The organism is Bacteroides sp. 2_2_4 (assembly GCF_000157055.1).
Lineage (GTDB): Bacteria > Bacteroidota > Bacteroidia > Bacteroidales > Bacteroidaceae > Bacteroides > Bacteroides ovatus.
Map to the genome: position 1 here is coordinate 1 of NZ_EQ973373.1, position 57,644 is coordinate 57,644.

Genomic DNA, 57,644 nt, shown 5'->3' on the forward strand with positions numbered 1-57,644 from the left:
CAGTTGAAATAAAAAAGAGATTACCACCAAATTTGACGAAGAACCAAAAATCTTCTCTAGAGGCTGCTGAATTTTTTATTGATACATTTAAAAACGCACCGTAATAAACTAAATTATCATTTAATTTAAGTCTGTGCAGAAACAAAATTAACTTTAGGAAAATTGTCCAGTGAATGGACTTGAAGTTAATCGCCTTGATTATTATTTTTATATGATTCTTTTTAAATTTCTCTTTAGTGGTTTCTTAAATTTCAAACGTTCATAGTATAAAGTTCAATAGATATAGGTAAAAAGTTAGGATTGGTGTTTGAAATTCCACAATATTCCTCCGGTCTGTTTATTCTTCTTTTATGAGTGACCGGAGGAGTTGCTGGAAATCCTGTTTGACCAGAATGAAAATATGATATCATGAGGACTGTTTTCCAAGCTTTTGATAATGAAATTGCCAGACTAAAATCCGTTGGCGGAACTAATAACTAAAATAATATTTAAATGAGAAAAAGAATATCGTTATTGCAAATGGCTGTTTTCTTCTTTACGGCTCAGGTAGCTTGGGCAGGTAATATAAAAACAGAAAAAGTAACACTGGTAGGAAATGGAATTGTAGAATTTATCCCCGTAGGGTATGATGTTTCCCGTACGCCTTCATTAATTCTCTCCCATGAACCGGAAAAGAAAGGTGAAGTACCGGAAAACTGGAAATTAGTTCCTCAATTTACGATGACTGATGGCAAGGCAAATGCCTCATTGGATGTTCCAGCCGGAACAAGTCTGTATGGAGGTGGTGAAGTGACCGGTCCGTTGCTGCGTAATGGGCAAAAGATTAAAATGTGGAATACGGATAATGGTATGTATCGGGTTGATGGTGGCTCACGTCTGTATCAAACGCATCCGTGGGTATTGGGTGTTCGTCCGGACGGGACAGCGTTTGGCGTATTGTTTGATAGTTTTTGGAAGGCTGAATTGATTACTAATTCAGATAAAATTGAATTTAATACTGAAGGAGCACCTTTTCGTACTTATATCATAGATCGTGAATCTCCGCAAGCTGTATTAAAAGGACTTGCCGAATTGACCGGTACTATAAGTATGCCTCCCAGATGGGCAATCGGTTATCATCAGTCTCGTTTTTCTTACGTGCCGGAAGCTAGAGTGAAAGAAGTTGCCAATACTTTTCGTGAAAAGAAGATACCGTGCGATGTAATATGGTTTGATATCAACTATATGGATGAATTCCGTGTATTCACGATTAATAACAGGGATTTTCCCGATCCGAAGCGCATGAATAAGTATCTGCATGATAATGGATTCCATTCCGTGTATATGATAGATCCAGGCGTAAAAGTGGATGATAACTATTTTGTGTATAAAACCGGAAAAGAGCAAAATGCTTTTGTTTGTGATATCTATCGTAATGAGTTTCACGGGAAAGTATGGCCGGGTGCTTGCGCATTTCCTGACTTTACCCGTCCGGAGACGCGCACTTGGTGGTCCGGACTTTATAAAGACTTTATGGCTAATGGAATAGATGGCATTTGGAATGATATGAATGAACCGTCTGTATTTGATGGTCCTGGGGGAACGATGCCGGAGAACAATATTCATTTAGGAGGAGGCAATTTACCTATTGGTAGCCATTTAATGTATCATAACGCTTATGGTCGTCTGATGGTCGAAGCTTCTTATAATGGCATGATGGCTGCTAATCCAAGCAAACGTCCATTTCTTCTTTCCCGCTCCAATATTATTGGCGGACAGCGTTATGCAGCCATGTGGACGGGCGATAACGAAGCTACTTATGAACACATGAAACTTTCTGTACCGATGTCTATTACATTGGGGTTGTCCGGTCAGCCTTTCAATGGTCCGGATATAGGTGGATTTGCTGGGAATACGACTCCCGATTTGTGGGGAAACTGGTTAGGCTTCGGTGCATTTTTCCCTTTTTCCAGAGGACATGCTTCCTGTGATACAAATAACAAGGAACCGTGGGCATTTACTAAAGATATAGAAAAGGAATCACGCATGGCATTAGAACGTCGTTACCGTTTGCTGCCTTATCTCTACACTGCTTTTCATGTGGCTCATAAAGATGGACAGCCTGTGATGGCTCCGGTTTTCTTTGCCGATCCGAAAGATGAAAGTTTGCGTGCTGAAGAGCAAGCTTTCATGTTGGGGACAGACCTGTTGATAATTCCTGCATTTGCAAAGAATCCTTCTCTACCCAAAGGAATTTGGGAAAATTTATCTTTGGTTAAAGGAGATACAAAAGGTAAATATCAGGCTAAATTAAAAGTGAGAGGTGGTTCTATTATTCCAGTAGGCAAAATAATTCAGAATGTGAATGAAAATTCATTCGACCCATTGACTTTAGTTGTTTGCCCGGATGAGGATGGCAAAGCGGAAGGCTCTTTGTATTGGGACAAAGGAGATGGATGGGGATTTCAGAAAGGAGATTATAAACAGCTAACTTTTAAAGCAGAGTTAGTAGACGGGCATCATCTTATTGTAAAAGTGACAGAAGATAAAGGGGAAGACCAAATTGATTTTGGAATGATAAAGGTAGAAGTATTGCATGCTGGTCATACTTATAAATCTTCTGGTGATATAGCTAAAGGCATTACAGTGAAATTGTAAAGGAGAATACAATAAATGAGGAGTTCGTTTATTTAACCATCTTCTTTTTGTACTGTTTAGAACTAAACTTCATCCTTATAATCCAAATGTGATTACTAAAAATAGCTTCCAGTCAAAAACATCAGTAAAAAAGGTTGTTGACTGAAAGCGAACCGAAAGCAAAAAAGAGAGATGAGTTCAGTCTCTTTTTTAGAGCCTCTATATTCGTTCAATAGAGCCTCTGTTTAAGTGAAATGCAGGCTTCGTTTCACTTAAACAGAGGCTCTGTTTTACTCACCTGACGTGTTAATGATTCTCATCCTGCATATCAATGATTCTAAGCCTGTATTTCAGCGTTGCCAGGCTTCCGCTCTGTATTCTTTAGACTACGTGTCAGGTATATATATCCAGTATGGTGATTATATATCTACACCACACTGGATATATAGATCCACCGGCAAACGCAAAGAGACTGAAAGTATTGAAAGTACTCCTCCTCCTTATCTTAAATCTCTCTCTGTAGGGGATATTGTAATTCGCTTTTGGTTGCTATCTTCTTCTATCAAGGAGTTTGTGAACAATACTAAAACGACTGAAACTAGATTATGACGTAAGTTTATCAGGAACGATCTAGCCAGATTGCATTGGAAGGTTTACCCGTTTGAATAGGATATTATATGTCGCTTTTCTGGCTATATATCATACTCTTATCAGAAAGTAAAAAGGGGATGCATCACATGGACGCATCCCCTTTCTACATCAATACTATTATGAGTATTTATCGGTTTATTAAAATGTAAGTTGTACTCCTAAGTTAAACACGCGCTGGTTCATGTATGCATCACCGGCGGAGTTGGACTTGATTTCCGGGTCTTGTTGATACTTATCAAAACTTGTCCATGTAAACATATTGTAAGCATTGAGGTAGACACGGAGGTTTGTAAGCCATGAAGGCAACACTTTTGTGGGCACTTGATAGGAGACGTCGATGGTTTTCAAGCGGATGTACCAAGCATCAATCAACCAAAAGTCGGACATATACGCTGCTGCGCTGTTTACAGTCGACGGATTGCTTGTTAAGCGCGGAAATTCGATGGCTTCACCGTTCAGGTAGCGTTCTAATGTCCAGCGTTTCTGGTGTAGAGGTTGGAATTGACTCTTGAAAGGTTCGATACCTGTGCCGTTTACCGAGAAACTGTAGTTGAACGAACCTTGGAAGAGTACGCTCACTGACAATCCTTTCCACGAACCACCGATTGTCCATCCCAACGTGGTGTTGGGTAAGTTTGGCTTACCAATAGCTCCCTTGTCGAAGTCGTTGATAACACCGTCTCCGTTCAAATCTTTGTATTTCAAGTCACCGGCTTGGATAGGAACGTCGGTATTGGGCACAGCCGGTGCATTTGCGGCTCCTGCATGAATCAAGTCCACTTCTTCAGGTGTATAATAACCTATCCAAGTGTAACCGAATGGTTGACCGATAGGACGACCTGTTGCCGACAACCAATCGTATCTTTGTTGTGCTTCGGCATTAAATTCTACCTTATTCTTAGCATACGAGAATACGAAGTTGGTATTGAAGTTGAACTCACCGAAACGGTCTTGATAACCAATCTGTCCGTCGAAACCCATATTGCTGGTGCGTGCCACGTTGATAGGTGAAGTACCCACACCTAAGATCTGCGGTATGTCATTGCGTTTCACAAGCTGATTGTATCGTTTGTCATAGAACCAGTCGAAAGTAAATGAGAAGCGGTCGAATGCATTGAAGTCGAGACCTATATCAAACTTCTTGGCTTCTTCCCATGTCACACTGCTATTACCAAGGTCACCTTCCGTAATAGCAGTGGAAGTGACATCGCTTTGTCCGAAATTATAAGCATTATCAGTTGCTGTATATATCTGGTTGTAAAGGTAGCGGTTACCCATAGCTACGTCCGAACCTACAATACCATACGAAGCTCTGATTTTCAATAGTTGGATGAAAGATATGTTATCCTTGAAGAACGATTCTTCGGAGATACGCCAACCCACACCAATAGCAGGGAATATTCCGTAGCGGTGTCCTTCGGCAAAACGGTCGGTACCGTTGTATGCAACATTGAAGTCGACCAGATATTTATCTTTATATTTGTAACCTACGGTAGCGGTAAGACCCTGAAAGTTTTCGGGAATCTTTTCTCCTGTATCGTCTGGATTTTTTTCTACGGTACGGCTTTGGCGGCTATACAGCAACGTGGCACTAACGTCATGTATTCCATTGAATATGCGTGCATAGTTGATGGAGGCCTGAACATCCAGATTTTTCACAGCCTGGTTGGTTCCGGCCGTCAGAGCATACTGTGAATAAGCATATTTACGGTTGGGGTTGATGTTATACTGATCCGTAGTAGGATCGTAGTGGTAGGTAGGGTACGCATCTTTTCCACGGTTTACTTTGCGGAAGACTTCGTCAATGGTAGAGTAAGCAATACGAGCATTGGCTGACAATCCTTTGGTGAGCCAATCCATCTTCCAGTTCACACCGTAGAGAATGTTGTTATCGTTACGGCGTGTACGCGTGTAACCTTCGTTAGCCAAACGTGCATTCAATGTAGGTCCGTAACCGTCCACATCTGAAAGATAAGCATACGATCCGTCCGGATTGAGTACCGGTGCCGAATAGGGGTGCATGGCGGTGAAATTGTAAATCTCGCCTGTAGCATTCAGACTACTCGGTTCGTTGATGTTCATGAAGCGCGAACTGAAGTCCAGACGCATAGTCAGATTATCAGTAACAGTAAAGTCCAAGTTGGTACGGTAGTCAAAACGGCGGTAAAAATAGCCGGTATTCACATCGTCATCCGCTTTAGCAAAGTTACGAACCAAACCACCTTGTGAGAAATACCCCCCGGATACGAAGTATTTCAAACGTTTGGTACCACCCGATACGTCGACATTGATGTTCGACTGCATAGCCGATTTTTTGAACACTTCGTCGTACCAGTTTACATTAGGATGTCCGTATGGGTCGGAACCGTCTTTAAACAGTTCCAAATCATGTTGTGTAAACATTTTAGTCAAACCATCGTTAGTACGTGCCTCGTTGACTAACAGGGCGGTGTTGTATGAGTCTAAGAAGTTGGGTTTACGGACAGGTATCTGACCGCCGGCTTCTGCACGCACATGGATCACAGGTTTTCCTTCTTCACCGCGACGTGTCTTGACTACCAACACACCGTTAGCACCCTTGATACCATAAATAGCAGTCGTTGATGCATCTTTCAAAATAGATATGCTTTCAATCTCATTGACATTGATTTGCGACAGCTGTTCGTAACTGTATTCCACATCATCAACCATAATAAGTGGCTTGTTACCGTCCTCATTCAAGGAACTGACACCACGGATAAAGAAGTCGGAAGCATCTTTTCCCGGCTGACCGGAACGTTGCTGACTGAAGAAGCCGGGCAGTTTACCCGATAATGTATTCTGTAAGCTACTTGTAGGAACTCTACGTAATTCGTTGGCTTGAATACCGCTCACGGCACCGGTCAAAGTGATACGTTTCGCGCTGCCGCGACCTGTGATAACAACTTCGTTCAGGTTGTTGGCTTCGGAAACCCTTAATGCGATATTCAGTGTGCGCTGATTTGTTATTGCGACTTCCTGATTTTGATAGCCCACAAACGAAAATACCAATGTTTCGCCACGTTTCACTTCCAGCGAATATTTTCCATCTATATTGGTGATGGTACCCCTTCCGGCTCCCTTTACCAGAATACCAGCTCCGATAAGCGGTTCGTTGCTTTCCCCATCAATAATGGTACCGCTTATCGTAAACGATTGGGAGTATGCCTGTACAATGCAGAGGAGGCACAAGAATGTTATAATTACTCTTTTCATAAGATATTACCAATTAGGGTTTTGAACCATATTCTTATTTTTTATTACTTCCGAATAAGGAATCGGATAGAAATAACGTTTATTGTCCCATTGTACATTGAGTACAGCTTGCGGAACATAGGTCGTGGAAGTCTGTGATTTAGTGATGTACATTCCTTGAATAGGCTGTGCATAGACCTGTTCGGCAAGTCGCCAACGACGAATGTCCCAATAGCGATGCTCTTCAAAAGCCAATTCAATGCGGCGTTCATTCTGAATCACTTTGCGCATTTCGGCTTGCGTCAAATTGTGTGTCTGCTCATTGGTTGTTAGTCCATACAAATTCTTTTCACCAGGTTCGATACCTGCACGTCGGCGCAGGGCGATGATAGCATCATATACAGCTTGTGAAGGAGTAGACAAATATTCGTTTTCGGCTTCGGCAAAGTTCAGAAGTATTTCGGCGTAACGGAACATCACCCAGTTGTGTTGTGTGTCTTGATATTCGTTGGCTGCTTCGAAATCACCCATAAACTTGCGCATGTAATAACTCGTGAGCGAGTACGACGAACCAAGAGGATTATTGGCTCCACCCTGCCATGTTTCCATCGTAGAGTTCACCCATGACGAACCATTGTGTATAATGGTATATTCCAAACGTGGATCACGTTGTGCGTAAGGAAGCTGTTCATTGTATTCATATTTACCTTTATCATTGATAAAGTGACCGTCTTTCATTAAAAAGGCATCGACTAAATTCTGTGTGGGATTGGTGCGGCCGTTTCCTTGTTTGGCACCGCTAAGTCCCAATGGACCGTTAGCTGTTTCCACCGTCTTATCCATTGCGTTTTCACGGAAGAAGATAACTTCTTTATGTTCGTTTGAATACCAATTGGTAAATACATTTTTGAAATTATCGTCAAGTCCCATGATAGCTCCGTCACCTGTTCCGTACGTGTTAATAAAGTTGCGGGCGGCATCGGCTGCTATTTTCCAACGTTCGCGATCATAAGAGGCATATCCTATCAACTCATTACCAGATTCAATGGGCTTTTCGTTGAATAACGGACTTGCTGCATAGAGCAATACACGAATCTTCAGTGCCTGGGCAGCCTGTGTGTTTACTACGTGTGCGCTAGCGGCGGCGTCAGGTAGTGGCAGCGAACGAAGGTCATCTTTGATATCGTCAAGCTCACTTACAATATACTTGATACATTGCTCGAACGTGCTACGTGGCAATTCGATGTTTTCGTTCAATTCGTACACTTTATCACCGATAATGGGCACTCCACCGTAGCGCTTCACCAATTCAAAATAGAAGTAAGCACGCAGGAACCGGGCTTCGGCTTTCATAGAATCATTGAGCCTGCGTGTATTACCGAGTGCATCAGTGTAAGTAGTGTTGAAAGGTACTACGTCAATGCCACTCAACAGAATGTTCACGCGGCGAATCACCAAATAAGGGTCGCTCCAAATCATATCCGAGTTAATAAAATTGGAGGCACTGTAACGTCCGATGGCCAGTTTGTATACATCGGACTCGGACGAAATAACAGAGAGCGCATCGTCGGAAGCGGCATCCAGGTAGTCACCATTTACGCCGTTGTGTCCATTACGCATGTAATAGTAGATGCGGTTGAGGTATTTACGTACTACAGTTCCGTTGGAGTCGGTCTTCGAGAAGAGGTAATCTTCTGTAAACATATCTACAGGCGTACTCTCATAACTGTCTGTACATGCGGCAGCACTCAATAACAGCATAAATGCTCCTACTGCCCATGTGCCATATTTATTTTGTTTCATATCCATCATTTTTATTAGAAGTTAAGATTGATTCCAGTCGTAATGGTGCGCTGTAACGGATAGCTGGTGAAGGTAACTTCAGGGTCTTGCAAGCGGGTACGTGACCATGTGAGTAAATTTTGTCCCTGTACAAATATTTTCACGCGCAGTCCGCCTAAGTAATTACGGCAGAAGTTTTCGGGTAGTTTGTACGATACGGTGGCGTTCTTGAGACGAATGTAGTTTCCGTTCTGTACAAAGAGTGAAGAGTTCCAGTTGTTTCCGTAGTTGTACATATTGCCTCCGGCAGTCAGTCTCGGATACGTAGCTGTTTCAGCAGTTTCGGGTGTCCAACGATTCAGCAAATTGGTGTAAGCTTGTCCGTAGCTTTGTCCGATCACTTGGAATCCTTCGAGCAACGTGCGGTCGCTATTATATAAGTCGCGGTTGTAAGCACCTTGGATAAGTGCTGTAACTTCCAACCCTTTCCATTCAAAGCCTAAATCAATACCAAAATAGCAAGTCGGTTTGTCGCCACCAATCACAGTACGGTCGAATTCGTTGATTTCGCCGTCACCGTTCATGTCTTTGTATTTCACGTCACCCGCTTGAATATTGTTGAAGCCGTTCATTACGGGATAACCATCGGCTATGTCTTTAGCTGTGAGGAATCCGGTAGCTACCAATCCGTAGATGGTACCGGTGGGTTGACCTGTCATTTTCAGATAGTCGTAAGGTACGTATTGCTCGTCCATGAACAACCGTTTGTTCTGTTCCATACTCCAGTTGGCTGATACATAATAGTTCACCTTACCGATGTGATCTTGCCAGCTAAGTTGTGTTTCCAATCCGTAGTAACGTGTTTTTCCGATATTTTCTGCCGGATAAGCAATACCCAGCAATTCGATGCTCTTACCACGTGATTGCAATATGTCATAGTAGTAGTCATTGTAATAGTCGGCCGAGAGAGTCAAACGATTCTTTAACAAGGTTAAATCTAAACCTACATTGACCTTCCTTCCTTTTTCCCATGTCAGGAGGGTATTAGCCAATGGGGATATTTCTGACACTGAACCTCCGTTGCTCATGGATGTACCGTTGCTATACCAGAATCCGCCATCTTCATTGTATCTCTTTAAATAGCTGAAGTAACCGGCATTGTCGATTCCGTTTCCTGTATGACCGTATGTGGCACGTAACTTGAGTTGGTCTATCTTCGATGCCTCCATAAACTTCTCTTTGCTGATATCCCAACCCAGACCTACTGCCCAGAATGTTCCCCAGCGACGTCCATTGTCATAGCGGTTGTAATAACTTTCCGTTACGGCTGCTTGCGCGAAGTATTTGTTATCGTAATTGTATTCAACTTTCTGTCCGATGTTCGACGGAATCATAGGCAGGTCGTAGTTGTTGAGTATAGTACGTGTATCGCCCCAAAGTGAAGCTTTTACACCATGCATACCGAATTGGCGTTCCCAGTCTACATACATTTTGCCATACATATATTGGTACGTCGATACTGAACGGTAACTGTTGGTTTGTGAACTCACATCTCCATACTTGTCATAAGCCTCGTTGCCTTGTTGGGTTATGCTGTATTGAAATACTTGTGCCTGTTTGGTACGAACGATAGCATTGCGCACTTGCGATGAGATGTTTCCCGTTGCACCAACGGAAAGTCCTCTCACCAATTTATCGAAGTCATATTTCAAATTAATGGTTCCTACGACGTCGCGGGTATTGCTTGAGATATATCCCGAACCAGTGGTCTGTGCATAGAGATTTTGGGTATACGAAGCGTTACCACCATACGTACCGTTGGGATTTAAGACGGGATAAGCATTGTTGGGAGTCTGCCATACGTTGCTCAAAAGGTCGCTGTATCCTGTCCCCGAAATACCTCCAGGTTGGTTTCCTTCTTCTATACGTCCCATTAAAGACATGCTTACCTTAAATTCATCTGTCACGTTGATGTTTACCTTCGATGTGATGAGATACCGGTTGTACTTGAAATTGGTGTTGTAGCTATTAGCATCGCTCGTCTTGAACAATCCGTTTTCGCTGTAATATCCCAAACTTACAAAGTATTGAGCCACTCGTCCGCCACCTGTTACATTCAGGTTATAGGCTTGCGACGTAGTAGAATTGTTCATAATAGCATCTTTCCAATTTACGTCGGGATGCAGATAAGGGGAAGTTCCATTGCGATAGGCTTCAAAATCATCATACGTATAGAGCGGTGACTTGCCATCATTAAGCAATGCTTCGTTGAGCAAATAAGCATATTGATAAGCCGAAAGTGGATTTGGACCGGATTTCAATGCACTGGATATACCAAACTTTCCGGTGAGTGAGAGATGGAAACCACCTTTTGCATCAGGATTTTTGGTAGTGATAATCAATGCACCACGTGAACTGCGCATTCCTAAAAACATATTGGAAAGAGCATCCTTTTGAATGGTAACCGATTCAATGGCTTCGGGATCTATGGAATACAGGTCACGTTCCACACCGTCGACAATGGCTATAGGTGACTGTCCGCGTGCTGAAATGAGAAATTCCGAATTATCTCCGTAGATACCTCCACCTACATTAGGAATAGCTCCTACTATATCGGATTTGGTATTGGCCTCAGTCCGTAACAGTTGCATGCCACGGAAAGGCGATACATTAAGACCTTTCAATCGTCCTTGCAATCCGGTAAGGATGGTAGCCGACTGATATTTTACCAAGTCGTTGGTATAAACCGTCGAAGATGCTCCTAGGGTATTACTTTTAGTGTGCGCCACACTGTCTGCCGGTGCATCTTGTGCCTTTAGTGCGACGGCAGCTACACATAGTAGTCCCGTCGTTATTATTTTATACATATTCTGTTTCATTATCAGTAGAATATAAGGTTATCACTCGCAATAGAACGTATATATGAATGGTTCCTTCTGCGGAGGGAGAGGTATATTTAACATTACGAAGTCATCATCAGACTGTGTAATGGAGATAGATCCATCGGCATTGGTGAAGGCATATTCAATATTTACAAGCTCTGTTCCTTCAGGTACATTGAAGAACCCTTCCGGCCAAAATGTGATATTGTATGTTTTTGTATACTGATTCTCTCGTTTCATCAGGGTCTTGTCACTTTTCTCATTTACGGTATAACGGTGTCCGTCGCTACCTACCGCCGTTCCTTCAAAATAGATCTTATCGGCCTTGACAAGTGCATTATCCTCGTCCATGCCTCCTATGAAGCTAAAGGTAACAAAATCGTTTTGCAATGCTGTCAATGGAGTAGTTTTGTTGAAGTGTTCGCTACAGAAGTCAGTAACAAGTCCTTCACCTTCTACTACCTCAAAACATCCGGCTTCCTCACATTTCTTTGCATCTGCACTTGTACTGAAGTTATCGTCAGTACTGTTAATAAAGAATGATGGCTTAAAACGCAGATTTTTGTTTCCTACCGGTACACGGACATAGATTGTAAAATGAATCTCCCCTGCAACGCCGTTATAGGGTTTTGTCCAATAGGCTGCCCATTCCATATCTTCCAGAATATTGGTACCTACACCGTATTCTTGCATGAGAGCGGCCGACCATGACAATCCTGGTTTATTGCTAGGCTGTTCGGTCGATGGTATAAGTGTCATGTTTTGCTCACCTATATTCGGATCAAATGTATCTTCTATATATGAAACTCTGGCATTTTGTGCCAGATTCCAACTTTTAGGAGCCAAGAAACCGAAAACAAGTCGTTTGTCATTGCGTGGGTCTCCTTCAACCTTAATGTGTCCATGCATTTTGAAAGTGGCAGTCGTTCCGGCTTTTGCATAGTTTACGGCTTTTCCGTCTATCATTTGGGTTATATCGACAGAATCGATAAAGAGGCAACTCATAACGACAAAAGTCATAAGTATAGTTGATAACGCTACGATGTGCCGTTTGCGTTGAAGCAAGCTGATTAATTTCTTTTTCATAAAGCGTTATGATTTTTAGTTTTCTGATATTTTCTTGAATACATAGGTGTAGGTATTCGAACCACATCCGGGGCTATGAGTAATCACGATGTTACGTTCGCCATTGGTAATGGGGAATAGGATATCGGTACTGGCCTGCTCCGTGGCTCCATCTTCTGTGAAATAGAGGCGAAAAGGATAATAGATATCGTCAACTTTCCACGTGCCATTGTGGCGTACCACAAAAGGCAGATAGTTTTCAATTGTGTACTTACCATCTTTCTTCAGGTCAATTTGGAACTGGCTGAAGTCCATGGTCTCGGTAATATCATTACTGTTGCGGCTCACTGTGGTGAGTTGCCACGTGCCTGATATGTCTTTGACCTGCTCCGTGTTTTTGTCAGGATCAGCAGGAGCAGAGAACGTATCACACGATGTCACAAGCAGAGTAGTCAGCAAGGCTATTGCCGCCAAATGTATGCTATGTTTCATATTTTGGGTATTTTATTAGTTATAGTAGGGATTCTGTAGCAAATCTTTCGATTTCACCGTTTCATTGTAAGGAATTGGGAAGAAGTACATAGCCGGACGCCATACATGCGTGCGTACATCAAATTCTTTCCAAGTCTTTGTTCCGTCAGTGGCGCGAGTGATTTCAATGCCATGCATGGTTTTGCTTTCGGTTTGTGGAGCAATCATCCAGCGGCGTACATCAAAGAAGCGATGTCCTTCAAAAGCAAATTCAAGGCGGCGTTCTTCCTGAATGGCTTGGCGCATCTGTTTTTGTGTCATATTCTTTTCAAGTCCATACATACCATCTGCACCGGGCTCGATGCCGGCACGCTTGCGAATGAGTTTTAATATAGGATAGCAACCGAGTTGTTGCCCGCCTAGTGTTTCTTCGAAATCGGGACCATGATATTCATTGGCTGCTTCAGCATACATCAGTAAAATGTCGGCGTAACGTATTAGTGAATCGTTGTGACGGCTTGGGTTCCATGTACTACCTTTACATAAGCGATCACATCCCTTGCGTACATAGAAACCGGTGGCAGTGCCTTGGTATACGGCATCGCTTGTCTGCCCTACGCCAATCCATGTGTTAACAACTGTGGTAGCACTGTAAGTATCGTCGGCAGGAACTAATGCACCGTCATAAATCACAGTGTTGTTGAAACGTGGGTCGCGATTTTTGGCGGGATTCAAAGGATCGAATGTGTATTGGCTATTGTTAATCGGTTTACCGTCAATCATAGGGAAGGCATCTGCCAGTTCTTTGTATATGTACCCGCCGTGGCGTGTTCCGGAGTGACTGCCACTAGGGGGATAGTAAGCAGCTTCATGTCCAGACTCACGTTGATACTTACGGTCGAGGATATTGCCGGCAAAGGCTCCGTTATTGTTTTTACCATCATCATCGGTCAAATTGGCATTTCGTGTATCACCGGCTTGGAATACGACGTAGAATCCGAAACCAGGTTCGGCTTTGCCGTTCAAATCTTTACTTCTAATAAAGAGATTATAGGTTCCTAGGTTGATTACTGCGCGGGCAGCATCCATTGCCGTTTTCCAACGTTCTTTATCATAAGAGGGATAGCCTACTAATTCTTTGGTATCGGTAGGAGCGAAATCACTTCCATTGAATAATGGACTGGCTGCATAGAGGCAGACACGGGCTTTAAGACCCAATGCCGCTGCCGATGAGGCACGACCGTTTTCTTGACCAGTTCGTCTCACGGGAAGTACATTGAGTTGGACGATAGAGTCACATTGATGGGTCACATACTCTACACATTCTGCCCATGTATTACGCGAGGTTTTCATTGTCGAAGTAGCATCATATACATTATTACCAATAATTGGTACACCGCCGTAGTGTTTCATCAGAATGAAGTAGTACCAGGCACGCAAGAAAAGTGCTTCGGATATGTATTGAGCTTTCTGGCTCTGTACCATCGGTGATCGGTCGATATTGGCGAGGAATACGTTGCACCGACGAATGTTGGTGTAGCATTTCGACCATGCGTCATCACTCACCGTAACCGGATTAACCGTACCGGTAGCAAACATCATGTTTGTCCAGATGGTTGACGAAGGATAAAATTCAGCTTCGTCACAAGCGCTTTGCAGCCCACCACCATTAGCCAAAAGGTATGTCCATCGGTTGTAGTTGATATCAAACCCGATGTCGGTATAAATTCCGGTTAGGAAGTTGGCGGTATACGTACTATCTGCAAAAACGGTCTCACGATTTAAATCCGAAGTTTGGGTTTGATCGAGGAAACTGTCATTACAGGACGCAACTGTTCCTAAAAATAGGAGTAGCGTTAATGATTTCATGTACAATTTCATAGTAAAACTTATAAAATTAAAATTAAACAATTTAAAGCCAATAAGCCGAGACTAATTCACGACTTGAATTTGTATTAAGACGATTGACAAGATATACACCACTAAACACAATATTTTTTTTCACGTATTATTATTCAGTAAAAAGGTCATTGTATTATTCGAGCAATGATAGTAAATCAAATACATCTAAAGAAAGAGTTATCCGAATTAGTGGTTTTTCATTCCTGAATCGTCTTTATCCTAAACTCTAATAGTATAACATTATGAGACGCATCTTTTTGTCAACCTTTATGGCTTGTATTATCGGCTTTACAGGTGCAGAAACAAATTAAATAATCTTAAATATCTTATTAAACATGAAACCAATTCATCTTATCCTAAGTATCGCACTCCTCGCTGGAGGAGCATGTGGTGACCAGCAAGAACCTTATTACGGCAATTCAGAAGTGAAGATGCCTCAAATTGATTCCGAATGGAATCTCGAACTAATGCCAAATCGATCAGGACAATATTGGAAAGTGTTCGTCTACAAAGACTTGAAATACAATGCCCTTTTCACTCGGTCGTTGGGCTGGAATGGAGGAGACGGTGTGTTCACCACTGGTTTGCCTGACGGGAATATATTTTGGTCGTTCAATGATAGCTTCTATGGCGTAATCAATGAAAATCGTTCACGAGGTAATTGTAGTTTCCCTCGTAACAGTATTATGGTACAAACACCTGGTGAGAAGGATGAAAATCTTGTTTGGTTAGCTGATTACGTACAAACCAACGATCCTAATGCGGATAGATACTATCAGGTACGTACTCACATTCGTCATCCGAAAGCTACACTATCGGATGAAAAAATACAAGCTGGAGAAATCGATCAGGATTATCTTTATTGGGCAGGAGATGCTACGATATATAACAATCAGATGCAAATGTTGTGGGGAGCCGTTGATAATACCGATCCGAACAACTTGATGCGCCGCTTTGGTACTTGCTTGGCTACTTATAGCTTGGAAGGAAAGCCGGGTGATGCTACTTATATGAAACTTATCAGTCGTAATGATAATTTTAACGACCACACTTTAGGTTATGGCGACACTATGTGGGAAGACGAAGACGGACATATCTATCTTTACACAACTTCCAATTATAAGGTGGCTGTGGCACGTACCGCTACACGCGACCTTGGCAGCCAGTGGGAATATTATGTGGCCGATCCGCAAGGACATTTCTCGTGGACAACGCAGTACCCCTCAATCCAAGATGCTGAAAACTCTACAATTATCCCTTTGGAAAGTGCATGCTCTATGCCTTGGGTATTTAAAAAAGGTGATACCTACTACATGATTGGACAATCCATGTGGTTCGGGAGAGACGTGCTGATGTTCCGTAGTAAGCACCCTTATGGGCCGTTTGTCGACCAAAAGACTCTTTTTACATTACCCGAATTTCTTGATAAGATTGGCGAACAACGTTATCAACATGTTTATATGGTAAATATTCATCCGGCTTTATCACGTACCGGTGAATTGGTGATCTCTACCAATACAGACTGTTCCAACTTTTGGGATAATTTCAATGCACCGGGTAGTGCTGACTTCTATCGTCCTTATTTCTACCGTGTATTTAATTGGGAATCATTGTACGATAACGATGCTCCACTTGAGTAAAAGGATTTACTATCTCTGGCGTTGATCATAAGTTTCATTGGGCTGATGCTGTGATTGATGGTAATTCCATCATCGTCTCATCTCCTGAAGTTGCTTTCCCAATAGCAGTGCGTTATGCTTGGGCAGATAATCCAATTTGTAATTTATACAATGGAGTTAACCTTCCGGCGTCCCCTTTCCGTACAGATGACTGGCAGGGTATTACTTATGGTAATAAATAGATATAGTTGTTTCGATTTGCCAAGTGAAATAGATGTAACACATAAAAAATAACCATGAACAAGCTCATTTATTTAGTAATCTTCTCTTTCTTATCAACAAGTATATATGCCCAAATGAAAGACCTTGTGCAATATGTCAATACACTGCAAGGTACCGACTCTCATTTCGGATTAAGTTATGGAAATACATACCCTACTACCGGTATGCCTTATGCCATGCATACGTGGTCTGCCCAAACAGGGAAAAATGGAGAAGGCTGGAAATATCAATATGCGGTAGATAATATCAGAGGATTCTGCCAGTCTCACCAATGCAGTCCGTGGATGAGTGATTATGCAGTGTATTCTTTTATGCCGATGGTGGGGAAATTAGTTGTAAATCAGGAGATGCGGGCAACGAAGTTCAGCCATAATAATGAAATAGCCAAGCCGCATTATTATAAAGTGATGCTGGATAATGGAATTACAATCGAGATGGCTCCAACTACTCGTGGTGTACATTTACGCTTTTCTTATCCCTCTACCGAAGACGCCTATCTGGTAATTGACGGATATACAGATATGAGTGAAATCAAGATTGATCCGGCAAAGAGACAAATCTCCGGTTGGGTGAATAACCAACGTTTTGTAAATAACTCTAAGACATTCCGTAGTTACTTTGTAGTGCAGTTCGACAAAGCATTTGAGGATTACGGTATGTGGGAAAATCAGAAAGATGAGATTTATCCTAAAAAGTTGGAAGGAGAAGGCAAAGGCTATGGTGCTTATATCAAATTTAAGAAAGGATCGAAAGTACAGGCAAAGGCTGCCTCTTCCTATATCAGCGCAGAGCAGGCTGTGATTACATTGAACGACGAACTGGGTAAAGATAAGAATTTGGAAGCCACCAAAATACGTGGACATAAAACGTGGAATGAATTATTGAACAGAATCCAGGTAGAAGGTGGAACAGACGAACAAATGAAGACTTTCTACTCCTGCCTGTTCCGTGCCAATCTCTTCTCACGCAAATTCTATGAACGTAAAGCGAATGGAGAACCTTATTATTATAGTCCTTATGACGGCAAAGTATATGATGGATATATGTATACAGATAATGGCTTCTGGGACACTTTCCGTTCTCAATTTCCATTAACTAATATTCTTCATCCTACCATGCAGGGACGTTACATGAATGCCTTGCTTGCCGCACAAGAACAATGCGGATGGTTACCTTCCTGGTCAGCTCCCGGAGAAACAGGAGGAATGTTGGGTAATCACTCCATTTCATTATTGGCAGATGCGTGGGCAAAAGGGATTCGGACTTTTGATCCGGAGAAAGCTTTAAAAGCATACGCGCACGAAGCCATGAATAAAGGTCCTTGGGGAGGCGCCAACGGACGTGGTTTCTGGAAAGAATATTTTGAACTGGGATATGTTCCTTATCCGGAATCAATGGGATCGAGTGCACAGACAATGGAATATGCATACGATGATTTCTGTGGCTACCAACTGGCTAAGATGACTGGAAACAAACATTATCAGGAAGTCTTTGCCCGTCAGATGTATAATTATAAAAACGTATTCGATCCGTCTATCGGTTTTATGCGTGGAAAAGGCGTCGATGGTAAATGGCAGGAACCGTTTGACCCGTTGGAGTGGGGTGGACCTTTCTGCGAAGGTAATGCTTGGCATTATACCTGGTCCGTATTCCATGATGTAGAAGGATTAATAGACTTGTTCGGAAGCGACCAAAGATTTACGACCAAAATGGATTCGGTATTCGCCCTTCCCAGCACTATTAAACCGGGAACTTACGGAGGAGTGATCCATGAAATGAAAGAAATGGAACTGGCAGGTATGGGACAATATGCACACGGCAATCAGCCGATTCAGCACATGCCTTATTTGTATAGCTATGCCGGTCAACCGTGGAAAACCCAGTATTGGGTACGCCAGATCGTTGAAAGATTGTATAATTCCACAGAAAGAGGATATCCGGGAGACGAAGACCAAGGCGGTATGTCATCATGGTATATCTTGAGCTCATTAGGCATTTATGCCGTTTGTCCGGGTACGGATGAGTATGTAATTGGCAGTCCGTTATTTAAGAAAGCTACTATAACGATGGAAAACGGCAATAAATTCGTGATTGAAGCGAACAACAATAGTAAAGAGAATCTCTATATCCAGTCTGCTACCTTAAATGGACGTGTGTTGGATAAGAATTTTATCAGATACGACGATATAGCAGACGGAGGAATCATCCGCTTCGAAATGGGGAGTCAGCCGAATAAAGAACGATGTACGTCGAAGTATGCCGCTCCTTTCTCTTTGTCGAAAGAATAAGAAACTAAAAAGTGTAACGAGAATACAGTATGAAAAATAAAGTTTTAACAGGTTTATTATTGGTTTTGATTGGAGGGTGGGGGAGTCTCTCGGCGCAGAGCGCCGGGAGTAATTATTCCCGTCAGGTAAATACCCTGATAGGAACGAAAGGTGTGGGTCTGACTTCGGGATATCTTTATCCCGGAGCCACCTACCCTTATGGAATGGTGCAGTTTACCCCCTCTTACTTTTCCAAACGTTCCGGATTCGTCATCAACCAATTGAGTGGCGGCGGTTGCGAACACATGGGCAACTTCCCTACTTTTCCGGTAAAAGGCAAACTGAAGATGTCTCCGGACAATATTCTCAACTATCGTATCAATATCTCTGAAGAAAAAGGACATGCAGGTTATTATGAGGCAATGGTGCAGGAAGACATCAAAGCTAAACTGACTGTGACCGAAAGAACTGGTATGGCGAGTTATGAATATCCGGCCGATCAGCAATATGGTACGGTAATTATCGGTGGAGGTATTTCCGCTACTCCGATAGAGCAGGCCGCCATCGTTATTACTGCACCGAATAAGTGTGAAGGATATGCAGAAGGTGGTAATTTCTGTGGACTCCGTACACCGTATAAAGTCTATTTTGTAGCAGAGTTTGATACGGATGCGTTGGAATCGGGAACATGGAAAAGAAATGAACTGAAGCCGAACACGACTTTTGCTGAAGGAGAATACTCCGGAGTCTATTTTACTTTTGATGTAAATAAGAAGAAAAATATCCAATATAAGATTGGGGTTTCTTATGTATCAGTAGAAAATGCACGCGAGAATCTGAAAGCGGAGAATACCGGATGGGATTTCCTGCAGATTCAGAATCAGGCAGAATCCAAATGGAATCATTATTTGGGTAAGATTGAAGTAGAAGGAAGCAATCCGGATCGTACCACTCAATTTTATACCCATCTGTATCGTTCATTCATTCACCCAAATGTATGCAGCGATGTGAACGGAGAATACATGGGAGCTGACTTCAAAGTGCATAAATCCCGTTCCAAGCACTATACTTCTTTTAGCAACTGGGATACCTATCGTACACAGATTCAACTATTATCAATCCTTGATCCTGAAGTAGCCTCTGATATTGTTATTTCTCACCAATTGTTTGCCGAAGAAGCTGGTGGTGCTTTCCCGCGTTGGGTGATGGCTAATATAGAGACCGGCGTGATGCAAGGAGATCCGACTCCTATCTTGATATCCAATGCTTACGCTTTTGGTGCCCGCAATTATGACCCGAAACCGATTTTCAAAACCATGAGAAAAGGAGCGGAAGAACCGGGAGCAATGTCACAGGAGGTTGAGGCTCGTCCGGGACTGAAACAGTATTTGGATAAAGGATATTACAACGCTTCTATACAACTAGAATATACTTCCGCTGATTTTGCAATCGCACAATTTGCCTTACATGCCGTAGGAGATGAGTTTGCAAGCTGGCGTTATTTCCATTTCGCACGTTCATGGAAGAATCTGTATAACCCGGAAACCGGATGGCTGCAATCACGTAATCCGGATGGTTCGTGGAAACCACTGACTGAAGATTTCCGTGAATCGACCTATAAGAATTATTTCTGGATGGTGCCATACGACATTGCCGGTCTGATAGAAATCATTGGAGGCAAAGCAGCGGCAGAAAAACGTCTGGATGAATTCTTTACTCGTCTGGATGCCGGTTATAATGATGCCTGGTTCGCTTCCGGCAATGAACCGAGCTTCCACATTCCCTGGATATACAACTGGGTAGGAACTCCCTATAAAGCACAGGAGATTATTAACCGTGTATTGAATGAACAATATTCAAGTAAAATTGATGGTCTGCCGGGCAATGATGATTTAGGGACGATGGGCGCCTGGTATGTGTTCGCTTGTATCGGTCTTTATCCCGAAATACCGGGAGTGGGAGGCTTTACGGTGAACACTCCGATATTCTCATCCGTGAAAATTCATTTGAAGAAAGGGGATATGGTGATAAAAGGCGGTTCGGAAAAGAATATTTATATCAAGTCCATGAAGCTGAACGGTAAACCGTATGACAGTACATGGATCGATTGGGACCAACTGAATAATGGGGCTACAATAGAATACACTACCTCGTCCAAGCCTGACGTGAAGTGGGGAACTAAAGTGACACCTCCCTCTTTTCCTTAAAGCAAATTAACGAGGCATATAAGTTTATATCATAAATTTAGGCACGGATTACACGGATTAACGCTGTTGTTCTATATATTCATCACTCTAAAAACCGTGAAATCCGTGTAATCCGTGCCTCCTAACCATCTAAGATTATTTTGTAAAAGTACTTATTTATAATATCAAACGTGAAAATGAAAAGAAAACTACAAAACATAGCTTATCTACTGATGGCTGCCGCATTAGTCACTTCCTGTGGCGGGAAGAAGCAGACATCTGAATTCCCGGATTGGGCATGGGCAGATTTCCAGCGTCCGGAAGGTATTAATCCGATTATTTCTCCTGACACTACAACCTTTTTCTATTGTCCGATGAGACAGGATTCAGTAGCATGGGAAGCGAGTGATACGTTTAATCCCGCTGCTACTGTTTATAATGGAAAAGTAGTAGTCCTCTACCGGGCTGAAGATAACTCGGCAACCGGTATCGGATCACGTACCTCCCGTTTGGGATATGCCTCTTCTGACGACGGACTACACTTCAAACGAATGTCCGTACCTGTATTTTATCCGGCAGACGATAGTCAGAAAGAACTGGAAAATCCCGGCGGTTGCGAAGACCCACGTGTTGCTGTAACAGAAGACGGGCTTTACGTAATGCATTACACACAATGGAACCGCAAACAGGCACGTTTGGCAGTGGCCACCTCGCGTGATCTTCAAACGTGGGAAAAACATGGACCGGCTTTCGCAAAAGCATACAACGGAAGATTCATAGATGAATTTTCCAAATCTGCCTCTATCGTAACCAAATTAATTGACGGCAAACAAGTGATTGCCAAGATTGACGGCAAATACTGGATGTACTGGGGAGAAAAGTTTGTGAATGTATCCACTTCCACGGACCTTGTCAACTGGGAACCGATGTTGGATGAAAATGGAGAATTCCTGAAAGTGATGACTCCCCGCGCAGGTAAGTTCGACAGTGACCTGACCGAATGTGGTCCTCCTGCCATCCTGACTGACAAAGGAATCCTTTTATTTTATAACGGCAAAAATAAATCGGGCGCAGAAGGAGACACACTGTATACAGCCAACTCTTATTGCACCGGACAAGCCTTATTTGATGCCAAAAATCCTACTAAACTAATCGATCGCTTGGATAAACCTTTCTATATTCCCGAATCAGACTTTGAAAAGAGCGGACAATATCCAGCCGGAACCGTATTTATAGAAGGACTTGTATTCTACAATCAGAAATGGTTCTTATATTATGGCTGTGCCGATTCACGCGTGGCAGTTGCCGTATATGATCCTCTCAAAAAATAAAGAAAACGTTCATGAAGAAGATAACAATCTTTCTGTTTAGTGTTTGTCTTGCGCTGCAACTTGTGGCGCAAGAACAACATTATTTTATGAATCCGGTCATTCGGGGCGACATGCCCGATCCTTCCATCATCCGGATAGATGATACGTATTATGCCACAGGTACCTCTTCCGAGTGGGCTCCTTTCTATCCGGTATTTACCTCCAAAGATATGGTCAATTGGAAACAGGCAGGACATATCTTCTCTAAACAGCCTTCCTGGACTTCAAATTCGTTTTGGGCGCCAGAACTGTTTTATCACAATAGCAAAGTCTATTGTTACTACACCGCACGTCAAAAGAGTACCGGAATTTCCTATATCGGAGTAGCTACATCGGATTCTCCTTTACACGAATTTACCGATCATGGTCCGATCATCACCTATGGCACAGAAGCTATTGACGCATTTATCTATGATGACAACGGACAGCTATATATCAGTTGGAAAGCGTATGGACTGGACAAACGCCCGATAGAACTATTAGGCTGTAAACTTTCTGCTGACGGATTGCACCTGAAAGGTGAACCATTCTCTTTATTGGTGGATGACGAAGAGATAGGCATGGAAGGCCAGTACCACTTCAAACAAGGGGACTACTATTATATTATATATTCAGCCCATGGTTGCTGTGGACCTTCCAGTAACTATGATGTATATGTAGCACGCTCTAAAAATTTCTGCGGACCTTATGAAAAATATACAGGAAATCCCGTTTTGCATGGTGGTGAGGGTGATTATCTCTCATGTGGTCATGGCACAGTCGTAAAGACTCCCGACGGAAAAATGTTTTATATGTGTCATGCTTATTTGAAAGGAGAAGGATTTTATGCCGGACGCCAACCTGTTCTGCAGGAAATGGAGATGACAGCAGACCATTGGGTGCGCTTTACAACGGGGAAACTGGCTATTGCCAAACAACCCATGCCTTTTAAAACTACCATCCAGCAGCCTCTTACCGATTTTGAAGATCACTTTACAGAAAACAAACTGAAAGTAGACTGGACTTGGAACTATCCTTATTCGGATATCAACATAGTACTGAAAAAAGGAAAGCTATCCCTATCCGGAACTCCGAAAAAAGACAATCAGCGAGGGACGGCATTATGCTTGCGTCCGCAGTCTTCTCATTACAGTTGCGAGACAAAAGTGATTCACGCTAATGAGAGTTTGCAGGGATTAACTTTATACGGTGACGATAAGAATCTGATAACCTGGGGAGTCAAAGGAAAACAGTTGCAGTTGAAATTTATAAAAGAAAATTCCGAATCCATCCTTTATGAATCCGGTGCTGTTGATAAAGACATCTATTTGAAGATAGAAGTCGAACAAGGCTGTATTTTCAACTTCTATAAAAGTAAAGATGGAAAGATCTGGAACCCCATACTGGACACTCCCTTAAAAGGAGAATCCCTGATTCGTTGGGACAGGGTGCAACGTCCGGGGTTGCTTCACTGTGGAGCGAAAGAGGTTCCGGCGGAATTTGCCTATTTCAGAATGATAAACCTGAAATAGACGAAACGCATGAAGAGTGATAGAATTAATGTATATAAACTTATAGTATTTATAAAATAGAAATTAAGACATGAAAAAACTTTTTGTATTGATTGCAGCGGCTTGTATGACATGTACTGCTGCGTTTGCACAAACTGTGAAACCTTTTAAGGAGGGTGAGAGAGCAGTGTTCCTGGGAAATAGTATAACGGATGGTGGTCATTACCATTCATACATCTGGTTATATTATATGACTCGTTTTCCGGATATGCCTATCCGTGTTTTCAACGGTGGTATTGGTGGAGATACGGCCTATGATATGAACAAACGCCTGGATGGAGATATTTTTGTGATGAAACCTTCCGTGTTGATGGTTACTTTTGGTATGAATGATTCCGGATATTTTGAATACAACGGTGATAAGCCCAAAGAATTCGGTGAGCAGAAATATCAGGAAAGTATAAAGAATTACCAGCAGATGGAGAAACGTTTTAAAGATCTTCCTGATACCCGTATCGTGATGGTCGGGACTTCTCCGTATGATGAAACCGTACAACTCAAAGAGAATACACCGTTCAAGACAAAAAATGAAACCATCAAACGGCTTGTTGAATATCAGAAAGAATCGGCAGCTAAGAATAATTGGGAATTTACCGATTTAAATGCTCCTATGACAGCTATTAATCAGCAATATCAGCAGAAAGATCCTACCTTTACCCTTTGTGGCAGTGACCGTATTCATCCCGATAACGACGGACACATGGTAATGGCCTATCTTTTCCTGAAAGCCCAGGGATTTGTAGGTAAAGAAGTAGCGGATATGGAGATTAATGCTAATAAAAAACAAGTCGTTAAGTCGGAAAATTGTACCGTTTCAAATATAAAGAAGAACGGAAAAGATTTGAGTTTTGACTATTTGGCAGAAGCTCTTCCTTATCCTTTAGATACTATTGCCCGTGGTTGGGGACAGAAAAAGAGCCAGGCAGAAGTGCTGAAAGTTGTTCCTTTTATGGAAGAGATGAACCGTGAAACGTTGAAAGTAACAGGACTGAAAGGCAATTATAAGTTGTTGATAGACGATGAAGAAATTGGAATCTGGAGTGGAGATGAACTGGCAAAGGGCATTAATCTTGCTGCTGAATCCAAAACTCCCCAATACCAACAAGCATTGACGGTGATGCACTTGAATGAATATCGTTGGGAAATTGAAAGAACATTCAGAGAATATGCGTGGTGTGAATTCGGCTTTTTCCAGCAAAAGGGATTGTTGTATGCTGACGACAGAAAAGCGATCGAGGTGATGGATGAAAATTTGGATAAAAACGTTTGGTTGAAGGGACGTCGTGATATGTATTCAAAGATGATGTTTGAAGCTGTCCGTGATGCTCGCCAACAGGAAATGGATGTTCTTATCAATAAAATTTATGAAATAAATAAGCCTGTTGTAAGAAAGATTTTACTTAGAAAGGTCTGATGTGATAACAGCGTAGAAATACGATAGAATACTCACCGTAATGAGAAAGAATTCTCACTATAATGAGAACTTTTTCTCATTGCGATGAGTATTTTTTCTCATTACAGTGAGTATCGTTGAGAATATATGAATAGATAAGTACTCTTTGTAATAGCCTGATAATGTACTCCTTATTGTAGCTTTTGCATTAAACAGACTACCTTTATTGAATTCTTAATTCTTTTTCCAGAAATCGGAAGTGAAAAGCAATAATACTGTAAACAATTCCAAGCGTCCCAAGAGCATTAAGAAAGAAAGCAGCCATTTGGCAGCATCAGGCAATGCACTCCATGAGAAAGCCGGACCACATCTGCCGAGGCCTGGTCCCATATTACCTATGCTTGAGATTACGGTTCCTATTGATTCCAGAAAACCGACTCCTAAGCCCATCATGACAAGTACACTGATGATAACAATGACCACATACAAAAAGGTGAAAGCCAATACAGTAGACTGAATGGAAGGGGAAATAACTTGCTTATTTACCCGCACCGGGAGTATGGCGTTAGGGTGAAGAATATGTTTGAATTCATTTTTCACTACTTGAAACAGGATAACCATACGAATACACTTGATACCTCCTGTTGTACTGCCGGCACAAGCTCCGATAATCATCACAATAATGAGGCAGCCCCAGAGGATAGAAGGCCAGAGCATATAGTCAGCTGTGACGAATCCCGTAGAAGTTTGCAATGAAACCACTTGGAAAAGCGATTTTCGGAATGCCTCCTCTACTCCCATAGAAGAAGTCTGATGGAGCCAGATAGCAATGAATAGAGTGAAGAATGAAACACAAATAAAGTAGAACTTCAGTTCCGCATCATGTAGGAACTTCTTAATCTTCCCATTAAACATCAACAGCAGCAACGTGAAGTTAATACCTGAAAGGAACATGAAAATGGAAATTACATAGTCTATGTAAGGTGAATGGTAATATTCAATGCTGGCCTGTTTGGTAGAGAACCCACCAGTGCTGGTCGTAGCAAAAGCATGACATACACTGTCGAATATACTCATGCCACCACCTATTAATAAAATAATCAGCGTTCCCGTCATTCCGGCATAAATACCCCAAATCCATTTAGCAGTGATGCCAATGCGAGGATGCACTTTATCATGAGTAGGTCCACTGGCTTCTGCTGCGAACACCTGAATTCCGCCCACACCGAAAATCGGCAGAACGGCAATGGTGAAGAATACAATACCCAAACCACCTATCCATTGCGTCATAGCCCGCCAGAAAAGTATTCCGTGGGGCATCGACTCTATATTATTCAGAATAGTGGCACCTGTACTGCTAAATCCGGACATCGTCTCAAAAAATGCATCCGCAACATTGGGAATATATCCTCCTATATAATAAGGTAACATTCCGAAAAGGGAAAAGGTAACCCATGCTGCGCTGACGATGACATATCCATCGCGGCGATTCAGGGATTTCACTGCGTCTTTCCCGATGGCAAGCAGCAGAAAGCCAATACAGGCTGTGACAGCAGATGAAATCAGGAAACTCTGCAAGTCATTCTCTTTATAAAAAAGAGAAACCGCTCCACAACATAACAGCATTGCTGTTTCTATCAGAAGCAGAAAGCCCAGAATCCGGAATATCATCTTTGAATTAATCATAAATTGGTTTAGTTATCTTATGCTTAATTAAAGAACTTCTCAATCTTTTTAATCATCATACTCAGGCAGAATACGACTACATGGTCGCCGGGACGGATTTGTGTATCACCCGTCACCAAGATACCTTCTCCGTTGCGGATCATTCCTCCGATGGTAGTACCCTTCGGGAGTCCCAGGTCCTTAATCAGGTGTTTGGTGATTTTAGCACCTTCCGGTACAGTGAATTCAGCAACGTCCGCATTGGCAAAAGTAAGACATTTCACATTAGACACATCGGCATCCAACATCATTTGGTAGATATGGCTGGCAGCAATCATTTTTTTATTGATAACAGTACCGATGTCAAGGCTTTCCGCCATACCGATATAGTCGATATTCTCCACTTCTGCCACTGTCTTTTCCACTCCCATACGTTTAGCGGCAAGACAGGCTAGAATATTCGTTTCCGAGTTACCGGTCAGAGCAACAAATGCTTCGGTATTCTTTAGTCCCTCTTCGATGAGCAAATCCATATCGCGACCATCTCCGTTGATAATCATTGTCTTATCATCCAGTAACTCCGTAAGGCGGTTGCAACGGTTCAGATCATTATCTACTATTTTCACCTGCATATAGTCCGGCACATATTGTGCGGTACGGACTGCGATACGGCTTCCCCCCATAATCATCACATTGCGTACGTCGGCATAATCTTCCTTGCCGGCTATCTTACGAATATAAGGAATATACTTGCGGGTAGTGGTGAAATAAACAATATCATGCAATTTAATGACATCGTCTCCACGGGGAATAATCGTTTCCGTTCCACGTTTGATGGCTACTACGTGATAAGGTATGTTAGGACCGCCTAGCTGATGCAGCGGTATATTCAGGATTTCAGCCTTTTCGCGCATCTTCGTGCCAATCAGAACTAGAGAACCTCCACAGAACTCCCACCATTGGCGTACCCAGCTCATACGCATGGAAGATACGATTTCTTTGGCAGCCAGCATTTCCGGGTAAATCAGAGAATCTACTCCCAACTTCTGGAAAAACTCTTTATTTTTGGGCAGAAGATATTCGTAATTGTCGATACGTGCCACTGTCTTTTTAGCTCCCAGATTGGTAGCCAGCATACAGGCAGTCATGTTACGGCTTTCGTCCGGTGTGACTGCGATAAACAGGTCGGCTTCTTTGACGCCCACTTCTTTCAATCCGGAGATGGAAGAAGGAGAAGCGGCAACAGTCAGCAAGTCAAAATTGGCACTAAGAGCGCTTAGTTTCTCTTCGTCATCATCCATCAAGATGATATCTTGCTTTTCGCGCGATAACAACTTGGCCAAATGGGTGCCTACGTTGCCGGCACCGGCAATAATAATCTTCATGTCAATTGATAAATTCTTTTATTTTAGTCAGAATCCCTTCTTCATCCATGCCGCACAGTTGATACAGTTCGGCAACTGATCCATGCTCTACAAATAGGTTGGGGATACCGATACGCTTCACGGTTGGTTTGTATTCGTTGTCTGCCATAAATTCAAGGATAGCACTACCCATACCGCCTTTGATAATCCCGTCTTCGATAGTCAGGACACGTTGGAATTTGCGTCCTACCTCATGTAATAGCTCTTCGTCCAGCGGTTTCAGGAAACGCAAATCGTAATGGGCGATCGACAGACCGAAATCAGCTTCTGCCCGGGTGATGGCACGGGCGGCTACGTTTCCTATCGGTCCGATAGTAATCACTGCAAGGTCGCTACCCTCTTTCAGTTTCCGTCCTTTTCCTACCGGGATCTCTTCTAGCGGACATTTCCAGTCCACCAGTACGCCGCGTCCACGGGGGTAACGGATCACGAACGGTCCCTTGTCCGGCAATTGTGCCGTATACATCAGGCGACGTAATTCATGTTCGTCCATCGGGGAACTGATAGTCAAATTAGGGATCGGGCGTAAACATGCCATATCAAAAGCTCCGTGATGAGTAGGACCGTCTTCGCCAACCAATCCGGCGCGGTCGAGGCACAAAACAACAGGGAGATTCTGAATCGCTACGTCGTGGATGATATTATCATGCGCCCGTTGCATAAAAGAAGAATAGATATTGCAGAATGGTTGCAGTCCGTCTTTTGCCATCCCACCGGAGAAAGTAACCGCATGTCCTTCGGCGATGCCTACATCAAACGCACGTTTGGGCATTTTCTCCATCAGTATATTCATCGAACAACCGCTAGGCATGGCGGGAGTGACACCGACAATCTTCGGATTGGCTTCGGCAAGCTCTACCAATGTATTTCCGAATACATCCTGGAAAAGCGGAGGCATTCCTTCAGTGTTGGCAATGAAACGTTCGCCGGTGACCGGATCGAATTTGCCGGGAGCATGCCATTCGGTAGCGTGTTTCTCCGCCGGACCGAATCCTTTTCCTTTGATAGTATGTAGATGCAGGATTTTAGGTCCTTGCATATCTTTGATATCACGTAATACTCTTGCCAGGTTCTTTACGTCGTGTCCGTCTATCGGACCGAAGTAACGGATATTCATCCCTTCGAAAATATTCTGTTGCTGTGCAGCCATTGATTTCAGGCTGTTCCCGAAACGTATGAGCGCTTTGCGACGTTCTTCGTTTAGGATGCCGAGCTTGAATAACATGCGCGAGAGCTTGAAACGTAACTGATTATAGCGGTTGGAAGTTGTCAGGTTGAAGAGATATTGCTTCATACCTCCTACACTACGGTCAATGGCCATATCATTGTCATTCAGGATAATGAGCAGGTTGTTCGACGTGGCAGATGCATTGTTCAGCCCTTCAAAAGCCAGTCCGCCACTCATGGAACCGTCACCGATGATGGCTACTACATGGCGTTTGACATCTCCTTTTCTGGCGGCTGCGACAGCCATACCGAGAGCTGCAGAAATAGAATTGGAAGCATGTCCGCACGTGAAAGTATCATATTCGCTTTCTTCCGGAGACGGGAAAGGGCGGATTCCTCCGAGTTTCCTGTTCGTAGAAAAGGCTTCACGGCGTCCTGTCAGTATTTTGTGGCCGTATGCCTGATGTCCCACGTCCCATACAATACGGTCATAAGGTGTATTGTAGACGTAGTGTAAAGCTACGGTCAGCTCCACTGTTCCCAGACTGGCAGCAAAATGCCCCGGGTTGCAGCAAAGTTCTTTAATAATGTCTTGCCTTAATTCACTACATACCTCCGGCAGTTGCTCTACGTCTAGTCTTCGCAGGTCGTCAGGATAATTGATAGTGTTTAGCAAGTTATATATCGGTTCATTCTTCATGATTCGAGGAAATTTAGTGCAAAAATACGAAAAGAAAGTATATTCGCCCCCCTTTTTTTTATAAAATCTTATTCGGCATAGGGACGTATCTGTTTTTCCATACTCCCTAAGATTATTGAATCGTGAGGAAAAAGAGGTAGGAAATTGTTTTTTGATTACTTTTGCATATGAAACGTAATGAAATGATGGAAAATCGTATGAACTTTCAAACATCTGTAGAATTGCCTGCCGGGATGCCACCTGTCAGTCATGCAGATCGTATTCTTTTGATGGGCTCCTGTTTTGCAGAAAATATCGGGAGACAATTAATGGACGCCGGGTTTCAGCTGGATCTGAATCCTTTTGGTATCCTTTATAATCCTTTGTCCGTCTCATCCGCTTTGAGAGAGATTATGGGACATAAAGAATATACCAGCCAGGATTTGTTTACCTACAAAGACTTATGGCATAGTCCGATGCATCACGGCTCTTTTTCAGCTTTTACGCCCGAAGAAACGTTGCATACCATAAATGCCCGTCTTCATCACGCCCATCAAAGACTACCGGAGTTGAACTGGCTAATGGTAACTTTGGGCACCGCTTATGTTTATAAACAAAAAGAGAGTGGGCAAGTGGTAGCCAACTGCCATCAACTGCCGGAAAACCATTTCTTACGTTACCGGCTTACTGTTGAAGAAATTGTAGAAGATTATACAGCGCTCATCACCGGAATGGCAGCCTGCAATCCGGAATTAAAATGGCTGTTTACAGTCAGCCCGATCCGTCATATACGCGACGGAATGCACGCCAATCAATTAAGTAAATCTACGTTGTTACTGGCCATCGACCGGTTGCAGCAATTGTTCCCGGAACGAGTGTTCTACTTCCCCTCTTATGAAATCATATTAGACGAATTGCGTGATTATCGCTTCTATGCTGACGATATGCTGCATCCGTCTCCTCTGGCGATTCGTTACCTGTGGGAACGCTTCTCCGAAACCTTCTTTTCCGCTGAAACAAAGCAGGTTATCATGGCAGTGCAGGACATCCGCTGGGACTTGGCACATAAACCCTTTCACCCCGAGTCAGAGGCGTATCAACGCTTTTTAGGACAAATAGTGTTAAAAATAGAACGACTTATCGGAAAATACCCGTACTTAGATTTTCAAAAAGAAACAGAACTATGTCATATGCGATTGAATCCATAGCCAAAAGTATCGGTGCCCGCCGTATGGGCAAACATAAAGCGACTATTGATTGGCTGTTAACAGACAGCCGCTCTTTGAGTTTTCCGGAAGAAACTCTCTTTTTTGCTTTAACTACCAAACGAAATAGCGGAGTCCGTTATATCCCCGAATTATACGACCGGGGCGTACGCAATTTTGTAATAACAGAAGAAGACTTTAAATTAATTGAGAATGGAGAATTGAAAATGGAGAAATCTGGGCAGGATGATGATGCGCAGCCAATTCTCAATTCTCAACTCTCAACTCTCAATTTCCTTATCGTTCCCAATCCTCTGAAGGCTTTGCAGAAGCTTGCCGAAGCGCATCGTGATAAATTTAAAATCCCTGTGATCGGTATCACCGGAAGCAATGGAAAAACCATTGTGAAAGAGTGGTTGCACCAGTTACTTAGTCCGGATCGTTGTATCGTCCGTTCTCCGCGTAGCTATAATTCGCAGATCGGAGTTCCTCTTTCTGTATGGCAACTTTCAGAAGAAGCAGAACTGGGCATTTTCGAAGCCGGCATCTCCGAAATGGGAGAGATGGGAGCCTTGAAACGAATGATAAAGCCTACCATTGGTATTCTGACCAATATCGGCGGTGCCCATCAGGAAAATTTCTTCTCATTGCAAGAGAAATGCATGGAGAAACTGACGCTTTTCAAAGACTGCGATGTAGTGATTTACAACGGCGATAACGAATTAATCAGTAATTGTGTCGCAAAATCAATGCTGACTGCACGTGAAATAGCCTGGAGCCGTAGGGATATTGAACGTCCGTTGTATATCAGCCGTGTAATCAAGAAAGAAGATCATACCGTTATATCCTATCGTTATCTGGAAATGGATAATACATTCTGTATTCCTTTCATCGATGACGCCTCCATTGAAAATGTGCTGAATTGCCTGGCAGCTTGTCTTTACCTGATGACACCTGCCGACCAGATCACCGAACGGATGGCCCGTCTCGAACCGATTGCCATGCGTCTGGAAGTGAAAGAAGGAAAGAATAACTGCGTATTGATTAATGATAGTTATAATTCAGACCTGGCATCGTTGGATATTGCACTCGACTTTCTGGTACGCCGTTCGGAAAAGAAAGGCTTGAAGCGGACACTGATCCTGTCGGATATACTGGAAACCGGCCAAAGTACCGCTACGCTCTACCGGCGTGTAGCACAGTTGGTGCAGAGTAAAGGAATAAATAAACTGATTGGTGTAGGGCAGGAAATATCCTCCTGTTCCGCTCGTTTTGATGACGATCTCGAACGCTACTTCTTTCCTAACACAGAAGCACTTCTTACATCCGGCATACTCAAATCACTTCATTCGGAAGTAATTCTGGTAAAAGGTTCGCGCGTGTTCAACTTTGATTTGGTATCCGAAGAACTTGAATTGAAGGTGCATGAAACCATCCTTGAAGTAAACCTGGGAGCGATGGTCGCCAATCTGAACCATTACCGTTCCATGCTTCGCCATCCGGAAACAAAGGTGATCTGTATGGTGAAAGCATCCGCTTACGGAGCCGGTTCGTACGAAATAGCCAAGAGCTTGCAGGAACACCATGTCGATTATCTGGCTGTGGCCGTGGCTGACGAAGGTTCCGAACTTCGCAAAGCAGGTATTACCGCCTCTATTATAATTATGGATCCGGAGCTTACGGCATTCAAAACCATGTTCGATTATAAGCTGGAACCGGAAGTCTATAATTTCCATCTGCTTGATGCGCTCATCAAAGCAGCAGAAAAAGAAGGAATCACCAACTTCCCGATTCATGTGAAACTGGATACAGGTATGCACCGTCTGGGCTTTGCGGTAGAAGATATACCATTGCTCATTCGTCGTCTGAAGAATCAGAGTGCGGTGATCCCCCGTTCGGTATTCTCTCATTTTGTAGGAAGTGATTCGCCGCAGTTCGACGCTTTCACTCGCAGGCAGATTGAATTGTTCGAGAAAGGCTCGCAAGAATTGCAGGCTGCCTTCTCTCATAAGATTCTCCGTCATATCTGTAATACGGCAGGAATCGAGCGTTTCCCTGATGCACAATTTGATATGGTGCGCTTGGGAATCGGACTTTATGGAGTTAGCCCGATAGACAATTCGATTATACATAATGTAAGTACGTTGAAGACTACCATTCTTCAGATACGGGATGTTCCCCAAGAAGATACGGTAGGATATAGCCGGATGGGGCATTTGGCACGTCCTTCACGCATTGCGGCCATTCCTATCGGCTATGCGGATGGATTGAACCGCCATTTGGGACGCGGCAACGCCTATTGCCTGGTGAACGGAAAGAAAGCTCCTTATGTAGGGAATATCTGTATGGACGTCTGCATGATCGATGTGACGGATATTGATTGTCGGGAAGGCGATCAGGCTATCATCTTTGGTGATGATCTTCCGATTACGGTGTTGTCCGATAAGCTGGATACGATCCCTTATGAAGTGTTGACAAGTATATCGACACGGGTGAAGCGGGTATATTATCAGGATTAGAATTTTCTAATAACCCTGTGTTGTCATAAAAAACAGGGCTAATCTATGTAACCTGTGGTGAAAATGATTATATTTGCAGCAACTATTAAAAACCTCTTATATCAAATAAACTTATGACAAACTTATTATTGTTAGGCTTTTTGCCTAGTGGTTCCGAATGGATTATTATCGCTTTGGTTATCCTTCTTCTTTTTGGTGGAAAGAAAATACCTGAACTGATGCGCGGATTAGGCAAAGGTGTAAAAAGTTTCAAAGACGGTGTGAACGAAGCGAAAGATGAAATAAACAAGGCAAAAGACGAGTTGGACAAACCTGTAGATCCTTCTAAGAACTAAAAGAGCACAACATACGGATGGCAGAAATGACCTTTTGGGATCATTTGGACGAACTGCGTAAGGTGCTTTTTCGGGTAGTTGGAGTTTGGTTTGTATTGGCGATAGGCTATTTTATTGCTATGCCCTACCTCTTCGACCATGTAATACTTGCACCTTGCCACAATGATTTCATATTCTACGATTTATTACGGCATATCGGTAAAACATTTGATTTGACCGATGACTTCTTCACACAACAATTTTATGTGAAGCTGGTCAATATCAACTTGGCTGCTCCTTTCTTTATTCACATGTCGACAGCATTTTGGATGTCGGTGGTGACGGCTATACCTTATATCTTTTTTGAAATATGGCGTTTCATCAATCCCGCTCTTTATCCGAATGAGAGAAAGGGCGTGCGTAAAGCATTGACTATCGGAACGGTGATGTTTTTCATCGGCGTACTGCTGGGTTACTTTATGGTTTATCCGCTGACTCTCCGTTTCCTGTCTACCTATCAGTTGAGTTCGGAAGTGGAGAATATCTTGTCGCTTAATTCCTATATAGATAATTTTATGATGCTGGTTCTCTGCATGGGATTGGCTTTTGAACTTCCGTTGGTTACATGGCTGCTTTCTTTGCTGGGAGTGGTGAACAAGTCTTTCTTGCGGAGATACCGCCGTCATGCGGTGGTTGTCATCGTGATAGCAGCTGCTATTATTACTCCGACAGGCGATCCCTTCACATTGAGTGTCGTAGCTATTCCACTTTATCTGTTGTACGAGATGAGTATTTTGATGATAAAAGACAAGAAGAAAACCGAAGAGGAAGAGGAAGTAGAAGATGAAACTGGAGATGAAGTTGCCTTGTCCGAAGAATGAAGCGATAGAATCTTATGAAATCCTTTTAGCAGTTTGCCGGGCAGAAGATGCCTATCTTGCCGTAGGATATAAGCAAATGCGCGACTTGCTGGAACGCATTTGTCGCGGGCAAATGCAAAACGAAAGTTTACAGATGACCGATCTTTCCGCACGAATTAGTTTTGTGTCAGCTAAGGTGGGTCTTTCTGTTACAGAGCAGAACCGGCTGCATACTTTCCGGTTAACTTCAAATGCTATCCTGAACCGTCAACAAGAGCCCAACCGAGAACAACTCTTGCGGGATGCGAAAACTCTGGCTTTCTTTATCCGTAAACTCTTGGATGAAGATATTCCTCTGGAACTATATCGACTATTTCCGCGTGCGGATGCCACCTATTTGGTTGCGCCTCCTGCCCGCGAGCGGGTACAGCGGATGCGTGTCTGTTTCCAGTATGCCGACGAACAATATCTGTATGTGACTCCCTTGGATGAAGTTTCTGAGCAACCATACCTTGTCCGTTATAATGTTCCTCAAATCAATGAAGAGTTTGCAGAAACGTGCAAGCTGCTTTGGCGGCATGCGCAAGTCAATTTATTGGATGTAGCCATCGATGAAGCAGGAATCCTGACCCCTTCTTTTATCGTACTCGAACCGGATTACTTGCTCGACATCAGTTCCCTTGCCGAGTGTTTCCGTGACTACGGACACCATCCGGCCAACTATTTTCTTTCCCGTCTTCAACCGATCGAAAATGCTCGTCCTTTATTACTGGGAAATATAGCCAACCTTTTTCTGGACGAATGGATTCATGCAAAGAGTGAAGAGATAGACTATCGTACCTGTATGCAGAAAGCCTTCCGGCGTTATCCTATTGAACTGGCCGCCTGCTCTGATTTGCGAGACAAGGAGAAAGAACGCCAATTCTTTGAAGACTGCAAATTGCACTTCGATCATATTCGTGAAACAGTAAATGACACCTTTCATGCAGCCGGCTATGAGCTTGACAAGACAGATGCCGTGCTCGAACCATCTTATATTTGCGAAGCACTCGGACTCCAGGGACGTCTTGACTATATGCAGCGGGATATGTCTTCTTTTATCGAAATGAAATCCGGTAAAGCGGACGAGTATGCTATCCGGGGCAAGGTAGAACCGAAAGAGAATAATAAAGTACAGATGTTGCTTTATCAGGCGGTATTGCAATATTCGATGGGAATGGATCACCGAAAAGTGAAAGCTTATTTGCTTTATACCCGCTATCCGCTTCTTTACCCTTCCCGTCCTTCGTGGGCGATGGTACGCCGGGTAATTGATTTGCGTAACCGGATTGTAGCCGATGAATATGGCATCCAATTACGAAACAGCCTGGAGTATACGTCACAAAAACTGGAAGAAATCAATGCTTCCACCTTGAATGAACGAGGATTGAAAGGGCGTTTCTGGGAAACATACCTGCGTCCTTCTATTGATAACTTTCAATCGAAGCTGAAAGCTCTTTCCGCATTGGAAAAGAATTACTTCTATGCGGTGTACAACTTTATAACAAAGGAACTTTATACCTCAAAATCCGGTGACGTGGATTATGAGGGACGTACAGGGGCAGCTTCTTTGTGGCTCTCTACATTGGCGGAGAAATGTGAGGCTGGAGAAATCATTTATGATCTGAAAATAAAGGAGAACCATGCCGCCGATGAATATAAAGCCGGACTTACTCTTACCGCTGGAAGTGAGATGCTTCATGCTGAAACTTTCCTTCCTAATTTCCGTCAAGGCGACGCCATTATCCTTTATGAACGAAACTGTGATACAGATAATGTCACCAATAAAATGGTTTTCAAAGGCAATATCGAGTATCTGACAGAAAACGAAATAGGTATCCGCTTGCGTGCTACCCAGCAGAATCCATCCGTACTTCCGGCCGAAAGCCTTTATGCCATAGAGCATGATACAATGGATACGACATTCCGCTCGATGTATCAGGGATTATATGCTTATCTTTCTGCAAGAAAAGAACGTCGTGACTTGTTGCTGTCACAACGTCCTCCGAGGTTTGATAAATCATTGGATTCCATGATTTTCTGTTCGGAAGACGATTTTACGCGAGTCGCCCTGAAGGCAAAAGCCGCACAGGACTATTTCCTTCTTATCGGACCTCCGGGAACAGGCAAGACTTCATGTGCCTTGAAGAAAATGGTAGAGACTTTCCATGCAGACAAGGATGCGCAGATTCTTTTGCTTTCCTATACCAACCGGGCGGTTGATGAGATATGCAAGTCGTTGGCTTCCATTGCTCCGGCAGTTGACTTTATCCGGGTAGGAAGTGAATTGTCATGTGATGAAGCCTACCGCGGGCATCTGATTGAAAATGAATTATCCTCTTGCAACCGTCGTTCGGAAGTTTACGAGCGTATTCGGAATTGTCGGATTATTGTGGGAACGGTAGCGGCTATTTCCGGTAAGCCGGAACTGTTTCGCTTGAAACATTTTGATGTAGCTATTATTGATGAGGCTACCCAAATCCTGGAACCGCAGTTGTTAGGAATCCTCTGTGCACGTGGAGAAGATGAAAAAGATGCAATAGATAAGTTTGTATTGATCGGAGATCATAAGCAACTGCCTGCTGTTGTGCAGCAAAACGCGGAACAGGCGGCAATCTATGATGAATCATTACTGTCTATCGGATTGAGCAATCTGAAAGATTCTTTGTTCGAACGTCTTTATCGGAACTGTACGGCAGCCTGTTCATCGTCTGCTATTCATCGTTCCTATGATATGCTTTGTCGTCAGGGACGCATGCATCCGGAAGTTGCCTTATTTGCCAATCGTGCTTTTTACGGGGGGCGGCTGATTCCTGTCGGACTACCTCATCAAATAGAGGACTCGGACACGATCTGCCGTTTAGCCTTTTATCCGTCTGTGCCGGAGAAAGCAGGAGCATCTGCCAAAATCAACTATTCGGAAGCACGTATCGTTGCGGATTTAGCCGTTCGCATTTATGAACACCATCAGTCGGATTTTGACGAATCCCGTACTTTAGGAATCATTACTCCTTACCGGAGTCAGATAGCATTGATTAAAAAAGAAATAGAATCAGTAGGTATTCCGGTTTTGAATCGCATTCTGGTTGACACGGTGGAGCGGTTCCAGGGAAGCGAGCGTGATGTAATAATCTATTCCTTCTGTGTCAACTACCCTTATCAATTAAAATTTCTATCCAATCTGACAGAAGAAGAGGGTGTTTTGATTGACCGGAAACTGAATGTTGCCTTGACCCGTGCAAGGAAACAGATGTTCATCACGGGAGTTCCCGAACTCTTGGAACGCAATCCTCTCTATAAAAGTTTATTAAAATTAATAGAAGGCTCCTGAAAAATTGCATCATTTTTGCAGATGTTAGTTTTTATTCTCTCTTTATGCAATTCATTAACACCTCTATATTGAACAAACGCCTATATTTGCAACACGTTTTTTTCATAGAGATTTAGATTTAAGGTTAGAAGAATTGTGGAAGTCGTGAGACTTCCCTTTTTTTCATCTTAACGTTTACTATACTTCATTATAGGAATGCAAAACACTGTTTTTTAGTGTTACGTTTAAAAAAATTGCAGGAGGATGATGCAGGATAAGTAAACCTAAAAAGCCTTCTTCGTGAGAAGAGGCTTTTTTATTTTTCATTTTTTGAATAATTGGTTAAAAACAAAAGAGTAATCCGGCGACGGATTACTCTTTTGTTTTTATTGATAGTATCTATTGAAATGGAATTAATCCAATACGATAGGTTTGTATTTCGGAACTAATGCCTTCATGATGACCCAACCAAGCAGATAAGCTACTGCACACACGCAGAAAATTATGAAATATCCGGCAGGTTTACCTTCGAAGCCCATGAATGTCATGGCAGGGTGTACGAATTGTGCTCCTTGTTCGAGCAATTCTTTCGTCATTTCCACCTCTTTGCCGTCAACCATTGTTGTTCCGGAAGCATATACGAACAAGTTACCTGCCACTTTCTGAAGAATCATAGAACCTACGCCTCCTGCCATACCACCGATACCGGTAATACTTGCAATAGCCGTTCTTGGGAACATATCACCTACAGTAGAGAAGATGTTAGCTGACCAGGATTGATGAGCAGCACCACCGATACCGATTAAAATAACCGGGAACCATGGAGAAACCGTACCTAACGGCTGTGCCAACAATACAACCAATGGGAAGAAGGCGAAGATCAACATCGCTTTCATACGGGCTGCATAAGGATTCATACCCGTTCTGTTGATGAAGATGGTAGGTAATTTACCACCATAGATGGATAACATGGTTACCGCATAAAGCGTAAAGATTAATGCCATACCCAACGGGTCGGAGGTTTTGATGCCGAATTGAGTATTCAGATAAGACGGAGTCCAGAAAAGGAAGAACCACCATACGCCGTCAGTCATGAACTTACCGAAGACAAAGGCCCATGTTTGTTTGTAGCTGAAACATTGCCAGAACTTCATTCTCTTTTCATCTTTTTCGTCTGTCATTGGAGCACTGCCTGCTTCGCGATTATCTTGCTCGATGTAGTCAAGCTCTGCCTGATTGACATGTTTGCTTTTCGACGGGGCATCATACATAAACACCCAGAATCCCATCCAGATAAAGCCAAGTCCACCAATTACGATAAATGCCATTTCCCAACCGAACATTTTTGCCAGAATAGGAATGGTAAGAGGAGCGATCAATGCTCCGATAGATGCACCGGCATTGAAGATAGAAGTAGCATAAGCACGGTCTTTTTTAGGGAAGTACTCTGCGGTTACTTTAATAGCGGCAGGGAAGTTACCGGCTTCTCCTAAAGCAAGGATACAGCGGGCGGCGAGGAAGCAGTACATACTGACAGTAGCAATAGTCACTACCACATCTCCTGTGGCACCGGCCAGTTCTGCTGCACTATGAAGCCCAACTTGTGCTTCTGTAACAATACCACAAACGGCATGAAGACAAGCACCTGCCGACCATACACCGATAGCCCATAGAAAACCTTTTTTAGTTCCCATCCAGTCGACAAAACGACCGGCAAACAGCATACATATAGCGTATACAATGGAGAAAACAGAAGTAATAGTACCGTAGTGAGATTCGTCCCAGTGGAATTCCGGTTTGATAAATTCATCCCACGTCAATGAGAGAACCTGACGGTCGAGATAGTTAACTGTAGTAGCAAAAAATAGCATAGCACAGATGGTCCATCTGTAGTTTGTCATCTTTTCGCCTGTTTTTTGAAATGCATTCATGATAATGGATTTAAATAGATTTTGTTTCGTTGACAAAGGTCGGTATTTCGACTGAATTTTATTTGTAAAAATTGGTCAAAATCATGTATTATTCGTTGCATTATATATGCTATTTGTTTCAAAGGATATAAAAATGTCTCATAGCATTATCATTTGCAACGTTGGGGGTAATACAGAAAGAAGATAAACGAGTTTGTGAATCAAGAGCAAATGAGTCTAATCTTTTAGACGCAGATGACGCGGATAATGCGGATTCTTATTTTTGATCCGTGCTATCCGCGTTATCTGCGTCTGAAAAATTATATGTCATACAGGAATACGCAACGGTTAGCGCATTTCTGTATATTTGATCTTGTCCATGTCTCCGTAGTCGAGATTTTCACCTGCCATACCCCAGATAAACATGTAGTTGCTTGTTCCGGCAGCAGCGTGGATAGACCATTCCGGTGACATGATAGCTTGTTCGTTCTGCATCCATACGACGCGTTCTTCTTGAGGTTCGCCCATGAAGTGGCAGATAGCATTTCCTTCCGGTACATTGAAGTAGAAGTATGCTTCTACACGACGAGAGTGAGTGTGTGCCGGCATGGTGTTCCATACGCTACCCGGTTTCAGTTCAGTCAATCCCATTTGCAGTTGGCAGGGGCCTTCTTCAAGTACGTTGTTAACAATCAACTGGTTGATAACGCGGTCGTTGCTTTCTTCCAGCTTTCCGGCAGCAAATGAGTTTGCTTTCAGAGAACCTTTACGTCCGTCGATAGTAATCAATTGAGTCTTGTATTCTTTGTGGGCAGTAGCCGAGTTGATGTAGAATTTGGCAGGATTGCTGGAATCTTTGCTCTTGAAAGTCACTTTCTGCTTGCCTCTACCTACGTACAGGGCATCTTTGAATTTCAGCGTATATTCTTTACCGTCTACGGTTACGATACCTTCGCCACCAATGTTGATGACACCCAGTTCGCGGCGTTCGAGGAAGAATTTAGATTTCAACGGGTCGATTGTTTCAAGTACCAATTCTTTTGTTGCAGGCACTGCGCCACCGAAGATCAGACGGTCGTACATAGAATAAGTAACGTTGATTTCGTTTGGAACCATTACTTTTTCCATCAGGAAGCTACTGCGCAAGCGGTTAGTATCATACGTTTTCACGTCTTGCGGACTGCAAGCCACTTGCATCTTGTAATTCACCTGGGCGGAGGCAGACATTGCTGCGATACCCAACATCATTGCAATTGCTAATTTTTTCATCTTTCGAGTTTTTTATTGAGTTATATATTATATACCACTTATTATAATCAGTTAAAGGCTTTTCTACTTATTCCTTATTACTGTTCAATGCGTTCTTTGCGTCGTTTCTAGTCATGCGGATACGGTTGTAGATAGCCATTCCGAGTGCCAGTGCCACGAGGATGGCAGGGCCGATAATCTTCAGACTGTAAGTAAGGTGGAAGATACCCCAGCAGAAGAGACTGGAAGCAAAGTCAAGTGCGCCGCCTTCAAAACCGGCGGGGATGTTTACTGTCGGGTCACCTGTTGCTTCGTATACATCTTTAGCAGCCAGTGTGAAGAAGCCTGCCAGTCCTGTTACGAAATACAGACCTACAATCAATGCTACCAGGCCGATAATAAATGATTTCACTACGTTACCTTTTGTAATAGGCAGAATCATCGGGAACAGGTAGAACATACCTGCCAGAGAAGCCAGCGGTAAGAAACGGTTGCCCGGAAGGATAACAGCCAGGAAAATAGTGACAGGGATCAACAGCAGAGATACCACCAGGGTAGTCGGGTGACCGATAACCAGTGCAGGGCTCATACCGATGCTCAAACCGGTGTTATTCTTATATTTCTTAGCGATCAGTTCGCGGGTAGCGTCAGAGATCGGTTTCAAACCTTCGATAAAGAGGCTGGTGATACGTGGAATCAATTCCATCACCGCACCCATCTTGATACCCAGTCCTAAAATGCCCGGAATATTATCCAATACTTCTTTCCAGCTGGCACAACCCAATGCGCCTATACCGCAACCGATTACGATACCCAAGAACAGCGGTTCACCCATCAATCCGAATTTCTTTTTCATACCTTCAGAATCGATATTCAGCTTGTCGAATCCCGGAATTTTATCCAATAGTTTATTGATTACAATAGCAAACGGAACGAAACTTTGGCAGAACGGTTGAGGAATAGAGATACCGTCCATTTTATCATAGAACTTCTGGAAAGCAGGAGCAGTCATATCAGCCATTACCAGTGTAATGATGTAACAGATGATGGCAGCGAAGAATCCCCAATAGATATTGTCGGAAGCGAAGTAGACGATAGCACCGATAAATGCGAAGTGCCAATAGTTCCAAAGGTCGATATTAACGGTACGGGTTGTTTTGGTAAGCAACATTAATAAGTTAACTCCCAAGCAAACAGGGATAATGAAAGCACCGACTGAAGTGTTGTAAGCTACCGCCGCAGCAGAAGGCCAACCCATGTCGAAAATTCCCAATTCCAATCCGTAGATTTCAACCATTTTACTTAATGCCGGACCCAGACTGCTGGTGAGCAATGCCGTCACTACTGATAAACCAACGAAACCGACACCAACCAACAAACCGCTCTTCAGCGCTTTGGGAAGTTTAATACCGATACATACTCCTAAAATCGTGAAAATGATTGGCATCATTACTGCCGCTCCAAGACCGATAATGTACTTAAATACTTCTTCCATTCTGTTCTATTTTTTCTCTGTTTTAATGATAAATTACCTGTGTTTCCCCAGAGGGTATTAGTTGTAAACCGTGCCAAAAGTAAGACCTTTTTTGCTTTCTTCCAAAACGAAACTCTTAATTTATGAGATATTGCATCAAAAATGGACATTTTTGACGTTTGCGTGCACAAAATTAGTCGTTTCCGTGCACGAAAAACAAAAAATGCACCTACTTGACTAAAAAATCCCACTGGGTTTGGAGGAAAAACACTACTTTCGTACCGTGAAAAAAGACTATGTTGAATCCTTAAAATAACAAACCATGAGACGAACTCCTTTTTATAATTTTTTTATAGTGGCTTTATTGGTTACAATGACCGCTTCTGTATCGGCACAACAGGTAGACAGCAAACTTCCCTGGTCTGTGCGACTGACTGAATCGGAAATGATCCGTTACCCCGAATCCTGGCAGCTCGACTTTCAGCCGAAACTGAAATGGGATTATTGCCACGGACTTGAACTGGGAGCCATGCTCGATGTGTACGACGCTTATGGCGACAAGAAAATTCGTGATTACGCCATCGCGTATGCGGATACAATGGTGCACGAGGACGGAAGCATTACCGCTTATAAATTAACCGATTATAGCCTCGACCGTATCAACTCCGGAAAAATCCTTTTCCGTATCTATGAGCAGACCAAGAATCCTAAATATAAGAAAGCGCTCGACCTGCTTTATAGCCAGTTTGAAGGACAACCGCGTAATGAGGACGGTGGTTTTTGGCATAAAAAGATTTATCCCCACCAGATGTGGCTGGACGGAATTTACATGGGAGCTCCTTTCTACGCAGAGTATGCATTCCGTAATAATCTTCCGCAGGACTATGCAGATGTAATCAACCAGTTTGTCACTTGTGCCCGTCATACGTACGATCCTAAAAACGGTCTTTATCGTCATGCGTGCGATGTAAGCCGCACTCAACGTTGGGCGGACCCGGTGACCGGACAGTCGAAACATACGTGGGGACGTGCGATGGGATGGTATGCGATGGCATTGGTGGATGTGCTCGAATTTATTCCGCAGCATGAAGCCGGAAGAGATTCCCTGCTTGATATATTGAATAATGTAGCTGTGCAGGTGAAGAAACTTCAGGACCCGAAGACCGGAGGATGGTATCAGGTGATGGACCGGAGTGGTGATAAGGGTAATTACGTAGAATCTTCCTGTTCCGCTATGTTCATTTATTCGCTCTTTAAGGCGGTTCGTTTGGGATATATTGATAAGTCTTATCTGGATGTGGCATTGAAAGGCTACAAAGGATTCCTGGATAATTTTATCGAAGTGGACAAGAACGGATTGGTAACCATCACCAAGGCTTGTGCAGTGGCAGGATTGGGAGGAAAGGTCTATCGTTCCGGCGATTATGACTATTATATTAATGAAACTATCCGCAATAACGATCCTAAAGCCGTAGGACCTTTTATTATGGCTAGCTTGGAATACGAACGTTTACAAAAGTAATTTCCGACAATGAAAAGGAGTATTTTTAAAGGAATGATGTGTTTGCTTCTACTGGGTGTGGGAGCAACATCTGTTTATGCACAGCAACAGCAACGCAAAGACACATTAGTCGTGGCACGCGACGGGACAGGGGAGTATCGTAACATTCAGGAAGCCGTGGAAGCTGTCCGCGCTTTTATGGATTATACGGTGACGATCTATATCAAGAATGGTATATACAAAGAAAAGCTGGTCATTCCTTCCTGGGTGAAGAATGTGCAATTAGTGGGCGAAAGCGCAGAAAAAACGATTATCACTTACGATGACCATGCTAATATAAATAAGATGGGTACCTTCCGCACCTATACGGTCAAAGTGGAAGGGAATGACATCACTTTCAAAGACCTGACGATTGAAAATAATGCGGCTCCACTGGGGCAAGCGGTAGCTCTTCACACCGAAGGTGACAGACTGATGTTTGTCAACTGTCGTTTCTTGGGAAATCAGGATACTATTTATACAGGAACCGAAGGAGCGCGCCTTCTATTCACGAATTGCTATATCGAGGGAACTACCGATTTTATTTTTGGCCCTTCCACCGCTCTATTCGAATATTGTGAACTGCATAGTAAACGTGATTCGTATATCACTGCCGCTTCCACTCCTCAAAGTGAAGAATTCGGTTATGTTTTCAAAAACTGTAAGTTGACAGCCGCTCCGGGAGTGAAAAAAGTATATTTGGGTCGTCCGTGGCGTCCTTATGCGGCAACGGTCTTTATCAATTGTGAGTTTGGTAATCATATCCGTCCCGAAGGATGGCACAATTGGAAGAATCCGGAGAACGAAAAGACAGCCCGTTATGCCGAATTCGGAAATACGGGTGCGGGCGCAGATACTTCCGGGCGTGTGGCATGGGCTAAACAGTTGACAAATAAGGAGGCAATGAAGTATACTCCGCAAAATATCTTTAAGGAAAGCAGTAATTGGTATCCCTATAAATAAAAATACGTAGGTTTTCCGACTGTTTATGCAGCTTGAAATTTTTGTTTCCGGGCTTGGCTCTTTGCTTTCCCTAGCTTAAAACTCCTGTTCCAAGGCAGGAAACTGCAGTTTCCCTATGTGGGAACTGTCGTTTCTCTACGTGGAAACTAGCGTTTCTTCCCGGGGAAACTGTAGTTCCTATGCGTGGAAACTGAATTTGCCTGTGTGCAAAACAGGATTATATAAGGTGTTGCAGATAAACATCTGCAACGGTATCTGCAACAGTATCTGCAACGCTGCAATCAGTTGATTGCAAGTAAGATACAAGCAAAACGTTGCAGGTGGCAGATAAAAACAAAAAATAAAACTCGTAGGAGGGGATGAAGAATATGAAAACACTTAGGGTTAAAATGGTAGGGCTACTTGCAACGGCTCTTATTCTTTTTTCTGCATTTCGTGCAGACAAACCGGTCATCACTATCTTTATGATAGGTGATTCGACAATGGCTAACAAGAAAATAGACGGAGGAAATCCCGAACGTGGTTGGGGAATGGTACTTCCCGGATTCTTCTCCGAAGACATACGGATAGACAATCATGCCGCCAACGGTCGAAGTTCCAAGAGCTTCATTAGCGAAGGACGCTGGGAAAAAGTAATTTCTAAAGTGAAAAAAGGAGATTATGTCTTTATCCAGTTCGGCCATAATGATGAGAAAGCAGACTCTACCCGTCACACCGATCCGGGTAGTACTTTTGATGAAAATCTTCGTCGGTATGTGAATGAAACCCGCGCCAAAGGTGGAATTCCGGTGTTGTTCAACTCTATCGTCCGTCGAAACTTCGTACAGCCGAAGGATGCTGCCATCGCAAAAGATGTCCGCCGCACACCGGGGGAAAAGGAACAACCGAAAGAGGGAACCGTTTTATTCGATACGCATGGTGCCTATCTGGATGCTCCCCGCAATGTGGCAAAAGAACTGGGAGTGACTTTCATCGACATGAACAAGATTACTCATGACCTGGTGCAGGGACTGGGACCAGTAGAATCAAAGAAACTATTCATGTTTGTCGAACCCAATCAGGTGCCGGCTTTCCCGAAAGGTCGTGAAGACAATACTCACTTAAACGTATACGGAGCACGAACAATTGCCGGACTGGCAGTGGATGCTATCGGCAAGGAAATTCCGGAACTGGCGAAATATATCCGTCAATTCGATTATGTAGTGGCCCAAGACGGTAGCGGTGATTTCTTTACTGTGCAGGAAGCTATCAATGCTGTTCCCGATTTTCGCAAAGACGTTCGTACCACTATCCTGATTCGTAAAGGAACTTATAAAGAGAAGCTCATCATCCCCGAATCCAAGATTAATATCTCTTTGATTGGAGAAGACGGTGCGATACTGACTTATGACGGTTTTGCAAACAAGAAAAATGTATTCGGCGAGAACATGGGAACTTCCGGTTCGTCCAGCTGTTACATCTATGCCCCCGATTTTTATGCGGAGAATATCACATTCGAGAACTCATCAGGTCCCGTAGGACAGGCAGTTGCCTGCTTTGTGTCTGCCGATCGTGTCTATTTTAAGAACTGTCGTTTCCTCGGCTTCCAAGATACCCTCTATACATACAGCAAGCAAAGCCGCCAATATTATGAAGACTGCTACATCGAAGGAACGGTTGATTTTATCTTCGGCTGGTCTACGGCTGTTTTCAACCGTTGTCACATTCATAGCAAACGGGATGGTTATGTCACCGCTCCCTCTACAGATAAAGGAAAAAAATATGGCTATGTATTCTATGATTGCAAACTGACTGCGGAACCGGAAGCTACAAAAGTATATCTGTCTCGTCCCTGGCGTCCGTATGCGCAAGCTGTATTTATCCGTTGCGAACTAGGTAAACACATTCTCCCTGTCGGTTGGAATAACTGGGGCAAGAAAGAGAACGAAAATACAGTCTTCTATGCCGAATATGAGAGTCGGGGCGAAGGAGCCAATCCGAAAGCGCGTGCCGCTTTCTCCCAACAACTGAAAAACCTGCAAGGATACGAGATTACGACTGTACTGGCAGGCGAAGATGGATGGGGTCCGGTAGCGGACGGAAACAAACTGATAACAGTGAAACGTTGACTTGACGAATATGTAAAGAAATGAATTACTAAGCAAAAAACAATGGATATATAAAAGACAATAGATCACTTGTCCTATAGAATGGTTCGATTCTGTTAAATAGCCGCTAAAGATTGCATAAAAGTACAACTATTTTTCTATCTTTACGGCACAGAACCTAGTTATATGATGAAGAAAACCTTAATTTCAGTAATTCTTTTGCTAGCTATTGTGTTCTCGACACATGCGCAGCAGCACTGTTTTTTCACCCACTATTCTACTGAAGATGGATTGTCCCAAAATACGGTGATGAACATCTTGCAAGATCACAAAGACAACCTTTGGTTTGCCACTTGGGATGGAATCAACCGTTTCAACGGTTATACCTTCAAAACATATAAGGCTCGTCAGGGAAATTACATCAGTCTGACCAATAATCGCGTAGACCGTATCTATGAAGACCGTTATGGTTTTTTGTGGCTACTGACTTATGATAATCGTGTCCATCGTTTCGACCCGAAGACAGAGACTTTCGAACAAGTACCTGCTGCCGGAGAGGAGGGGAGTGCTTTCAATGTGCATACCATTGAGGTGATGCCGAACGGAACCGTCTGGCTGCTGACAGAAAATGACGGAGCTATCCGCATCCTGACTCATCCAAATGAGAATCATCGCCTGACATGGGATATTTATTCCAGTAAGACGGAACTGTTTCCCTCTTTACATGTATTCAAAGTTTATCAGGATAAAGCAGGCAATGACTGGCTGTTAACAGACAACGGCCTCGGCATGATCCATCCCGGAAAGAAAGAACCGGATTCCTATTTCACGGAGACAAAAGGAAAGTTTGGCGGAATGAATCAGGCTTTCTATGCAGTACAGGAGCGGGATAAGGACATCTGCTTTGCTTCGGATCAGGGACGTATCTGGTCTTATCAGAAAGATAGCGGAGAATTTACGTTGATCGAACTTCCTACAAAAGGGCAGATCACTTCCATTCACCCCGTTGCACCGGACGTTTCTGTAATTACTACCGATTCGGATGGTTTCTTTACTTATAACCTGCGGACCAAAACAAATGTGCATTACTCATTCCTGACTTGTAAGGCTTTACCCGCAAAACCAATCCTTTCTGCTTATGTAGACCGTTCTTCGGAAGTGTGGTTCGAGCAGGAAGAACCGGGTGTTGTAGCCCATTTTAATCCCTCGACCAGAGTGGTGACCCGTGAACAGATTCTTATTGAATACAGTAATCCTGAACGTTCCCGTCCGGCCTTCCATATCCATGAAGATGTAAACGGGTATCTTTGGGTACACCCTTATGGAGGAGGTTTCTCTTACTTCGATCCTCAAAAAAAACGATTGGTTCCTTTCTATAATGGACTGGGTAGTCGTGACTGGCGTTTTTCCAATAAGATTCATTCGGCTTTCTCCGACAAACAAGGTAATTTATGGCTTTGCACCCACTCCAAGGGATTGGAGAAGGTGACTTATCGGAATGTACCTTTTGCGATGATGACTCCCATGCCGCATGAACATGAATCATTGCATAATGAGGTACGTGCCCTGTGCGAAGACAAACTGGGTAATCTGTGGGTTGGCTTGAAAGATGGTATGCTTCGTATGTATGATGCCGATAAAGCTTATAAAGGATACCTGACCGAAAGCGGCATCGTTTCTACTACCGGTACTCCCATGTTGGGAACTGTTTATTTTGTTATTCAGGATTCGAAAGGAATCATCTGGATTGCAACAAAAGGAGACGGACTTGTCCGTGCCGAGCCGACTTCTTCCAACGGAATGTCTTATAAACTGACCCGTTATCTTCATCGTGAAGAGGATATGTACAGTTTGAGCGATAATAATGTGTATTGTATCTATGAAGATCATTATGGTCGTATTTGGGTAGCTACTTTTGCCGGAGGTATCAATTATATCACGCAGAATGAAGCAGGAAAGACATTGTTTATCAATCACCGGAATAATCTGAAAGGGTATCCGATTGATCCTTGCTACAAAGCGCGTTTCATTACTTCCGATAATAATGGACGCCTGTGGGTAGGTACAACTACGGGAGCTGTTGCTTTTGATGAGAACTTTAAGAAACCGGAGGATGTGCAGTTTTATCATTTCTCCCGTATGCCGAACGATACGCAAAGTCTGAGTAATAATGATGTCCATTGGATTATTTCCACTAAGAAAAAGGAACTGTATCTGGCTACTTTCGGTGGGGGACTCAACAAACTGATATCTATCAGTAAGGACGGCCACGGAGAGTTCAAATCATATTCCGTACTGGACGGTCTTCCTTCCGACGTCTTGCTTTCTGCCCGCGAAGATAGTAAGGAGAATTTATGGATTAGTACGGAGAATGGAATTTGTAAATTTATCCCGTCTGAAGAACGTTTTGAAAGTTACGACGAACGTAGTATTACTTTCCCAGTGCGCTTTAGTGAAGCGGCTTCCACATTGACGGCTAAAGGAAGTATGCTTTTCGGTGCCAGTGGGGGAGTCTTTATATTTAATCCCGACTCTATTCGTAAGAGTAGCTATATCCCACCTATCGTATTCTCCAAACTGATGGTGACTAATGAGGATATTACGCCCGGAGATAACTCCTTGTTGAAGGTGGATATTGACGATACCGACCCATTGGTGCTCTCACACAAAGAGAATATTTTCTCCGTTCACTTCGCTGCACTCGATTATACTAATCCGCAGAATATACAGTATGCTTATATTCTCGACGGATTTGAGAAACAATGGACTTTTGCCGACAAGCAGCGTAGTGTGACTTATACGAATCTTCCGAAAGGAGAGTATGTGCTCCGTGTTCGTTCAACGAATAGTGATGGTGTGTGGGTGGATAATGAACGTATACTGAACATTGTTATTCTGCCTTCTTTCTGGGAGACGCCGGTAGCTTATGTGCTTTATGTTCTTTTTATTCTGATTATTATTCTCGTAGCCGTTTATATCCTGTTTACTATTTATCGGTTGAAGCATGAAGTTTCGGTCGAACAGCAGATTTCAGATATAAAACTGCGTTTCTTTACTAACATATCGCATGAGTTGCGTACTCCGCTTACGTTGATAGCTGGTCCGGTGGAGCAGGTCTTGAAGAATGATAAATTGCCGGCTGATGCTCGCGAACAGTTAGTGGTGGTTGAACGGAACACGAATCGGATGCTCCGTCTTGTCAATCAGATTCTGGACTTCCGCAAGATTCAGAATAAGAAGATGAAGATGCAGGTGCAGCGGGTGGATATTGTACCTTTCGTCCGTAAGGTGATGGATAATTTTGAAGCTGTGGCCGAGGAACATCGGATTGATTTCCTGTTCCAGACCGAAAAGGAACATCTTTATCTTTGGGTGGATGCCGATAAGCTGGAAAAGATTGTATTCAATTTGCTTTCCAATGCATTTAAATATACGCCGAATGGCAAGATGATTACGATGTTTATCCGGGAAGATGAAAAGACAGTTTCTATCGGTGTGCAAGATCAGGGGATCGGTATCGCAGAAAACAAAAAGAAGTCACTGTTTGTCCGTTTTGAGAATCTGGTAGATAAGAATCTTTTCAATCAGGCTAGTACGGGTATCGGACTTTCATTGGTGAAAGAGTTGGTGGAAATGCATAAAGCGACTATTTCCGTTGATAGTCATTTGGGAGAAGGGAGTTGCTTCAAAGTCGATTTCCTCAAGGGAAAAGAACATTACGATAAGGAAGCCGAGTTTATTCTGGAAGATGCGGATGCTCCGGCAAGAATGGGACAGGTAGTGGATATTGCCAATTCTTCCATTCAGTCTGAAACGTTGGTAAGCGATGATTCGGAGAAGATTGATGATGTGTATGGGGAAGAATTTGCGAAAGAAGAGAACTCCAAAGAATTGATGCTGTTAGTCGAAGATAATCAGGAGTTACGTGAATTCTTGCGCAGTATATTTTCTCCGATGTACCGGGTGGTGGAAGCTGCTGACGGTAAGGAGGGGGCAAACAAGGCTTTGAAGTACCTGCCGGATATTATCATCAGTGACGTGATGATGCCTGAAAAAGACGGTATCGAAATGACGCGTGAACTGCGTGCGGATATGACGACCAGCCATATACCTATCATTTTGCTTACTGCCAAAACTACGATTGAAAGCAAACTGGAGGGATTGGAATATGGTGCGGATGATTATATAACGAAGCCTTTCAGTGCTACCTATCTGCAAGCACGTGTGGAAAATCTGTTGATGCAGCGTAAGAAACTGCAAAGTTTCTACCGGGATAGTCTGATGCATATCAATATTTCTACCGGTCAGGAGGAAGTGCCTGTGGCTACGGATATGCCGTCTGCTGAAGAAGATGTGTCCGAAACTCCACCTACAACTCTCGAAATGTCTCCCAACGACCGTAAGTTTATGGATAAATTGATTGAATTGATGGAGCAGAACATGGATAATGGAGAACTGGTGGTAGATGATTTGGTTCGGGAACTGGCTGTCAGCCGTTCTGTCTTCTTCAAGAAGCTGAAAACACTTACCGGATTGGCTCCGATTGAATTTATCAAAGAAATGCGTATCAAGCGGGCTACACAATTAATAGAAACCGGAGAATTTAATATGACCCAGATTTCGTATATGGTCGGCATTAATGATCCGCGTTATTTCAGTAAATGCTTTAAAGCACAGGTTGGAATGACGCCTACAGAGTATCGGGATAGAGTGGGGAGATAATAATAGGAAAGGAAAGAAATAGAAAGGGGGATGTTCAAAGCTCCCCTTTTATCGAAATCACCCTCACTACAACTATCTGTGGCGAGGGTGATTTTTTGTTTATGAGAGTTCCGATACATTTACCCTCATCTTGGTTATCCGAAATTATTTTTTAGGGTATAGATGATTCACAAGGCTGTTCATATACATTTCCAGGTTTGTATATTCCGGGCTTAATGTATATTTGGCTCCGTCTGAAGGATCATTGGGATTAAGGTTGTGTTTCTTTTCCCATTCATCGGGAATACCATCACCATCTGTATCAACAAGTGCTGTTTCTGATTTATATTCCGGCCATCCTCCTACATCAGACGGTTGGTCAATCATTCCATTCGTGCTTCCGTGAGAACCTTCGTAAGTATAAGTGCCTTTGAGAGTTTCATCTACGATGCGTTGGTCTATGGCGTCACGGCGATATGAAGCACCGGCAAACTCGAGAACATCTTTGTAGGCTTTCTTGGCAGGTTGCAAAGAAGTATGTTCGGCTATGTCAAATGCTTTTTTAGACAGTACTTCCTTTTCTGTGGCAAAGTCCTTTTTGATAACCAGTCCGTAAGAGTTATCCATATTCACTTTATAAAGAGCCTCTTTCTGCTTATCGGTCAGTTTGGGACAGGTAGGATCCATATAGTTACCTTTGAAATAGAATACACCATGAACACCTGCTTTATTGTTGTTTTTGCCATCATCGGCATACGCTGTAAACAAGCGTTTGAAAGAACCTTTTGTCGCACTGAAAGGTCCCGGTTTATAGTAGTTATTGATAAAGTTGTAGGAACCTCCTTCACCGGCATAAGCACCGTCACTGCCATAATTATAAATCACATTATTGAATAATTCCACTTTTTCATCTTCCGGACGACCCGTATAACGGCTTCCGCAAAGACGGGGTGTGCGGTTAGTGTGATGGGCGAGTAAGTTATGGTGAAAAGTAGCAGGTTGTCCACCCCAGATACCCCCATAACCATGTGCTCCCTTTTCGTGGATAGAATTGGCGAGACTTTCACTGATGATGCACCACTGAAGTGTGAAATTACGGTTATCATAGAATGTGGCACATTCGTCCGTACACCAACTCATGGAGCAGTGGTCTATGATAATGTTTTGGTGCGCTTTAGTACCATTCATTGAGTCGTCACCTTTTTGTTTGATGTCGACTCCCATACGGGAACGGATGAAACGGACGATAACATTGTCTGCCTGAATAGAGAATGTATAGTTTTTCAGGCAAATGCCATCACCCGGAGCTGTCTGTCCTGCAATGGTCACATCACCATTGCTGAGTTTTAATGCTTTTTGTAATTCAATAATTCCGCTAACCGCAAAGATAATGGTGCGGGGACCTTTCTTGCTGATAGCCCAGCGAAGTGTCCCTTCCGAACCGTCGTCTGCCAGGGACGTAACAGTGTATACAGTACCTCCGGCACCACCGGTGGTATATTTTCCTGCTCCGTCGGCACCGGGGAAGGCGAGAACTTTGGAACGATCCGGGGTAGGATAGTCCTTTGATGTTTTTTCAACCGAAATGGCAGGTTGCATGGCTTGTCCCACTAGAGGAAAAGCCAATATCAAACTACAGATTGCTAATATATTCTTTTTCATTACTAATTTATCATTTGGGTTTGAATTTACTAAAATTATTCTATAACACTGCCACCTGTCGCACCATTTACCATGATTTCGTGCACCAGACTATTGAGATACATTTCCAGATTAGTGTACTTCCCGTTTTTGTCAATAGTCGTTTCTTTTCCATCAGCAGATTTCTTGGGATTCAAACCATATTCTTCTTCCCAGTAGTCGGGAATACCGTCACCGTCCGTATCTTTCACGTTTGCATTGGTTACAGATTTCAGAACATCGTAGGGATCACTTACTCCTAAGGCTGTGCAGACATCTTTCGGGTCGTTGATATATCCACTTTTGTTTTGTGAGTAGCCGGAAAGACCTTCCCATTTGCTGGCATCTCCCGTGCAACTTGCTTTTCTGTTTTTAACGTCGCTAATTATCAACTCGTCGACTTTATCACGATAGTTGCTGGCTCCTGCATAGCTCATCACACGTTCATAAGCCTCATCCGGCGTATGAGTTCTTACATTTCCTGTCTTAACTACCGGTGAACTTGATTTTATCTGGGTATGTTGGTTCCAAAGCTCCGTAGTTGCACAGTTTTTATTATCCATTTGTTCAAATACGCCTTTTGTCCAGTTATCATTGCTAACAGTCGTATTGCCTACCACTTTATTTCCGTCGATATAAAACTTCCCCCAAGTTTGAAGCCATTTTTTGTAAGCTTCGCCGGAGTAATTTTCCGGATATACATCCGGCTTGGCGATACGGTAAGCACGGTCTGCTTTACCGCTTTCATCGGTTCCGGGGCCTGGCTTGTAGTAGTTGTTAACGATATTCACGTGTTGCGCTTCACCACCGTAGCAGCCTTCGCCTCCCCAATTGTAGTAAACATTGTTGCGCATATCCACTCGCTCTCCATCGTTGTTGTTCAGTGCTAATGTAGTATATCGGGGACCAAGGCGTGGAACACGGCTTTCGCAATGGGCTATCAGGTTATGGTGGTAAGAGGCATAGTTTCCTCCCCAGTTACCGCCATATCCGTGAGAAGCGAATTTACCTGTGGCAGCATTGATCTTTACATCAGTCACACGTAAGGCTTGATAAGCTAAACACCATTGTACGGTAGAATTTTGCATACCATAGACAGAAAGACATTCATCGCTTCCCCAGCTTACTGAACAATGATCGATGATTACATTTTGTTTGTCACAACCTCCTAATCCGTCGCAGTCTACGTTAGAGTTTCCGGGGCGAAAACGGATGAAACGAATGATGATATTGCTGGAATTAATCGTAAATGGGTAATTGGCGATACAGATACCGCCCGGTGATGTTTGTCCGGCAATGGTCAGATCATCTTTCTGGGTTTTTAATTCCGATTTCAAATAGATGGTACCCGACACATCAAATACAATCGTTTTAGGACCGTCTTGTTTCATAGCCCAGCGCAGACTTCCGCTGATACTTCCACTGGTGTCGTCTTCAAGGCTAGTCACATGATAAACTTTTCCTCCGCGTCCTCCGGTGGTATTGCGACCGTGGCCTTCGGCGTATGGGAAAGCAAGAAGTTCTCCATAATCCAGTTGCTTGACATCAGAAGATGTCCCACCTGGATTATTTGTTCCTCCACCTGTATCATCTACAGGATCGTCGGAAGAGCATGAGGTACATAATCCTGCGATGCTGAATGCAATAGCTACATAAAATAGAGATATTTTCTGCTTCATTATCTTTTAACTGTTTGGGGATATAGACGATTTATTTGTTGGGATACAACGTTTCTACCAGACTGTTGAGGTAAACCTCCAGATTGGTATACGTTTTACTTAGAGTATATTTGGCACCGTCGGCCTTACTTTTGGGGTTCAAACCGTTGGCAGTCTCCCATTCATCAGGGATGCCGTCGCCGTCGGTGTCTTTTGGACCGGTTTCCTTTTTATATTCCGGCCAGCCACCTACATCGCTGGCTTTATCAATGAGTCCCTTTTCACTGCCATTGCTGCCGTCTGCCGTATAATCTCCGTTGCGAACGTTGGCTATGATGCGTTTATCGACATCATCATATTTTAAGGAAGCACCGGCATACTTTAATACTGATTCATAAGCTTCTTTTGCCGATTGAGTGAATTCGGATGCATCTTCGGAAATAGTAAATTCGTTACTTGACTGAAGTGCTTTTTCTCCTCCATCGGGTAAAGGAACGGCTTCTGTTGCATTGGGGTGTAACCCTTGCCAGTTGTCATTGTTTACAGAAGTAAGCAGAGATTGATATTCGGCTTTCAATTCAGGACATGTGCCATCAAAATAGTTTCCTTTCAGATAAAAAGTACCCCATATACCTTTGGTGTTTTTATTTGTACCGTCATCACCGTTAGGTTGGAAGATACGGTTTACAATATTTTTCTTGGTATTGGTAACTGGTCCGGGCTTGTAGTAGTTGTTCACGAAATTATAGCTTCCTCCTTCTCCTGCATAGCCACCATTGGTCGGTCCCCAGTTATAGAAAACATTATTTCGTAAATCGAGTTTTTCATTTTCCGGTTTCCCTGTATAGCGGCTACCGCATAAACGTGGTGTACGGCTGCTGTGGTGGGCTAATAAATTGTGGTGGAATGTAGCGGGTGATCCTCCCCATATTCCTCCGTAACCGTGATTACCTTTGGTGTGTACCGAACGATTCAAACTTTCGCTGATGATACACCATTGCATGGTAAAGTTAGTGTTATCGTAGAAAGAAGCACATTCATCAGTGCTCCAACTCATCGAACAATGGTCAATGATAATATTTTTATGTTGCTTTCCCCACAATGCATCACCGCTGTCGGCTTCTGCTTCTGTTGTAAAGTTGTCCGATCCCATGCGGAAACGCATGAAACGGATGATTACGTTGTCCGCCTGTACGGATACGGGATGTCCTTTCAGGCAAATACCGTCACCCGGTGCACTCTGGCCGGCAATCGTTACATCTCCGTTGGTTATCCTCAAGGGGCTTTTCAGTTCTATCAATCCACTTACTGCAAATACGATCGTGCGCTTTCCCGTGCGATTTAATGCGTAGCGTAATGTTCCTTGTGTTGTCTTATCGTTGTCTTCAAGCGAAGTTACTATATATACATCTCCGCCTGCTCCGCCGGTAGTATAACGACCTGCACCGTAAGCACCCGGAAAGGCATAACGCGTTTCGGCAGGTGTCTCTTCTTCACCACCTTCGTTCTCATTACCACCGTTACCGGTATTCTGTCCCGGTGTTTCATCGGTGATACTTGGGTCTTCGCTGCTGCAAGCAACCGATAGGTTGATTACACAGAAGCACAATAATCCCATTTTAATAGATTTGAGCATACAAATTATCTTTTAAAAAAATAGAGTTCTTTGTCTCATACATTATATTTGCTGATGATGTGACAAAGAACTCTTTATTAAATCTTATTGGTTTTATTCGCTTACTGTACCGTACTGGCTTACAGTTTTCACTGTATAAATATTGCTTTCGTCAGTGTTGGTTAGTGTAACGGTAGTGTCTGTCGTTTGCCCTGCATAGTTACCATTCATAAAGATGAGGTAGCCGGCAGCACCGGATACTGCATCCCATGTCAGAGTGTTTCCCGACAGATTGACATTGGTAGGTGCTGCAAGGGGAGTTTCCATATACTCTTTC

General features: G+C 43.3%; 31 protein-coding genes and 2 pseudogenes. 17 read left to right on the forward strand and 16 right to left on the reverse strand.

The window, feature by feature from the left end; translation table 11 throughout:
* Nucleotides 1-492: 492 nt before the first annotated feature.
* Nucleotides 493-2,637, forward strand: a complete 2,145-nt coding sequence (locus tag BSCG_RS02235) for a TIM-barrel domain-containing protein (protein ID WP_008642122.1) — start codon at nt 493-495, stop codon at nt 2,635-2,637.
* A gap of 768 nt (nt 2,638-3,405) precedes the next feature.
* Here BSCG_RS02235 and BSCG_RS02225 read toward each other — a convergent pair.
* From BSCG_RS02225 to BSCG_RS02200, 6 genes are read right to left on the reverse strand one after another with little or no spacing between them, the layout of a single operon-like run.
* Complete coding sequence (locus tag BSCG_RS02225) at nt 3,406-6,501, reverse strand: SusC/RagA family TonB-linked outer membrane protein (protein WP_004301480.1); 3,096 nt, start codon at nt 6,499-6,501, stop codon at nt 3,406-3,408.
* 6 nt (nt 6,502-6,507) lie between these two features.
* Nucleotides 6,508-8,283, reverse strand: coding sequence for a RagB/SusD family nutrient uptake outer membrane protein (locus BSCG_RS02220; RefSeq protein ID WP_004320977.1), 1,776 nt, complete (start codon nt 8,281-8,283; stop codon nt 6,508-6,510).
* Between the two features lie 14 nt (nt 8,284-8,297).
* Entirely contained in the window at nt 8,298-11,129 is a 2,832-nt protein-coding gene (locus tag BSCG_RS02215; protein WP_032849841.1) for a SusC/RagA family TonB-linked outer membrane protein, read from the reverse strand.
* A gap of 33 nt (nt 11,130-11,162) precedes the next feature.
* Nucleotides 11,163-12,230 carry a DUF4961 domain-containing protein gene (locus BSCG_RS02210; RefSeq protein ID WP_008777404.1) on the reverse strand — a complete coding sequence of 356 codons (1,068 nt, stop codon included), beginning with the start codon at nt 12,228-12,230 and terminating at the stop codon, nt 11,163-11,165.
* A gap of 15 nt (nt 12,231-12,245) precedes the next feature.
* Nucleotides 12,246-12,701, reverse strand: a complete 456-nt coding sequence (locus BSCG_RS02205) for a DUF5004 domain-containing protein (protein ID WP_004301484.1) — start codon at nt 12,699-12,701, stop codon at nt 12,246-12,248.
* A gap of 15 nt (nt 12,702-12,716) precedes the next feature.
* Entirely contained in the window at nt 12,717-14,561 is a 1,845-nt protein-coding gene (locus tag BSCG_RS02200) for a RagB/SusD family nutrient uptake outer membrane protein (protein ID WP_032849842.1), read from the reverse strand.
* Nucleotides 14,562-14,917: 356 nt separating this feature from the next.
* Between BSCG_RS02200 and BSCG_RS02195 the strand changes: the two genes are divergently transcribed.
* From BSCG_RS02195 to BSCG_RS02170, 7 genes and pseudogenes are all read left to right on the forward strand, one after another.
* Nucleotides 14,918-16,222: a DUF5005 domain-containing protein gene (locus tag BSCG_RS02195; protein ID WP_008777407.1), complete on the forward strand. Its 1,305-nt coding sequence runs from the start codon at nt 14,918-14,920 to the stop codon at nt 16,220-16,222.
* Nucleotides 16,219-16,443: pseudogene (locus tag BSCG_RS30685) on the forward strand (9-O-acetylesterase); the annotation flags it as partial. The gene BSCG_RS02195 and the pseudogene BSCG_RS30685, both read left to right, overlap by 4 nt.
* Before the next feature lie 54 nt (nt 16,444-16,497).
* Nucleotides 16,498-18,771, forward strand: a complete 2,274-nt coding sequence (locus BSCG_RS02190) for a GH92 family glycosyl hydrolase (protein ID WP_008777409.1) — start codon at nt 16,498-16,500, stop codon at nt 18,769-18,771.
* A 29-nt stretch (nt 18,772-18,800) separates the two neighbouring features.
* On the forward strand, nt 18,801-20,957 hold the full coding sequence (locus tag BSCG_RS02185) for a GH92 family glycosyl hydrolase (RefSeq protein WP_008777410.1): 2,157 nt from the start codon (nt 18,801-18,803) through the stop codon (nt 20,955-20,957).
* A gap of 176 nt (nt 20,958-21,133) precedes the next feature.
* Nucleotides 21,134-22,267, forward strand: coding sequence for a glycoside hydrolase family 130 protein (locus BSCG_RS02180; protein ID WP_004315047.1), 1,134 nt, complete (start codon nt 21,134-21,136; stop codon nt 22,265-22,267).
* Between the two features lie 11 nt (nt 22,268-22,278).
* On the forward strand, nt 22,279-23,817 hold the full coding sequence (locus BSCG_RS02175; protein WP_004305313.1) for a family 43 glycosylhydrolase: 1,539 nt from the start codon (nt 22,279-22,281) through the stop codon (nt 23,815-23,817).
* 70 nt (nt 23,818-23,887) lie between these two features.
* Nucleotides 23,888-25,270, forward strand: a complete 1,383-nt coding sequence (locus BSCG_RS02170; RefSeq protein WP_004315049.1) for an SGNH/GDSL hydrolase family protein — start codon at nt 23,888-23,890, stop codon at nt 25,268-25,270.
* A 213-nt stretch (nt 25,271-25,483) separates the two neighbouring features.
* On the opposite strand, the gene BSCG_RS02165 is transcribed toward BSCG_RS02170, so the two are convergent.
* The 3 genes from BSCG_RS02165 to dxs are packed head-to-tail and all read right to left on the reverse strand — an operon-like array spanning nt 25,484 to nt 30,205.
* Nucleotides 25,484-26,935, reverse strand: coding sequence for a TrkH family potassium uptake protein (locus BSCG_RS02165; protein ID WP_004315050.1), 1,452 nt, complete (start codon nt 26,933-26,935; stop codon nt 25,484-25,486).
* Nucleotides 26,936-26,958: 23 nt separating this feature from the next.
* Nucleotides 26,959-28,299 (reverse strand): Trk system potassium transporter TrkA, encoded by a 1,341-nt coding sequence (trkA, locus tag BSCG_RS02160; RefSeq protein WP_004305310.1) that lies wholly within the window; start codon nt 28,297-28,299, stop codon nt 26,959-26,961.
* A 1-nt stretch (nt 28,300) separates the two neighbouring features.
* Entirely contained in the window at nt 28,301-30,205 is a 1,905-nt protein-coding gene (dxs, locus tag BSCG_RS02155) for a 1-deoxy-D-xylulose-5-phosphate synthase (RefSeq protein WP_004315051.1), read from the reverse strand.
* Between the two features lie 167 nt (nt 30,206-30,372).
* Here dxs and BSCG_RS02150 point away from each other — a divergent pair, with 167 nt between their 5' ends.
* From BSCG_RS02150 to BSCG_RS02130, 5 genes are all read left to right on the forward strand, one after another.
* Nucleotides 30,373-31,392: a GSCFA domain-containing protein gene (locus BSCG_RS02150; RefSeq protein WP_008017880.1), complete on the forward strand. Its 1,020-nt coding sequence runs from the start codon at nt 30,373-30,375 to the stop codon at nt 31,390-31,392.
* A complete protein-coding gene (locus tag BSCG_RS02145; RefSeq protein WP_004315053.1) occupies nt 31,368-33,908 on the forward strand; it encodes a bifunctional UDP-N-acetylmuramoyl-tripeptide:D-alanyl-D-alanine ligase/alanine racemase in 2,541 nt (846 codons plus the stop codon). The genes BSCG_RS02150 and BSCG_RS02145 overlap by 25 nt, the downstream gene beginning before the upstream one ends.
* A gap of 113 nt (nt 33,909-34,021) precedes the next feature.
* On the forward strand, nt 34,022-34,243 hold the full coding sequence (tatA, locus tag BSCG_RS02140; RefSeq protein ID WP_004301497.1) for a twin-arginine translocase TatA/TatE family subunit: 222 nt from the start codon (nt 34,022-34,024) through the stop codon (nt 34,241-34,243).
* A gap of 17 nt (nt 34,244-34,260) precedes the next feature.
* Nucleotides 34,261-35,103: a twin-arginine translocase subunit TatC gene (tatC, locus tag BSCG_RS02135; RefSeq protein WP_004315054.1), complete on the forward strand. Its 843-nt coding sequence runs from the start codon at nt 34,261-34,263 to the stop codon at nt 35,101-35,103.
* Nucleotides 35,066-38,452, forward strand: a complete 3,387-nt coding sequence (locus BSCG_RS02130; protein ID WP_008648899.1) for an AAA domain-containing protein — start codon at nt 35,066-35,068, stop codon at nt 38,450-38,452. The genes tatC and BSCG_RS02130 overlap by 38 nt, the downstream gene beginning before the upstream one ends.
* Before the next feature lie 392 nt (nt 38,453-38,844).
* Here the strand turns inward: BSCG_RS02130 and BSCG_RS02125 are convergent, their stop codons facing one another.
* The 3 genes from BSCG_RS02125 to BSCG_RS02115 all read right to left on the reverse strand — a co-directional run bounded on the left by BSCG_RS02125 (nt 38,845) and on the right by BSCG_RS02115 (nt 43,084).
* Nucleotides 38,845-40,362, reverse strand: a complete 1,518-nt coding sequence (locus BSCG_RS02125) for an MFS transporter (protein ID WP_032844438.1) — start codon at nt 40,360-40,362, stop codon at nt 38,845-38,847.
* A 327-nt stretch (nt 40,363-40,689) separates the two neighbouring features.
* Nucleotides 40,690-41,610, reverse strand: coding sequence for a 5-dehydro-4-deoxy-D-glucuronate isomerase (kduI, locus tag BSCG_RS02120; protein ID WP_004324875.1), 921 nt, complete (start codon nt 41,608-41,610; stop codon nt 40,690-40,692).
* A gap of 67 nt (nt 41,611-41,677) precedes the next feature.
* Nucleotides 41,678-43,084: a PTS galactitol transporter subunit IIC gene (locus BSCG_RS02115; protein WP_004301502.1), complete on the reverse strand. Its 1,407-nt coding sequence runs from the start codon at nt 43,082-43,084 to the stop codon at nt 41,678-41,680.
* A gap of 301 nt (nt 43,085-43,385) precedes the next feature.
* On the opposite strand from BSCG_RS02115, the gene BSCG_RS02110 reads away from it, so the two are divergent.
* The 4 genes from BSCG_RS02110 to BSCG_RS02095 all read left to right on the forward strand — a co-directional run bounded on the left by BSCG_RS02110 (nt 43,386) and on the right by BSCG_RS02095 (nt 52,375).
* A complete protein-coding gene (locus BSCG_RS02110) occupies nt 43,386-44,585 on the forward strand; it encodes a glycoside hydrolase family 88 protein (protein ID WP_004320969.1) in 1,200 nt (399 codons plus the stop codon).
* A 9-nt stretch (nt 44,586-44,594) separates the two neighbouring features.
* On the forward strand, nt 44,595-45,566 hold the full coding sequence (locus BSCG_RS02105) for a pectinesterase family protein (RefSeq protein WP_004309409.1): 972 nt from the start codon (nt 44,595-44,597) through the stop codon (nt 45,564-45,566).
* Nucleotides 45,567-45,925: 359 nt separating this feature from the next.
* Nucleotides 45,926-47,674, forward strand: a complete 1,749-nt coding sequence (locus BSCG_RS02100) for a pectinesterase family protein (protein WP_032849845.1) — start codon at nt 45,926-45,928, stop codon at nt 47,672-47,674.
* 165 nt (nt 47,675-47,839) lie between these two features.
* A complete protein-coding gene (locus tag BSCG_RS02095; RefSeq protein ID WP_008777418.1) occupies nt 47,840-52,375 on the forward strand; it encodes a two-component regulator propeller domain-containing protein in 4,536 nt (1,511 codons plus the stop codon).
* 144 nt (nt 52,376-52,519) lie between these two features.
* Here BSCG_RS02095 and BSCG_RS02090 read toward each other — a convergent pair whose 3' ends face one another.
* The 4 genes and pseudogenes from BSCG_RS02090 to BSCG_RS02075 all read right to left on the reverse strand — a co-directional run.
* On the reverse strand, nt 52,520-54,016 hold the full coding sequence (locus BSCG_RS02090) for a pectate lyase (RefSeq protein ID WP_004309412.1): 1,497 nt from the start codon (nt 54,014-54,016) through the stop codon (nt 52,520-52,522).
* Between the two features lie 35 nt (nt 54,017-54,051).
* Complete coding sequence (locus BSCG_RS02085; protein ID WP_008650710.1) at nt 54,052-55,713, reverse strand: pectate lyase; 1,662 nt, start codon at nt 55,711-55,713, stop codon at nt 54,052-54,054.
* 31 nt (nt 55,714-55,744) lie between these two features.
* Nucleotides 55,745-57,328: a hypothetical protein gene (locus BSCG_RS02080; protein ID WP_004309414.1), complete on the reverse strand. Its 1,584-nt coding sequence runs from the start codon at nt 57,326-57,328 to the stop codon at nt 55,745-55,747.
* Between the two features lie 93 nt (nt 57,329-57,421).
* Nucleotides 57,422-57,644: pseudogene (locus BSCG_RS02075) on the reverse strand (pectin esterase); the annotation flags it as partial.

Coding starts and splice junctions, on each gene's coding strand:
- BSCG_RS02235 (WP_008642122.1), top strand. CDS start 493: ATGAGAAAAAGAATATCGTTATTGCAAATGGCTGTTTTCTTCTTTACG.
- BSCG_RS02225 (WP_004301480.1), bottom strand. CDS start 6,501: ATGAAAAGAGTAATTATAACATTCTTGTGCCTCCTCTGCATTGTACAG.
- BSCG_RS02220 (WP_004320977.1), bottom strand. CDS start 8,283: ATGAAACAAAATAAATATGGCACATGGGCAGTAGGAGCATTTATGCTG.
- BSCG_RS02215 (WP_032849841.1), bottom strand. CDS start 11,129: ATGTATAAAATAATAACGACGGGACTACTATGTGTAGCTGCCGTCGCA.
- BSCG_RS02210 (WP_008777404.1), bottom strand. CDS start 12,230: ATGAAAAAGAAATTAATCAGCTTGCTTCAACGCAAACGGCACATCGTA.
- BSCG_RS02205 (WP_004301484.1), bottom strand. CDS start 12,701: ATGAAACATAGCATACATTTGGCGGCAATAGCCTTGCTGACTACTCTG.
- BSCG_RS02200 (WP_032849842.1), bottom strand. CDS start 14,561: ATGAAATTGTACATGAAATCATTAACGCTACTCCTATTTTTAGGAACA.
- BSCG_RS02195 (WP_008777407.1), top strand. CDS start 14,918: ATGAAACCAATTCATCTTATCCTAAGTATCGCACTCCTCGCTGGAGGA.
- BSCG_RS02190 (WP_008777409.1), top strand. CDS start 16,498: ATGAACAAGCTCATTTATTTAGTAATCTTCTCTTTCTTATCAACAAGT.
- BSCG_RS02185 (WP_008777410.1), top strand. CDS start 18,801: ATGAAAAATAAAGTTTTAACAGGTTTATTATTGGTTTTGATTGGAGGG.
- BSCG_RS02180 (WP_004315047.1), top strand. CDS start 21,134: ATGAAAAGAAAACTACAAAACATAGCTTATCTACTGATGGCTGCCGCA.
- BSCG_RS02175 (WP_004305313.1), top strand. CDS start 22,279: ATGAAGAAGATAACAATCTTTCTGTTTAGTGTTTGTCTTGCGCTGCAA.
- BSCG_RS02170 (WP_004315049.1), top strand. CDS start 23,888: ATGAAAAAACTTTTTGTATTGATTGCAGCGGCTTGTATGACATGTACT.
- BSCG_RS02165 (WP_004315050.1), bottom strand. CDS start 26,935: ATGATTAATTCAAAGATGATATTCCGGATTCTGGGCTTTCTGCTTCTG.
- trkA (WP_004305310.1), bottom strand. CDS start 28,299: ATGAAGATTATTATTGCCGGTGCCGGCAACGTAGGCACCCATTTGGCC.
- dxs (WP_004315051.1), bottom strand. CDS start 30,205: ATGAAGAATGAACCGATATATAACTTGCTAAACACTATCAATTATCCT.
- BSCG_RS02150 (WP_008017880.1), top strand. CDS start 30,373: ATGAAACGTAATGAAATGATGGAAAATCGTATGAACTTTCAAACATCT.
- BSCG_RS02145 (WP_004315053.1), top strand. CDS start 31,368: ATGTCATATGCGATTGAATCCATAGCCAAAAGTATCGGTGCCCGCCGT.
- tatA (WP_004301497.1), top strand. CDS start 34,022: ATGACAAACTTATTATTGTTAGGCTTTTTGCCTAGTGGTTCCGAATGG.
- tatC (WP_004315054.1), top strand. CDS start 34,261: ATGGCAGAAATGACCTTTTGGGATCATTTGGACGAACTGCGTAAGGTG.
- BSCG_RS02130 (WP_008648899.1), top strand. CDS start 35,066: ATGAAACTGGAGATGAAGTTGCCTTGTCCGAAGAATGAAGCGATAGAA.
- BSCG_RS02125 (WP_032844438.1), bottom strand. CDS start 40,362: ATGAATGCATTTCAAAAAACAGGCGAAAAGATGACAAACTACAGATGG.
- kduI (WP_004324875.1), bottom strand. CDS start 41,610: ATGAAAAAATTAGCAATTGCAATGATGTTGGGTATCGCAGCAATGTCT.
- BSCG_RS02115 (WP_004301502.1), bottom strand. CDS start 43,084: ATGGAAGAAGTATTTAAGTACATTATCGGTCTTGGAGCGGCAGTAATG.
- BSCG_RS02110 (WP_004320969.1), top strand. CDS start 43,386: ATGAGACGAACTCCTTTTTATAATTTTTTTATAGTGGCTTTATTGGTT.
- BSCG_RS02105 (WP_004309409.1), top strand. CDS start 44,595: ATGAAAAGGAGTATTTTTAAAGGAATGATGTGTTTGCTTCTACTGGGT.
- BSCG_RS02100 (WP_032849845.1), top strand. CDS start 45,926: ATGAAGAATATGAAAACACTTAGGGTTAAAATGGTAGGGCTACTTGCA.
- BSCG_RS02095 (WP_008777418.1), top strand. CDS start 47,840: ATGATGAAGAAAACCTTAATTTCAGTAATTCTTTTGCTAGCTATTGTG.
- BSCG_RS02090 (WP_004309412.1), bottom strand. CDS start 54,016: ATGAAAAAGAATATATTAGCAATCTGTAGTTTGATATTGGCTTTTCCT.
- BSCG_RS02085 (WP_008650710.1), bottom strand. CDS start 55,713: ATGAAGCAGAAAATATCTCTATTTTATGTAGCTATTGCATTCAGCATC.
- BSCG_RS02080 (WP_004309414.1), bottom strand. CDS start 57,328: ATGCTCAAATCTATTAAAATGGGATTATTGTGCTTCTGTGTAATCAAC.